A 56977-nucleotide genomic window follows, 5' to 3' on the forward strand; every position below is an offset into this window, starting at 1 on the left:
CGCCAGCGGTTTGCCAAGGAGCAACAAGCCAGCGATATTGGGTACCCATTCACCTTGGCGCTTTTTCACCAGATTGAGGGATTGGAGCATGTCACTGTCACTGGCCTGCAACTCTTCAGCATAAGGGCGAACCTTGCTGCGCAGCGTGCGATAGAGCTCGATGGCGTGGGGATCGAGATCATCCCAGTGGGCGTCAGGCAGCAGAACTTGCTCGAACCCCAGACCATTTTTGGCGAGTAGCAAGGGCTCCAGCTCCTGCTGGGAGCATTCGTAATCTCCGTTCAATCCCCGTCGCCAGACGCCGCTCTTGCGCTTGTTCTTGCTATCGAACCTCCCCTTAAAGGTGCAAGGTTTGGCTGCCGGCTCCAGTTCGGGGACAAAGACAACTAGCACACGCTTGCCCTCCAGCTGATGGGCTTGCGCCTGTACCGGGATAGGCTGTTCAAACTGGTCACGGCAGTTGGTCTGCAGGGTGTTGAGAAGCTGGTCACTGAGGCTGACACCGCATACCGAAAAGGTGTCGTGTGTGCCATCTGGCTCGTTAACTCCGAGCAGCAGATAGCCACCGCCAAGGCCAGGCTCATTGGCAAAGGCACAGATCGACTGCATGACGGATGAACCGATGTTGCTGCCTCGCTTGGCCTCGATACGGGGACACTCATCCAGCTCGCGCAACTGAGCCAGCAACTGCTCCGGGGTAAATTCGATCATGCCTTTGAACGCTCCTTCAACTGTGTGCTACCGATGGCACCTGTTCGGGGTATTGCCATCTCAACTCAGTGCAAACAGCACTGCTTGAATTTTTTGCCGCGGCCACAGGGGCAGGGGTCATTGCGCCCGATCTTGGGGGTCGCTCTAACCGGCAGGGTTACTGGTGTGAGTGCAGGTGCGGCTATCGGCGCTGTGTTTGGCCCCCGTTGGGCCAGAAAATGGGCGTGCAGCCGCAAGGCGGCAGGGCCCACTTCGGCTACGCTCTGTTGATGTTCCGGTAGCGACAGGCTGGCCAGCTGCGGCAGCAGGTCATCGCTGCCGTGCAAACGGATAACCTCGAGCGAGGTATTCAGCTCCTCTGGCAAGGCTGGCCAGTTTCCCAGTGCCATGCCACGCAGATAGCCAAAGCACCAATCTTCGGCGTTGCAGAGCTCCTGCCCTTCGACATAGTTGGCCATCAGCACCGGGATAAAGTGCTCGGGCTGATAACAGAGGGTATGGGCCAGAATATTCATATGGCCGAGGATCAAATCCAGCGCCCGTTTCATCTCCAGCTCGGACGACCACTCAGGGGGCTTGCCACCCCAGAGTACTGGCCACCACTGGCTCGGCGGTACCAACTCGGGGCCGGAGAGTACCGCAGTCAGAAAGCCGTCGAGCGCCGACAAACTAAGCATCGAATCGTCGTTGCCATAGTCCATCAGCCGCTGCTCCAGCCACTCAACTTCGGCCTCGGTCATGGGGTGAATGGTCACTTTTTTCATGCAGCCTCCTCCACCTTGACCCTCCGCTTGCCGGTCAGCAGTTGTTGCATCAGCGCTTTTTTCTCTTGCTTTAGGGTGTCGAGTTTTTGTTGCAGGGCTGTGATTTCTTGCTCGGCAGTGGAGAGAACTGCAGCTATTTTCTGCTGTTCTTCCTTTTCAGGGTAAGAAATTTTAAATGAAGCTAAATCTCCCTGATTTACAGAAGGAACTGCACCTTCTTGTACAAATTTTGCAAAATCGACAGCCAACATTAACTGGTAAATAAATTCAGTATCTCCAAACTTGGTTGGAATTGCAGCCATCATGTTGTTATCAATAATAGTAGGACGCAATAAAATCCGTCTCCGGTTAAGTAATAATGCAGCGCCAACCTTGGCGAAAACAATGGTATTCTTTGGAAAGGCTTTAGCCTTAAGCTCTTTGGCGGCTTGATTGGTTAACCAATTATTGGCATAGTCTATATATTTCTCGTTCCCTCGAAGGTTCATATCGCTAACCTTTATAAAAGGTAAATCACCTTCTGAGTGGCCCTGATATTCTTCTTTAAATGCAGAGCCACCTTTGAATGTGCAAAGTTCGCCCAGCCGCCCATGTACCCACTCACCACTAAACCTCACCCCATTGCTATCCAATAAGCGTTTTTTTCCGGTCAGCAGTTGTTGCATCAGCGCCTTTTTCTGCTGCTGGCTATTAGCCAGCAGTTGCTCGGTAGTGCTGATCGCCTTATCCCAAGTGGAGAGAATTTTGGCGATTTTTTTTTGCTCTTCAATTGGTGGAAGAATAAGCTCTAGTTTAGAAAACTCTGATTGTCCGAGTGTTTTATTTCGGCCAGCTCCACCAGGTGAGGCTAGTTCAAGTAAGTATTTTCCTTTTCTTGATTTGAATAAATAAAGGATATAGTCGATATCACATAGGTTTCCCCTCGGTTTAAACATAGGAAATCGATGAGACGCAATTTTTCCTTTTTCATTGATAGTTGTTTTTGCAATCGCTTGTTCCCAAGCAAAGACAATATTAACCACCAGGCAATCTGGTTCAACATAAAAAACTCGCTTATTCCCTAACTCTTTCCCGAAAATGGGCTCCTTGTAAAAAATGCCTTTACCATGAGATCTAATTCCTATTTCATGATATACCATTTCTGGATTTACATTTACCGGGTTGCTAACTTTTTCCAAAATGTTAGCGACAGGTTTTATTGACCATGCATTAGGCACCATATCCCAACTCCTCGAGATATTTGGCCATCTCGCTTTCCTGCGCGGTGAGTTGCGTCTTGAGCGTATGCTGTGCTGTTTGCTTATTCATCGTCCGTACTCCCGTTATCCAGCCGCGCAGGATTTTTCAGCGATTTTTTGTCGGCCGAGGCCAGACGGCGTTCCACCTTTTTTACATCCTCGGCGGCGGGCAACTGCTCTGGCTGAATACCGCGGCTGAGTAAGGTTTGACGCACCGCCTGATTGTTGGTGACGTGCTCGTTGGAAATTTGTGTCTCCCGGGTCATCTGTTGAGTGCGGGCGTTGTGGATCGTGATCTCGGTGGCAAAGTCTTTGGCTTTGAGAATGATGGTTGGGGCAAAGTCAGCTAATGGTCGGCTATCTGGAACCTTCCATTGGACTTTCATCGCTTGCGTGCTTTTGCCAAACAAGGCGTGATCCCCTTTGCTGCGGATCAGTGCAAAGTTCTGGTTACCACCGGTCTGCTCATAAATGACGCTGGAGAGCTCTTTTTCTGTGGCTGAGAGCTTTTGGCGTGCTTGCACCCGCTCAGTTTCCAGCAGCCGTTGTTCAATCAGCTCCGCCTTGCGGGTTTGCATGGCAAAGTAGGTTTGGGCGAAGGCGATTTGCTGCTTTCGGGGATCACCGTTTTGAGCAATCAGGTAGCAGGCGTAGCGGGTCAGCATGATGTCATCGATCTCTCGTTGGCTACCCGAGCCAAGTTCGACCATTTTCCCGACGTCGGCAAAATGGTCCGACACCCCGTGGCCACTGACTTCACAGGCTGTTTTGGCTTTAGAGATGACGCTGGTGAAGTTATCCCATTTGCCATAGCCCAGCAGGTGTTGCAGATCCCTAGCTAGCCAATACTCAACGCCCGTGTCGGTTTGCTCTGCATGGCCTTCGAAACTAGTCGTTAATGCCTGAATTTGTTGTTGTTCCATTGCAAGAGCTCCTTATGCGTTGTGATCCAGATAACCCAGTTCGGCGAGAAAGTTGGCCATCTCGGTTTCCAGCTCGGTCAGTTGGGCTTTGAGCTGCTCCCGCTCGGCACGCACCGCCAGCAGATCGATCTCTTCCTCTTCTTCGAAGGTGTCCACATAGCGGGGGATGTTGAGGTTGTAGTCGTTCTCTTTGATCTCTTTGAGCGAGGCAAGGTAGGCGTATTTCTCGACATTGCCGCCGTTGCGGTAGGTCTTGACGATCTTGGCGATATTCTCCGGGCTCAGCACGTTCTGGTTCTTGCCCGGCTTGAAGTCGCGGCTGGCGTCGATAAACAACACATTGTCGTCCACCTTCTCTTTTTTAAAGATCAGGATGGCGGCGGGGATGCCGGTGCCAAAGAACAGTTTCTCCGGCAGGCCGATCACCGCATCGAGCAGGTTCTCGTCAATCAGCTTTTGGCGGATTTTGCCTTCGCTGGAGCCGCGGAACAGCACGCCATGAGGCACCACGACACCCATGCGACCGCTCTTGGGTTTCAGGATCTCGATCATATGGAGGATAAAGGCATAATCCCCCTTGGTCTTGGGCGGAATGCCGCGCTTGAAGCGGCCATATTTATCAATCCCAGCCTCGTCATGACCCCACTTGTCCAGTGAGAACGGCGGGTTGGCGGTCACGATATCGAAGTGCATCAGATCGCCGTTTTTATCCAGCAGCTTGGGGTTGCGGATGGTATCGCCCCACTCGATCTTGTGGTTGTCTTCCCCGTGCAGGAACATGTTCATCTTGGCCAGCGACCAGGTGGAACCGATGGCCTCTTGCCCGTAGAGGGCATAACGTTTCTGGCCGTAGTTTTGCACTACTTTGCGGCCGCATTTCATCAGCAGCGACCCAGAACCACAGGCGGGATCGCAGATGGTATCGCCGAGCTGCGGATCCAGCAGTTCGGCCATCAGATCGGAGACTTCGGGCGGGGTGTAGTACTCGCCAGCTTTCTGGCCGCTGTTGGCGGCAAACTTGCCGATCAGGTATTCGTAGGCGTTACCAATCACGTCGAGGTTACCGACCCGGCTTGGTTTCAGGTTGAGCTCCGGTTTGGCAAATGCCTCCAGCAGGTAGCGCAGTATGGTGTTCTTCTGCTTCTCTTCGCCGAGGCGATCGCTGTTGAAGCTGATGTCCTGAAACACACTCTTGTTGCCATCTTTGAGCTTGGTGCCGTTGGCTTCTTCCAGTGCGTGCAGAGCCTGATCGATCCGCTCGCCGTTTCCTGGCTCGTGACGTCGTTCATAGAGTGTGTAGAAGCTGGATTGTTTGGGCAGCACAAAGCGCTCGCTCTTCATCATCTCTTCGATAAGCTCTGGTGCGTCGCCGTACTTTTTCTTGTAGCCGTCGTAGTGATCCTGCCAGACATCGGAGATGTACTTCAGGAACAACATGGTGAGGATGAAATCCTTGTAGGTATCGGCGCTGATAGTGCCGCGGAAGACATCGCAAGCACCCCAAACGGTGTTGTTGATAACGTCCTGATTGATCTGTTCGGTCATAAAGGGTGTTTCCTTGGCGCAATAACGGGTATGCGAGCCTCAAGAGGCATCTGTATCGGATTGTTCAAGTAGGCGAGTCGCGATGGCATGCAGCATCTGCTCGCCATTGTGCTGGAGGCGCTGCATCAATTGGCGCTCCTCCTGTAGCGTGCGAGCCATTGCCAAAATGGTTTGTTGTTCTGCCAGTGATGGAAGCCCAATCAAGGCCTCTTCCAAAACCTGGCGGCGAATACTCTTGGTCAGGGTGCCTTCGGCATGCAGTTCGAAGTAACGCTGGCAGGGCTGCTGATTGAGCTGCCAGGCGAGGAACTCCGGGAGCAGTGCATCAGATTGTGGCCGTACCACATAAAAGTGGGGGGCCGCCACAGCTGGCAGTGGGGCATGCCGGGTATCAACCAGCACGGCATAGTTTTGGTTGCCCCGTGCTGCCACCAGAATATCTCCCGTTTGCAGCCAGTCCGGCGCTTTTTTACCAGTTGCCTCACTGCGCACGCAGCCCATCCAGTCGACACCGAACTCTGACGAGGAGTCTTTCATCTGCACAACGGCCAGATTCCCCTCTGGATACTCGGGGATCTTGCCGCGAAATGGATAACCAGCGCTGATAGTGGCGATTTGGTACAGGTATAATTTCACAAAAAATCTCGTCATCGCTAATGATGCTGGAGACTAGTGTCTCTGATGAGACTTTGTTCCGTCAAGACAAAGTTCGATCTTTTTTTTGCATCAATGGCGATGAATCTTGTTGTGTGGCTCTCACATGTGAAAGTTTTCCCTCCGTAAAAAACGCTCTTGGTGCCCAAATTGGACAACTACAGCGACGAGGTTTTCGCCTAGCCCCCGGTACGCTCTTGCATGCTGATGTTTGTAACTAGGAGACAATCTGCATGCGCGAACAAAATTCGTCAGTTTTCAGTGATCCGAATGGGGCAATCCTGAAAGAGCTTTATGAGCTTAAGCAGCTGGTGATCCAGCAAGGGCAGGCGCAAAAAGAGGTGCTTTCTGCCGAAGAATGCGCTGAGTTACTTGGGGTCTCAGTTGGTTATGTGTACCGGCAGACCAGTGAAAAACGCCTGCCTTTCTACAAGCCCAACGGCAAAAAAATCTACTTCAAGCGCGATGAACTGCTCGATTGGCTGCTCTCCCACCGCATTTCACCAGACGCCGAACTCACTGAGCATGTGACCAAGCGTGTGCGGCAAGCTAGCCATGGGCGGTTGTGAGGTGGGTATGACACAGGATCTGATTACATCTCTCTGCCCCCAGGATCTCCGGTCGGCTTTTATTGAACCTCCGAAACCCCTCGATTTTGTCCTCCCGGGGCTGCCTGTTGGTTGCGTTGGTGCTTTGGTGTCACCGGGAGGAGTGGGCAAGTCGATGTTGGCATTGCAACTGGCAATGCAGATCGCCGGTGGGCCGGATTGGATTGAACTTGGCAAGCTGGGCAGGGGGGCTGTGCTCTACTTGCCTGCCGAGGACCCTTGGCCTGTACTGCACCAGCGCTTGTTTGCCTTGGGCGGAGGCCTTGATGCTGAACTTCGTGCCAACGTTGAACGAGACCTTCGTTTGATATCGCTTCAGGGAGCCAGTCCGAATGTGTTGGATAGCCGCTGGTGGGAAGCGATTGCCATTTGGGCTGAGGGGGTCAGGTTGGTGGTTATCGATACACTGAGACGCTTTCACGATGCTGATGAGAATGCAGCCTGTGCTATGACACTGGTGCTGGGTCAGCTGGAACGGCTGGCCATGCTGAAGGGATGCGCTGTGTTGTTTGTACACCACACCAGTAAATCTGCGGTATTCCAAGAAGCTGGCGATCTGCAGCAGGCAAGCCGTGGTTCGTCGGTACTGGTGGACAACGTTCGCTGGCAGGCCTATCTCGCCACTATGACCAAGAAAGAGGCGCAGAAGCTGGGCGTATCGGCAGAGAAGAGCCAGCTTTACGTGCGGTTTGGGGTAAGCAAAAGCAATTATGGGCCGCCACTACCGGAGCGCTGGCTGGAGCGGAAGGAAGGTGGCGTGCTGTACCCCGCTGGTTTTGACGAAATACACTGGGCTGGGGGCAAACGTGCCTTGCTTTGAATTGACTCATGCCCGGCACGACCATATGCACTGCCTTGCTCCCGGGTTGTTTAGGGCGATCTCGAATGGCCAACGCCGCCGTGACAAGCTGGAGGTGATTTACCGTTTGGATAACGGTAATCAGATTGAGTTTTCTGGGCCAGAACCCTTGGGGGCTGACGATTTGCGCGTACTTCAAGGGTTGGTTGCCCTAGCTGGGCTTGAATCAGAAAGTGGCAAGATTGGGCTTATTGCGAGTGGTGAAACCGGAGAGATATTACGAGACCTACTTCAGCTGCGTGGGATTGCCAACCAGCAGGATGTCTTGGTAGTCAAAAGCAGCTTGCGCAAACTGGCCAAGGAGATTGGTTACGCAAACCCTCGTGACACCAATACGGTGCGTCGCACTGTCGAGCGGTTGTGGAAGGTGTCGGTAATAGCACAGGTAGCAGGCTTGCGTAGTGGTTTTCGTCTGCTGGCGAACTATGCCAGCGATCCCCTGACCGATAGGCTCTTTGTGGCGCTTAATCCATTGCTGACCAATGCCATATTGGGTAATGGCCGATATACCTATATCGATCTGGCTGAGGTACGGCAACTGCGTAGTAGCACTGCCCGGATATTGCATCAGCGGCTTTGTGCCTGGATTGATTGTGGCCGCAGCAAGCCAGTAGGTTTAGATAAACTGGTCTCTTACGCTTTTCCTGATAAGTCCAGCGCGGCCACCAACCGAAAGCGGCAATCGCGAGTTCGCAAGGCGCTGTATGAACTGGCTGAACTGGGTTGGTCAATCAGTGAACATGCCAAGGGGCGGTTTACCATCGGCCGGCCTGCACTATCACGATAACGGTCACAAACTATCACGAAAGTGGTCACAAAGTTCACGATAACGGTCACAAGCCAATTCAGTGAAACCCAGTTACCGCTTGGGCTGCAGGGCGATCCTGAAATCCGATCTATATTATCTAAGATAATCTAGGCCAGCGCATGGTTGCGCTGGCCTATTTGTTGGCTCTTCCTGGCTATGATCTCGTCGAGGGTGCTTCTATCACCCCAAGACATTGGGGAAATCGAGCATGGCATCTCGGCGCCGCGATTCAAGAATGTCGGCGTAGATTTCGGTGGTTCTCAGCTCACTGTGCCCCAGCAAGCGGGAGAGGGCATAGATATCAACGCCACGGTTAAGCTGGATGACGGCGAAGGTATGACGCGCGCTGTGGAAGGTGACCTTCTTGGTTATACCCGCCTGCAACGCCCACCGGGTGAGCTCCATGTTGTGCCAAGCCGAGTACTTGAGGCCCTTGAAGATCCGCTCTGTTGCCTTGCCTGGGCGCCCCATCAGCTGCATCGCCATGTCATTCAAATCCAGGTATTGCAGGCCGCTGGTCTTTTTCTGGGTGAAGACGATACGGTAATGGCCATAGAAGGGCTCCAGATCGGCCCAGGTCAGCTTGTGAATGTCGGACCAGCGCAAGCCAGTGCAACAAGAGAACAGAAAGGCGCGCTTAAGAACGTCGTACCGGCACTCGGCCTGGGCCAAGGCTCGTACCTCGTCTTCGGTCAGGTAAACCCGTTTGTTCTTCTCCCCCTGGATAGCTTTGACACGTCGTACCGGATTATCCGGTAGCAGCCGTTCCTGCTCAGCCTGGTTCAGGGCCGCCCTTAACTTGTTGAAATAGGCACTTTGGGTGTTGCGGCTCAGTGGTGTGCCGCTTTTGGTGCGGGCCTTGTGCATCAGGTAATGCCGAAACCCCTCCAGGAACAGCTGATCTACTTCCTCGAAAGTCAGTTCCGGCAGCTTATGGTACTGGCGTAAATGCTTGAGGGCTGATATCCAGATGGAGTGGTTGCTCTTGCTACCTGCCGCTTTTTGGTCTGTAACATCTTGGAAGTACTCGAAGAAGCTGGCCTTGTAGGCGTTCGAGAAATCCAGATGGTGTTTACCAGTCTCGTACTCGAAGAGTCGCTTGGCGCGGATGGCTTCGGCTGCTCGCTGGGTTTCTTTGTTGTGGAGCCGCTGTGCTGGGGTACGCGGCTTGTCGTACAGGAAGAGATCCAGGGTCTCTCTGCTGCGTTTGTGCTTGCGGATGCCCGTGGTTTGGTCAAGGTAGGAGCCGGCGTAGTAGGTTAAGCGCAGAGCGCGCTTGCCTTCGGCGTCCGGTGCGCGGTATTCGATGCTGATCTTCATAAGTGTCCCCCAAAAGTACCCCAAGAGGTTACTTTGGGGTACTCTCGGGGTAAATTCTCACGAAACAAGATCAGGCAAGAATAGCCAGTAAAAAACAAAGTCCAATATTTACAATGCCTTATGTTCTCACTGGCTGCTTTTTATTGCTGATTTTTCACCACATTACTTGCCGATGCAGAAGCTGGAGAAGATACGGCCCAGCAGATCGTCGGAGCTGAATTCGCCGGTGATCTCGGAGAGGGACTCCTGCGCCAGGCGCAACTCTTCTGCTACCAGCTCACCGGCCACGAACACTTCCAGCTGCTCCTTGGCCACCAGCAGGCGCTCGGCGGCACGCTCCAGCGCATCCAGATGGCGGCGGCGAGCCATGAAGCCCCCTTCGGTGTTGCCCTGGAAGCCCATGCAGGCTTTCAGGTGCTCACGCAGGGCTGGCAGCCCCAGCTCGGTCTTGGCGGAGATGCGGTAGACGGCGTGGCCCTGCTCCTGACTCGGTGCCAGATCCTCGCCGGTCAGGTCTGCCTTGTTGCGAATGACGGTGAGGCCGATGTTTTTTGGCAACCGATCAACAAATTCCGGCCAGATCTCCCGCGGGTCGACCGCGTCGGTGGTGGTGCCATCCACCATAAACAGCACCCGATCGGCCTGTTCGATCTCGGCCCAGGCGCGCTCGATACCGATCTGCTCCACCTTGTCCTGAGTGTCGCGCAGACCGGCGGTGTCGATGATGTGCAGCGGCATGCCATCGAGATGGATGTGTTCGCGCAGCACGTCGCGGGTGGTGCCGGCGATCTCGGTGACGATGGCTGACTCGCGCCCTGCCAAAGCGTTGAGCAGGCTCGATTTGCCGGCGTTGGGACGACCGGCGATCACCACCTTCATCCCTTCCCGCAGCAGGGCGCCCTGTTTGGCCTCCCCGCGCACGTCGTCCAACTCGGACATGATGGCGTAGAGGTCGCCCGCCACCTTGCCGTCGGAGAGGAAGTCGATCTCCTCGTCCGGGAAGTCGATGGCCGCTTCCACATAGATGCGCAGCCGGATCAGGCTCTCCACCAGTTGCTGGATTTTGCTGGAGAACTGCCCCTGCAGGGAGTGCATGGCGCTGCGGGCGGCCTGTTCGCTGGAGGCTTCGATAAGGTCAGCGATAGCTTCGGCTTGGGCCAGATCCAGCTTGTCGTTGATGAAGGCGCGCTCGCTGAACTCGCCGGGGCGGGCAGGACGAATGCCGTCGATTTTCAGAATGCGGCGGATCAGCATGTCCATGATGACGGGGCCGCCGTGGCCCTGCAGCTCCAGCACATCCTCGCCGGTGAAGCTGTTGGGAGCTTTGAACAGCAGGGCGATGCCCTGATCCAGTACCTGGCCTTGCTCATCCTTGAACGGCAGATATTCGGCGTAGCGCACCCGAGGGAGCTTGCCGAGCACTATCCCAGCGACCTGTTCGGCGGCGGGGCCGGAGACCCGGACTATGCCGACGCCACCACGGCCTGGCGCGGTGGCCTGGGCCACGATCGTATCTGTTGTCATCTTGCTTGGCTCGTTTGTTCGCTGATAGGAAAACGTAGTGGGGACATTGTAATAAAAAAGGCGGCCCGAAGGCCGCCTCTTTTGTCATCACGGGAAGATTAGCTGCGTGAATGCAGTCCTTTCTTCTCCAGCTGACGATAGATGATGGTCTGCTGGATGATGGAGATGACGTTGCTCACCAGCCAGTAGAGAGTCAGGCCAGCCGGGAACCAGAGGAACATGAAAGTGAAGATGATCGGCATGAACTGCATCACTTTCTGCTGCATCGGGTCGGTTACGGTGGTCGGGCTCATCTTCTGCAGATACCACATGGAGGCACCCATGAGGATTGGCAGCACGAAGAAGGGGTCCTTCACTGACAGGTCAGTGATCCACAGGGCAAACGGCGCGTGACGCAGTTCAACGGACTCCATCAGTGCCCAGTAAAGGGCGATGAAGATCGGCATCTGAACCAGGATCGGCAGGCAGCCACCCAGCGGGTTGACCTTCTCCTTCTTGTACAGCTCCATCATGCCCTGAGACATCTTCTGGCGGTCGTCGCCGAAGCGCTCGCGCAGGGCCGCAATCTTGGGTTGCAGCATGCGCATCTTGGCCATGGAGGTGTACTGGGCCTTGGTCAGCGGGAACATGATGCCGCGTACCAGCAGGGTCAGCATGATGATGGCCAGACCCCAGTTCTGGACGAAACCGTGGAACACGGTCAGCAGCCAGTGCAGCGGTTGGGCGATGAACCACAGCCAGCCGTAGTCGACGGTCAGGTCGAGATGGTTAGCCACCTTGGCCATCTGGTCTTGCAGCTTGGGGCCAACCCACAGTTTGCTGGTCACTTCGGCCTGTTGACCGGCAGCCACGTCAACCAGCGGCGCCTTGTAACCGATGATGGCCTGGCCTTTGCCCGGGATCACACGGCTGTAGAAGCTGTTGGTATCGTCGGCATTCGGTGCCCAGGCAGAGACGAAGTAGTGTTGCAGCATGGCGACCCAACCACCCTTGGTGGTCTTGTTCAGGTCGGCATCCTTCATCTCGTCGAAGGTGTACTTCTTGTAGCGGGTATCTTCAGTGGAGAAGGCACCACCACGGTAAGCGCTGGCTACCATGGCATGACCTTCCTGATCCTTCGGCGTTGCTACGGTCTGCTTCAGCTGACCATAGAACTGCACCTGAACCGGCTCGGCAGATTTGTTGTCGATCTTGTAATCAACGCTAACGGCATAGTCGCCACGCTTGAGGATGAACTCCTTGGTGAAGACCACGCCCTTGCTGTCGGTCCAGGTCATCGGAACGACGACTTGATCCTGACCATCGGCCAGCTGATAGCTGGTCTGGGCGGCTTCATAGGTAGGACGACCTTCGGCCTGACTGTCCGGACCATTGCGACCCACCAGACCGCTCTGGGCGATATAGAGGTGCTCAGGCTTGCTGGTCAGCAGCACGAACGGTTGGTCCTTGCCCTCTTCCAGTTTGTGAGACAGCAGTTCGGCAGACACGATGTCGCCACCCTGGGTATCCAGGGTCAGCTTGAGCACGTCAGAGGAGACGGTGATCAGCTTGCGTGCGGCAGTCGCATTGGCTTGCTCGGAAACCTGAGGAATATCACCGGTCTGACCGGCTTCAGGTACGAAATGTTCGGTTTGGGCCACGGTAGTCGGGGCCGGCTTCGGAGCCTTGTCGGACTCCCACTGTTGCCAGAGCAGAAAGCTCACGAACAGCAAACCGATCAGGAGTAGATTGCGTTGTGATTCCATAGTTTTCAGTTTCTTCGCTTTGGTTGCGGAACCGGGTCATAACCACCCTCGGATAAGGGATGGCATTTTAATAGACGTTTGCTGGCTAACCAAACGCCTTTTATGAAACCGTGAAGTCGGATGGCTTCTATCGCAAATTGGGAACAAGTTGGGGTAAAACGGCAGCGCGGCCCGAGCAGAGGGCTAATGATTAGCTGATACAGGCGTATCAGTTTGATAGCTACCCATTGCAACGGCGTGACAGGGTGCGCCATAGCTTTTCCAGTAACTTGAACAGTTCCTCGTTATCCATCTCTTTCACACCGGCCTTGGCGATCACCACGATGTCGATAGCGGGCAGCTGATGTTGTTTGAGGCGGAAACTTTCCCGAACCACCCGTTTGACACGATTACGCCAAACGGCACGCTTGAGTGCTTTTTTGGGCACAGCGAGACCAAGACGAGGGTGTTCGAGCGAATTGGGAGAAGCGAGAAGGGTAATCTGCGGAGAGGCGGCCCGGACAGGCTCGGCGAAAACGCGTTTGAAGTGTTCGGGAGTTAACAGACGTAACTCCCGAGAGAAGGTGTGCTGGGTAGGCATTAGACTACCAGGCGGGCACGACCCTTGGCACGACGAGCGGCCAGAACTTTACGACCGTTGGCAGTTGCCATGCGGGCGCGGAAACCGTGAGAGCGCTTGCGCTTCAGGTTGGACGGTTGAAAAGTACGTTTCATGATTCGATTCCGTATTTCTGTACAGTTTTGATTGTCACACTTAGCCGACGCGCCAGCTATAGCGTGTGACGACTAGCAAAAGAGGCCGAATTCTAAACAGAGTTCGGCTTTTAGTCAATCCGCCGTTCCCTCTCATCCTGCCGTGGTCTTGAAAAGGCCACTGCCGAGCGTGAGGATCCAGAGGATCAAGGGCTCCGGATTATACTGGCAACCCGGTGTTAAACAAGGGATCCCTCAATAAAAAAGGCGGCCAGGCCGCCAAAGAGAGAGCTATTTAAGGACTTTCCGCAAGAACTCCCGGGTACGGGGATCCTTGGGATCGACCAATATCTGATCCGGCGGGCCCTGCTCGACGATCCGCCCCCCTTCCATGAAGATCACCCGATCGGCAACATCACGAGCAAATTCAATCTCATGAGTCACCACCACCATGGTCTGGTGCTGGCGGGCCAACTCTTTCATCAGTCCCAAAACCTCGTCGACCCACTCGGGATCGAGGGCCGAGGTGGGCTCGTCAAACAGGATCACCTTGGAGTGGGCCGCCATGGCGCGGCCAATGCCGACCCGTTGCTGCTGGCCGCCGGAGAGGGAGGCCGGATAGGCATCCTGCTTGTCGGCAAGACCAATGTCCTTGAGGATGCCGAGCGCTGTGGCGCGGGCCTCCGCTTTTGGCTGCTTCCAGACGGTGATCAGCCCTTCGGCGATGTTGTCTAGCGCTGTTTTGTTGGCAAAAAGGGCGTAGTTCTGGAACACGAAGGAGGCCCGCTTGCGCAGCTCGATCGCCTGCTGTTCGCTGGCCTTGGCCAGATTCAGCTCGAGATCGTCGATGGCAAGGGTGCCCGCATCCGGGGTCTCCAGCAGGTTCAGGCAGCGCAACAGGGTCGACTTGCCGGTGCCGGAGGGACCGATGATGACGACAATTTCCCCCTTTTTGACCTCCAGATCGATGCCGTTGAGCACCTGATTGCCGTGATATGCCTTGGAGAGGCCGGTTAGCTTGATCATGAACGCCCTCCTTTAATAGGCACGGTTGAGACGAACTTCCAGCAGATGCTGCAAGCGGGTAAAGAAGATCACCACTACCCAGTAGATCAGCGCCACCGCCATAAAGCTCTCGAAGAACTTGAAGGAGGAGGAGGCTTCCATCTGCGCTTTGCCCATGATCTCGGCCACCCCCAGCGTGAATGCCAGCGAGGTGCTCTTGATCATGTCGATGAAGTAGTTCATCAGCGACGGGGTGGCGATACGGGCCGCCTGCGGCAGGATGATCCGCTGCATCGCCTGATAACGGCTCATGCCGATACTGAGCGCCGCTTCCATCTGGCTTTTGTGAATGCCGAGGATGGCTGCGCGGATCGACTCGGCCATGTAGGCGGCGAAGTGCAGGGTCAGACCGACGATGGCGGCGGTAAAGGCATCCATCCCCACGAAGATCGGGAACAGTTGCGGCAGTCCGTAGTAGAGCAGGAACAGCTGAACGAGTAGCGGTGTACCCCGAAAGAACGAGATATAGAGCATCGCCAGCCAGTGGATCGCGGGGACGCGAAACACCCGTACTATCGCCAGGGCCAGCGAGAGTACGAGTGCCAGCACGAATCCCCACAGGGCCATCTCCATCGTGGTGCCCAGATATTTGAGCAGGATGGGAAACAGCCCCAGCGTGTATTCGAGGTCAAATTCCATCATTTATTTGTCGGTGATGTCGGAAGCGAACCATTTCTCGGAGATCTGACGCAGGGAACCATCCTTGCGCATGGCGGTCAGGGCCTCGTCGACCTTCTTCAGCAGCGCCTGTTTCTCCGGGGTCTTCAGGAAGGGCAGGGCGTTCTCGATAGTCTCGAACGGTGCGCCAGCCTGTTGCAGCGGCAGCTTGGACTCTTTGATCAGCTGGGCGGTGGAGACGCGGTCCATCACGAAGGCATCGATGCGACCCAGGGCAACATCCTGCTCGAAGGCGGAGTCATAGGTGCGGATATCGATCTTCTTGTTCGGGTCATTCTTGCGCAGCAGCTCTTCGAAGTTGGAACCCAGGTTCACGGCCACCTTCTTGCCTTCCAGATCCTTGATGCCATGAATGGTGCTGTTGCCCTTGCGTACTACGATCTGGGCGCCGTCATAGACGTAAGGCTGGGAGAAGTCGTACTTAGCCTTGCGCTCGTCGGTGATGGTGATCTGGTTGGAGATGGTGTCGATGCGGCCGGTTTCCAGCATGCCGAACAGGCCGGAGAAGCTGGCAGTCACGAATTCGACCTTGTAGCCGGTACGCTCGCCGATCTGGTTCCACATATCCACTTCAAAGCCCTGCAGCTTGTCCTGCTTGACGAAGGTGAACGGGAAATATTTGCCAGACATGCCGACCTTGATGGTCTCCTGGGCGATGGCCTGACCGGACAGGGTAGCGAGCAGGATGGCTGCGCCGGAAATAAGCTTGATGGAAGTTTTCATGGGGTTTCTCTCTCTAAATGTCTTGTATTTGTAGTTGTAATAACTGCTTTGGCGCTGATGTTATTGGAATAAAATTTAAAAAATAAATGACATTTGGTTATATGAAATAACAGGAGTGCAGCACGAGATCCGCCAGTTGCAGCAGTGGATCAAGCTGTGGGTAACTTTGGGGATGAAAGATGATCCGGAGGCGCTGGATCCTTGAAAGTCAAGGATCTTATTTGCTGGATCCGCGGGGTCACGGCTGGAGATCCGGCGGCTAAAAACGTAGAATAGCCGGTCTTTAGTTAATCAATCGACAGGAGTTTAGAGTGACTGCTTCGCTATGGCAGCAGTGCCTTAACCGGCTGCAAGATGAGTTGCCCTCGGCAGAATTCAGCATGTGGATCCGGCCGCTTCAAGCGGAGTTGAGTGACAATACTCTGACCCTGTATGCACCGAATCGCTTCGTTCTGGACTGGGTACGAGACAAGTACCTCATCCGGGTGAACGGCATCATTAACGAACTTTGCGGGGTCGATGGCCCCGCCCTGCGTTTTGATATTGGCAATCGTCCCCACCCCGTCACCGTCGCTGCAAGCAGAGCGCCGGTACAGGGTGCCGCGCCTGTGAATAACTTGCAGAAGAGCTGGGAAAGCAAGGCTGAAGCCAAGCCCGAGCCGAACCACAAGAGCAACACCAACGTGAACTATACCTTCGAGAATTTCGTCGAGGGTAAGTCCAACCAGTTGGCGCGTGCTGCTGCCCGTCAGGTAGCGGACAATCCGGGTGGTGCTTACAACCCGCTGTTCCTCTATGGCGGCACTGGCCTTGGTAAAACCCACCTGTTGCACGCCGTTGGCAATGCCATCAAGGAGAGTAAAAAAGATGCCAAAGTCATCTATATGCACTCCGAGCGGTTTGTTCAGGACATGGTGAAAGCGCTGCAAAATAACGCCATTGAAGAGTTCAAGCGTTACTACCGCAGTGTCGATGCCCTGCTCATCGATGACATCCAGTTTTTCGCCAACAAGGAGCGCTCCCAGGAGGAGTTCTTCCATACCTTCAATGCCTTGCTGGAAGGTAACCAGCAGATCATCCTGACCTCGGATCGCTATCCGAAGGAGATCAACGGTGTCGAGGATCGCCTCAAGTCCCGCTTCGGCTGGGGCCTGACCGTGGCGATCGAACCGCCGGAGCTGGAGACCCGCGTCGCGATCCTGATGCGCAAGGCAGACGAGAACCAGATCCATCTGCCGGACGAAGTGGCCTTCTTCATTGCCAAACGTCTGCGATCCAACGTCCGTGAACTGGAAGGCGCCCTCAACCGGGTGATCGCCAACGCCAACTTCACCGGCCGTGCCATCAACATCGATTTCGTGCGCGAAGCGCTGCGCGACCTGTTGGCACTGCAGGAGAAGCTGGTCACCATCGACAATATCCAGAAGACGGTGGCGGAGTACTACAAGATCAAGCTGGCGGATCTGCTCTCCAAGCGCCGTTCCCGCTCCGTGGCCCGTCCGCGCCAGCTGGCGATGGCACTGGCCAAGGAGCTGACCAACCACAGTTTGCCGGAGATAGGTGATGCCTTTGGTGGCCGTGACCACACTACCGTTCTTCATGCCTGCCGCAAGATCGAGCAGCTGAAGGAGGAGAGTCACGACATCAAGGAGGACTATTCCAACCTGATCCGTACCCTTTCTTCCTGATAACGGAATCGAGTGGACAGATGCAGCGCGAATATTCCAACCTGATCCGAATCTTTTCCTCCTAATCACAACGGAGAGCACAGATGCAGCTCGAAATTAGCCGTGAGGCCCTGTTACGTCCTCTGCAACTGGTGTCCGGCGCCCTCGGCGGCCGACCGACCCTGCCGATCCTCGGCAACGTGCTGCTTGATGTCAGCAACGGTCTGCTGTCACTGACCGGTACCGATCTCGAAGTAGAGATGATCGGTCAGGTCTATCTGAACGGGGCCAGCGAAGATGGCCGCACCACAGTACCGGCGCGCAAGCTGCTGGATATCTGCCGTGGTCTGCCGGAAGGCGCCGAGATCCGTCTCAATACCGAAGGGGAGCGCCTGATCATCCGGTCCGGTCGCTCCCGCTTCAACCTCTCGACCCTGCCGGCGACCGAGTATCCGAACATCGAGGATTGGGAATCCGTGCTCGAGTTCGATATCAGCCAGCTGGAGCTGAAGAAGCTGATCGATGCGACCCAGTTCTCCATGGCCAGCCAGGACGTGCGTTACTACCTGAACGGCATGCTGTTCGAGAGTGAAGGTCACGGTCTGCGTACCGTGGCGACCGACGGTCACCGTCTGGCCACCTGCCGCCGCGAGGTGGTAGGGGAATCGCTGCCCGATCATCAGGTTATCCTGCCGCGCAAAGGGGTATTGGAGCTGGTGCGTCTGCTGGAGGCGGAAGACAAGCCGGTGCGGCTGCAGATCGGTCGCAGCAACCTGCGTGCTGCGCTGGACGGTTTCATCTTCACCTCCAAGCTGGTGGATGGCCGCTTCCCGGACTGGCGCCGCGTCATTCCGCGCAACAGCGACAAGGCCCTGATCGCCGGTCGTGAGGATCTGCGTCAGGCGTTTGCCCGCGCCGCCATCCTCTCCAACGAGAAATTCCGTGGGGTGCGTCTCAATCTGCAGGAAAACCTGCTGCGCATCACCGCCAACAACCCGGAACAGGAAGAAGCCGAAGAGCTGCTTGACGTACAATATGCCGCTGGCGAGATGGAGATCGGCTTTAACGTCTCTTATGTGCTGGACGTGCTGAATACGTTAAAATGTGACCAAATTCGGATTAGCCTGAGCGATTCCATCAGCAGTGCCATTATTGAGGATTTTGAACATCAGGATGCTCAGTACGTGGTGATGCCGATGCGGATCTAGTCGTGTCCCTGGTCAAACTCCAGCTCAGCGACTTTCGCAATATCCAGCAAGCCAGTCTCAAGCTGTCGCCCGGCCTCAACATTCTGGTCGGGTGCAATGGCAGCGGCAAGACCAGCGTGCTGGAAGCCATTCACTACCTTGGTCTGGGGCGCTCCTTTCGCACTCATTTGACCGGGCGGGTCATCCGCCAGGGGGAGAGGGCCTTTACCCTGTTTGCCCAGTGCGAGCTGGAGGGGCGTCAGGTACCGATCGGTCTTGCCAAAGACAAGAGTGGCGAGACCCAGCTCAAGATTGCCGGGGCACAGGCCCAGCGGCTTGCCGATTTGGCGGAGCTGTTGCCGGTGCAGTTGATCCATCCCGATGGTTTCAACTTGCTGACGGGCGGGCCTCAGGCTCGCCGCGCCTGGCTCGATTGGGGTGTCTTCCATCAGGAGCCGACCTTCTTTGCCCTGTGGGGACGAGTGCGGCGGCTGCTGAAACAGCGCAATGCGCTGTTGCGCCAGAGCACCCAATATCGCCAGCTGGCGTTCTGGGATCAGGAGTTGGTGCGGCTGGGGGGTGAGCTGGCCGAGTTTCGCGCCAGTTATTGTCAGGCCATTACGCCCCTGATCAAGGAGATGACGGCGGATTTTCTGCCGGAGTTCGATATCAGTCTCGGCTTTTACCGGGGCTGGGAGAAAGATACTCCCCTCGGCGATCTGCTGGAGGCGGGGTTTGAGCGGGATCGGGCGCTGGGCTATACCGGGGTCGGTCCACAGAAAGCCGATGTTCGCCTCAAGGCTAACGGGGTACCCGCTCAGGATATTTTGTCCCGGGGTCAGCTGAAGTTGCTGGTCTGTGCCATGCGACTGGCCCAAGGGCTCTATTTGAATCAACATAGCAGCCGTGGCTGTATTTTTTTAATTGACGATTTTGCCTCTGAACTGGATGTCGACAAGCGCCGCTTGCTGGCCGCAAGGCTGAAGCAGTGTGCGTCCCAGGTGTTTATCACCGCCATCGACACCGGTCAGCTCGCAGACATGATGGATGCGAATGACTGCAAGTTGTTCCACGTGGAACAGGGTAAAATCTCCGAAACGTTAGAGAAGGCAGAGAGTAAGCTATGAGTGAAAATACTTACGACTCCTCGAATATCAAGGTGCTGAAGGGCCTGGATGCGGTCCGCAAGCGCCCGGGGATGTATATCGGCGATACGGATGATGGCTCGGGTCTGCACCACATGGTGTTCGAGGTCGTCGATAACTCCATTGACGAGGCGCTCGCTGGCTACTGCTCCGATATTCAGGTCAAGATCCATTCCGATGGCTCCGTCTCCGTGCGCGATAACGGCCGTGGTATTCCGGTCGATATTCACCCGGAAGAGGGCCGCTCCGCCGCAGAGGTCATCATGACCGTGCTGCACGCTGGCGGTAAGTTCGATGACAACTCCTACAAGGTATCCGGCGGCCTGCATGGCGTGGGTGTCTCCGTCGTTAACGCCCTCTCTGACAAGCTGTTGCTGACCATTCGTCGTAACGGCCACGTCTACGAACAGACCTATCATCTGGGTGAGCCGCAAGCTCCGCTCAAGCAGATTGGCGACAGCACCGGCACCGGTACCGAAGTTCGCTTCTGGCCGAGCCCGACCATCTTCAGCGACACCCTGTTCCACTACGAGATCCTGGCCAAGCGCCTGCGCGAGCTCTCCTTCCTCAACTCCGGTGTTTCCATCCGTCTGATGGATGAGCGTGACGGCCGTGAGGCGCATTTCTGCTACGAAGGTGGCATCAAGGCGTTCGTTGAATACCTGAACCAGAACAAGACCCCGATCCACCCGAAGGTGTTCCATTTCACCACCGAGCAGGATGGTATCGGCGTTGAAGTGGCGATGCAGTGGAATGACGCCTATCAGGAAGGGGTCTACTGCTTCACCAACAACATCCCGCAGCGGGATGGTGGTACTCACCTCGTTGGCTTCCGTACCGCGTTGACCCGTACTCTGAACTCCTATATGGACAAAGAGGATTACAGCAAGAAGGCTAAGTCTGCCGCCAGTGGCGACGATGTGCGTGAAGGTCTGATTGCCGTTATCTCCGTCAAGGTGCCGGATCCCAAATTCTCCTCCCAGACCAAAGACAAGCTGGTCTCTTCCGAAGTGAAGACCGCCGTTGAACAGGCGATGGGTGAGAAGCTGGCTGACTTCCTGCTGGAAAACCCGGGCGATGCCAAGATCGTGGTCAACAAGATCATCGATGCGGCCCGTGCCCGTGAAGCGGCCCGCAAGGCTCGCGAACTGACCCGCCGCAAAGGCGCGCTGGATATCGCCGGTCTGCCTGGCAAGCTGGCTGACTGTCAGGAAAAAGACCCGGCTCTCTCCGAACTCTACATAGTGGAAGGGGACTCTGCTGGCGGTTCCGCCAAGCAGGGTCGCAACCGGAAGAACCAGGCCATTCTGCCGCTCAAGGGCAAGATCCTGAACGTGGAGAAGGCCCGTTTCGACAAGATGATCTCCTCGCAAGAGGTAGGCACCCTGATCACCGCACTGGGTTGCGGTATCGGTCGCGATGAGTACAACCCGGACAAGCTGCGTTATCACAACATCATCATCATGACCGATGCGGACGTCGATGGTGCGCACATCCGAACCCTGCTGCTGACCTTCTTCTATCGTCAGATGCCGGAAATCATCGAACGTGGCTACGTCTACATCGCCCAGCCGCCGCTCTACAAGGTGAAGAAGGGCAAGCAGGAGCAGTACCTGAAAGACGAAGACGCGCTGCTGCAGTACCAGACCGCCATGGCGCTGGATGGTGCTACCCTGCACGTTAACGAGTCTGCCCCGGCCATCGGTGGCGAGGCACTGGAGCGTCTGGTCAACCAGCACCGCTCGGTGACTCACCTGATCACCCGCATGTCTCGTCGTGCGCCGGAAGCCGTGCTGACCCAGCTGATCTATCAGCCGGAGTTGAACGAAGCGCTGCTGAACAGCGAGAGCGATCTGCTGGCCTGGTGTCAGGGTATGGAAGCCGTGCTCAACGAGAGCAACCACGGTATCCAGTACCAGATCCAGGTTCGTCGTGACGAAGAGCGCAGCCTGTACGTGCCGCACGCCGTGGTACGTCAGCACGGTGTCGACCGCGAATATCCGCTCAGCTACGACTTCCTGCAGTCCGGTGAGTACCGTCAGCTGGTCTCGCTGGGCAAGGAGATCGCCAACCTGATCGAGGAAGGTGGTTTCATCAAGCGTGGCGAGAAGGTCAAACCGGTTGCCAACTTCGTGGAAGCCGTCGAGTGGCTGATGGGCGAAGGCAAACGCGGCATCTACATCCAGCGCTATAAAGGGCTGGGTGAGATGAACCCGGACCAGCTGTGGGAAACCACCATGGATCCGGAAGCCCGCCGCATGCTGCGCGTCACCATCGACGACGCCGTTGGTGCTGACCAGCTCTTCTCCACCCTGATGGGTGATGCAGTAGAGCCGCGTCGTGACTTTATCGAGACCAACGCCCTGCGCGTGGCCAACCTCGACGTCTAATCGACGCTGTCAGACAGCAAAAAGCCGCTCCTTGTGAGCGGCTTTTTGCTTTTCTGGTGGAGGACGTTGCTCGTTCCACGTGGAACATTGAACCCGATTAACCAAGCTCAGGTGCCGGGCAGTAGAGGCGCAGACGATGGCCATCCGGATCGAGGGCCATGCAGGTGTAGCCAAACTCCATCTTGGTCGGCGCCTGGATCAGGGTGAGCCCGCGCGCCAGCCACTCGGCAGACAGGCGATCGACGGTATCATCATCGGGGAGGGCGAAGGCCAGCTCCATCGCTCCGGCCGTTTGGGTCACGGCAGGTTCAACAGTGGCGCTGGACCAGAGTGCCAGTCTGGCGCCCGATTCGAACACGAACATGGCAAAGGTAGGTGACTCCTCCACCGGTTCACGCCCGAACAGCTGGCAGTAGAAGAGCGCACTGCGGGCCGGGTTGGTAACGTAGAGGATGGTGAACTGGGAGACTAACATGGTGATGCTCCTTGCTGATGAGATGGCGCATTGGCGCCGACCCCGTCAGCATGGTGCTACCTGCTGTCAGTTTCTGTCAGCAATGAATCTGGGTTGCGGGATCTGCTGGGTAGTGCGCCACTCCTTCAGCAGGCTCTCTCTGCTTTTGGGATAGCGGCAATCTTGCGGCTGCATCCGTGTGATGCGATCGACCCGAAAGTGGCGAAAGCCCTGACGCAGTTCGCACCAGGCTACCAGTACCCGCACCTGTTCGAAGTAGCCGAGGGCAAAGGGCCAGACGGTACGCTCAGAGGCCTTATCTTTGAGGTCACGATAACTCAGGGTCACCTTGCGTTGCTGGCGGATGGCGCAGCGCAGCGGGGCTTCATCGGTGAGGCGGTCGCTGCGGGAGGTGCCGATCAGCAGGGCATTGCTCTGGAGCTGCTGGCGATAGTCGGCTGGCAGTACGGCTTCTATCTTGGCCAGCGCACTGCTGGCCGATGCTCTCAAGGCTCCGTCACCGTGGGCGACGACCCAACGTGACCCCAGCACTAGCGCATCCAGCTCCTCTTCACTGAACATCAATGGCGGCAGCATGAAGCCGGGACGCAGCACATAGCCGATCCCCGGTTCACCCTCGATATGGGCACCTTGCGCCTGCAGGGTGGCGATATCCCGATAGAGGGTGCGCAGGCTGATGCCAAGCTGGTTGGCCAGCTCCGCGCCAGTTATGGCGTAACGGTGGCCGCGCAGCAGCTGGAGCAGGGCCAGCAGGCGTTCGGAACGGGACATGGGATGACTCCTCGGGATTTCTGGTTAGCCTGCCATAGCGGAGTGAGCGGGTATAGAGGATGTCATCAGACATTATTTCCGCGAAAAGATCGTCGCCACTCGCTGGGGGAGATGGCAAAGCGGGATCGGAAGTGATTGCGCAGGGAGGTGGCACTCTTGAAGCCGACAAGCTCGGCAATGCGATCGATGGAATGGCCGCTTATCTCCAGCAGCTCCTGACTGCGCCTGAGCCGTTCCGCCAGCAGCCATTCACCCACCGAGATGCCGGTTGCCTGATGAAAACGGCGGGTAAAGGTGCGTCGACTCATCAGGGTGTGATCTGCAAGAGAGTCCAGGGTGTGAGGCTCTGCCAGATGGGCACGCAGGTGGTCGAGCAACTGGTTCATCCTGACATCGCGGGTGGAGGCGGGCACCGGCTGCTCGATAAACTGGGCCTGCCCCCCTTCCCGGTGAGGCGGGATCACCAGCCGCCGTGCCACCTTGTTGGCGATGGCCGAGCCGTGGTACTGGCGTACCAGATAGAGCCAGCAGTCCAGCCCAGCGGCAGTGCCTGCCGAGGTGACCAGCCCATCGTCATTCACATAGAGGGCGTTGGTATCGAGCTGCACGCAGGGAAAGCGGCGGCAGAAATCCTGCTCATACTCCCAGTGGGTCGATGCCTTGCGACTATTGAGCAGCCCGGCGTAGGCGAGCACATAGGTGCCAAGACAGAGCCCGACCAGTCGGGCGCCTCTGGCTCTGGCGGCAATCAGGGCATCGAGCAGCGCTGCGGGTGGCCGTGCAGCCGGGTCGTGCCAGAAGGGGATGACGATGATCTCCGCCTCGGTCAGCACCTCCAGCCCATGGGTAGCCTGAATGGTGAAGCCTTGCGCCGAGTGTGAATGAGGGTTGCCATCGCCGCAGCAGATCTTGAGCTCGAACAGCGGGTGGCCCGGTAGGATGTCGCCGAAGATGAGACAGGGGACGGCGCAGTGAAAAGGGCTGAAGTGATCGAAGGTCACCACGGCAACGATCGGGGTGGTCATGGTGTTGGCTCCTCTCTGTGCGCAGACCACTCATCATAAGCGTCTGACAGTGAAAGCCGAAGGGCCATGTCTGGCATGGCCCCCCTGCAGGCCACAGTGATATCGCCTCACCATCTTGCGGCACCCGTACCCGATCCGTCATGCTCCGTTCCGCCAGATAGTCGCGCAGCTCCTGGCGTGACAGCACTGCGTGGTTGACCGCCTCCATATGGCTGGCGATCAGCGTGGCTTGCGGTGCGGCCTGATAAACGGCGGCGACATCCTCCTTGCCCATGATGATGGAACCGAGCCCGGGCACCTGTGCATCGCCACAGTTGAGGATAATGACCTCGGGTTGATGCTGTTGCAGGGCTTGCTCGACCCGGGGATGCCAGATGGTATCACCGGCCAGATAGAGGCACTGCTCATCAGGGTGGGAGAAGACCACGCCGCACACTTCTCCCATGCGCTCGCCCAGTACCGCCATCAACTGGTCGCTGCCGTGCTGGCCACCGGTCTGCTGCAGGCGAATGCCAGCAAACTCGGGCTGGTCGCTCAGCAGGCGCACATCCTCAAAGCCGCTGGCACGAATGGCATCGGCATCTTTCTGGTGTTGTACCAAGAGTGGCAGATGCTTGGGGATTAGCGCTCTGGCGGCGTCATCCCAGTGGTCGGGATGGTCGTGGGTGACGATAACGGCATCCACATCGACCAGCTCATCGATCGGCAGCGGCAGCTCGACCAGCGGATTGCGCAGCTGGCTGTTGGCGGTGCCCTCAAAGCCGGGGAAGGCTCCCTTGGCCGAGAGCATGGGGTCGATCAGAAAGCGGGTGCCGGCATAGTCGAGCAGCAAGGTGGCGTTGCGAACCTGGGTAATCTTCATGGGATGGCTCCATGTTGGCTGGTGGATATGCAACCAATTATGGGAGACGGAGCGAGTTGCCATCAGTGGCCCACGGGTCGATTATCATCACTATCGGGCCAACAGGTTGATGTTCTACAGGTCGGCGCGGCCATTTAAAAAATTTGAAAAAATCCCCTTGAAAGGAAAAAGTGAGCCCCTATATAGGTAACAAGGCCGGAACGCTCGACAGAGGTTTCGACCAGGCGCCCGTCCATAAGGAGGGCAAACAATCCGTTATCGCTCATAAGAGGGTAATACTATGCGTTCTATCGACTTTTCTCCGCTCTATCGTTCTGCCATCGGTTTCGATCGTCTGGCCAATCTTATCGAATCTGCGGCCAGCAATGGCAATGCCGGTTATCCCCCCTACAACATCGAGCAACTGGGTGACAACGACTACCGCATCAGCATGGCGGTGGCGGGCTTTACCCAGGAAGAGCTGGAGCTGAGCTTTCAGGAAAATCTGCTGACGGTGAAGGGCAACAAGCAGGCCGACACCGGGCGCAACTATCTCTATCAGGGGATTGCCGAACGTGGTTTCGAGCGTCGCTTCCAGTTGGCCGACTATGTGCGGGTGAAAGGGGCCGACCTGAAAAACGGCTTGCTGCACATCGAGCTGGTGCGTGAAGTGCCCGAGGCGATGAAGCCGCGCAAGATTGAGATCAACGGCTGATAGCCTGAATTCACTGAAATTTTAAAATTTCCCGGGTGCCGATGACGGGCCTGTGGAGAGTTGAACCTGTTGCTTTTTAGAAGGATAGGATTATGCGTAACCTCGATTTTTCTCATCTCTATTCCAACGCCGTCGGCTTCGAGCGGATGGCCCGTGAGCTGGAAGGTCTGTTCGAGCAGAAGACCGCCGCTTACCCCCCGTACAACATTGAAAAGCGCGATCAGGATGGCTATCGCATCACGGTCGCCGTGGCTGGCTTCGAGCGCGAAGAGCTGGAGCTGGAGACCGAAAACGGCACCCTCAAGGTGAAGGGTCGCAAAGGGGCTGCGGCCGGTGAGCGTCAGTTCCTCCATCAGGGGATTGCCGAGCGTGACTTCGAGCTCGCCTTCAAGCTGAGCCAGCACGTGGAAGTGCAGGGTGCCAAGCTGGAGCATGGTCTGCTGACCATCGATTTGGCGCGCGAACTGCCGGAGGCGCTCAAGCCCCGAGCCATCCCGATCGGCAAGCCCGAGCAGCTGGCGCTGCCCGGCTAAGCAAACCGGATCGCGACAAACAACAAAGGCCTGCATCTGCAGGCCTTTCTGTTTTTGGCTGGCCGGACTGACTTAGCCGGCGTAGATGGCATTGATTTCGTCGGCCAGAATGGCGATGCCGCGGCGAACCAGCTCCTCGCTCTGGGAGTAGTTGAGGCGGATGCACTCCTGGCTGTGGCGCCACTCGGGGTCATCAATACCGGGGAAGAAGTAGTGACCCGGCACGATCAGCAGGTTCTTCGCCTTCAGTCGCTCATATAGTTCCTGACAGTGGATCGGCAAGCCTTCAAACCAGAGCCAGAGGAAGAGAGCCCCTTCCGGCTTGTGGATATGGAAGCGCGGGTCGGGGATCGCTTCGCGCAGCAGCTGTACCGCCAGCTCCGCCTTCTGCTGATAAAAGGGCTTAACCACCTGTTCGCTGAGGGCGATGATCTCGCCGCTCTCTATCATCGGAATGGTGATGGCGGGGCCCAGACTGCCCGGCGCCAGATTGATGATGCCACTCAGGTTGGTGATGGCCTGGATGATCTTCTCGTCGGCGATGACGATGCCACAGCGGGTGCCCGGCAAGCCCAGCTTGGAGAGGCTCATGCAGAGGATGGTGTTGGCATTCCAGAACGGCTTGGCTTCGCTGAAGATGATGCCCGGGAAGGGGACGCCGTAGGCGTTGTCGATCAGCAGCGGAATCCCCTTGTCGCGGGCGATCTGATCGAGGTGTTCGATCTCTTCGTCGGTCAGCACGTTGCCGGTTGGGTTGGTGGGGCGGGAAACGCAGATCACCCCGATATCGTCACCCACCTGCAGGCTCTCGAAATCCACGTGGTACTTGAACTGGCCATCGGGCAGCTTCTCGATGGTGGGTTTGTAAGCCACGAAGTAGTCGTCGGCCAGCGCCGAGTCGGCATAGCCGATGTACTCGGGGGCGAGCGGGAACAGCACCTTCTTCTTGCGGCCATCAGCAAATTCACCGGCCAGCAGGTTGAACAGGTAGAAGAAGGCATTCTGGCTGCCGTTGGTCAGGGCGATATTGCGGGCCGAGATATCCCAGTCCAGCTCCTTGCTGAGCAGTCCGGCTAGCGCCCTGGTGAACCTGTCTTTGCCCTGTGGGCCGTCGTAGTTGGCCATCGCTTTGACCAGCTCGCCGTTGTCGAGCAGGCTCTTGGCCTCGGCCTGAAAGCGTTCCAGCATGGCGGGTATGGGGGCTGGATTGCCGCCACCCAGCATGATGGCGTCCGGATTGGTCAGCCCCTGATTGAGGTCATCCATGAGTTGGGTAATGCCAGCGTGGCGAGTGAACTTCTCGCCGAACAAGGAAAATTCCATTCAGTGACAGATCCAGATTTGAGTTACGGGGATGTAGCACCATAGCTCAGTTTAAAAGCGGGTGTCGATCAAAAAGATGGGACGTTCCACGTGGAACATGGTGCAAAAATCAAGCGTGGTTAAAAGCACCAACTGTTGGTTTAAAAATGACCGAGCGGGATGCATTTTGCGACTCAATTTGGTATCGATATATAGTTAATTTAAACAAAATCATCATGTTATGAATTGCGTGAGGATTGGCACAACTATTGGAATAGCTATCTGGTCATCTCAACCATACCGGAGAAAACCAGATGAAAAGCCTGATCGCTACCCTGATTGTGAGTGTCCTGAGCCTGAACGTGATGGCCAACGAAAACCCGCGGCCCGAGCTGGAGAGTGCCCAGCTGGAGCAGGATGTGCAGAGCGAGTTGCAACAGGCATCTCATGCCGTGGTGCAGGATGCGCTGCACAATCTCAAGCCGCTGGCGCTGGATACCCTGGTGGTGGAGGCGAGCCAGGCTGTGGCGACTCACCCTGAGAGCTGAGGTAGCGCAGGGGGGTCTGTCCCGTATGTTGTTTGAAGAAGCTGATGAAGGCGCTGTCGCTGGCGAACTCCAGCGCAGCGGCAATCCGGCTGATGGGCTCGCTTTCTGCCAGCAGCTCCATGGCGCGCAACAGCCGCCACTGCTGACGCCACGCCTGATAGCTCATGCCGGTCTCCCGCATGAAGATGCGGCCAATGGTCTTGTCACTGGCACCCACCCGCTCGGCCAGCCGGTTGAGCCGATCGGGCAGGGCATCCCCCCGTTTCAACTGCTGTAGCCAGCCGCCCATTCTGGGATCGGTCGGCAGCGGCAACTGCCACGACTCCCGCGGCGCCTGCCCCAACTCCTCCATAAACAGAGCCACCGTCCGTCGTTGCTGCTCTTGAGGTTTGTCCCACGGCCAGAGCGCCATCCGTTCGATCAGTTCGTGCAGCAGCGGATTGACCGCCAACACCTCCACCGTGCCGGGCAACTCGGGGTGCGGCTGGAAGTAGAGGGAGCGGTAGGCCACCACACCACGCATCAGTACCCGGTGGGCTGTGCCCGCCGGCAGCCAGGCAGCGCGGGTGGGCGGCAGCAGGCAGACCCGACCTTCCAGCTCCATGGTCATGCAGCCGGATTGGGCGAACAGCAGCTGATGGCGTTGATGTTGATGCAGACCCGAGTCGTGCCAGCCGAGCGCGGAGGCAATGCCGATTACGCTGCCCGTCAGCTGGTCGGGGTCAAAAGGGTGATCGGGAAGAATAAAGGCCATATGTCCGATTTTTGATGTTTATAGTCCTGCTTATTGTAATCAGACAAATAGCATCTCTCTAGAATGGCGACCTCTTGTGAAGGAGGTTTGTCATGAACAACAAGTTGCCACCGCTCTGGCTGGTGGTGGGATTGATGATGTTCCCCCAAATTGTGGAGACCATCTACAGCCCGGTCCTGACCCACATCGCCAGCCAGTTTCGGGTGAGCGAGGGGCAGGCATCCCAGACCCTGTCGGTCTATTTTCTGGCGTTTGCGGTGGGTGTGGTCTGCTGGGGACGGCTTTGCGATCTGATTGGGCGGCGTCCCGCCATGCTGGCGGGTCTATTCACCTATGGCGTCGGCACCCTGCTGGCACTGCTGGCTAATCAGTTTGAAACCCTGCTGCTGGCCCGGGTTATCGCGGCCTTTGGCGCCGCCGTGGGATCTGTGGTGACCCAGACCATGCTGCGCGACAGCTATCAGGGCCGCGATCTGGCGCGGGTCTTCTCGGTGATGGGCATAGCGCTCTCACTGAGTCCGGTGCTGGGGTTGCTCAGTGGCGGTCAGCTGGCGAGCGGGTTCGGCTATCTCGGAGTGTTCAGCGGTCTGCTGGTACTGGCGGTAGGTTTGCTGCTGGTTGCATGTTGGCAACTGCCGGAAACCCGCCCGGTTACTACCCAGCGAGTCGCGCTCTGGCCGCTGGCGTGTCGGATGATCAAGGATGGCGGACTCTGGCGCAGTGCCATGCTGGTCGCCCTGTTCAACACTATGCTGTTTGGCTACTACAGTCTGGCCCCCTTCCTGTTTGCCGGATTGGGATTGAGCACCGGCGAGTTTGGCTATTCGGGGATCTTGCTGGCGCTGGCGACTCTGCTCGGCAGCCTGCTCAACAAGCATCTGCTGGGGAGGGGGTGGCTGCCGTCCTCTCTGGTCAGATTGGCTTGCGCTCTGGCGCTGGTCGCCGGGCTGCTGGTCTGGGCGAGTCAGTCCAGCCTCTGGTTCCTGTTGCCCATGATGGGTGTGGTGGTGGCCTTCGGGCTGGCTATCCCCAATGTGCTGAGTCAGGCGCTGCTGGCCTATCGCGAGGTAGCGGGCAGCGCTGGCGCCCTGTTCGGGCTTGGCTACTACCTGCTGCTCAGTCTGGGGTTGGCGGTGGCGGCCGGATTGCAGGATCTCGGCCTGTTGCTGAGTGGCTGTGGTCTGTTGGCGCTGATTTGCTGCGGGCGTCGTTCCACGTGAAACGTCAGTTGCCGATAAAGCGGTAGCCGATACCGGATTCGGTCTCGATAAGCGTCGGTTGCTGGGGGTTATCCCCCAGCTTTTTGCGCAGGCTGGCGATGACGATGCGAAGGTAGTGGGTGTCCTCCTTGTGGCTCGGCCCCCAGATGTCATTGAGCAGCTGGGTCTGCATCACCAGCTTGCCGGGGTGGCACACCAGCGCCTGCAACAGGGCGAACTCCTTGCGGGAGAGGGGGATCTCCTCCTCCTTCATGGTCACCTTGTGGCTGCTGACATCAAGCGTCAGGCCGCATTGGGGGAAGTGGCGCCGTTCGCCGCTGCTGACGCCAGCACGTTGGCGCAACAGCACGCGGATGCGGGCCATCATCTCGCCGATGCCGAACGGCTTGCTCATGTAGTCGTTGGCGCCGGCATCCAGCAGCCGCACCTTCTCCTGCTCAGAATCGCGGGCCGACAACACCAGTACAGGATTGGGGTGATGCTCGCGAATGGCCTGCAATACCTGAATGCCATCGCCATCCGGTAGACCGAGATCGAGGATCACCAGATCGGGGTTGAGGTGGCGATATTGCTCCAACCCCTCGGTGACGCTGACCGCTTCGCTTACCTGATGCCCTTCGGCAATCAGGCTGATCCGCAGAAAGCGACGGATCGCCGCTTCATCATCTATGACCAGAATGTGCGCCATCGAACCTCCAGAGGCGAATGGTGGGAGGGGCTGAGTGACTCGAGCAGGCTTTCAGCCATCAGACCTCCGGTGAATTGAGCGCGAGCGGCAGGGAGATACGCATGCAGGTGCCGTTGCCATTGGGGCCGGAGAAGGCCCAAATCTTGCCGCCGTGGGCCTCTATCATAGCGCGGGAAATGGCGAGGCCAAGTCCGGTGCCACGGCTACCGCAATCGCCCACCGGCTGGGTGTAGAAGAGGTTGAAGATCTTCTCCCGATCCGATTCGGCGATACCGACCCCGATATCGATGATGTCGATGATGAGGTCGGGTTCGGCCACCATCACCTTGAACTCGATGGGGGTGCCTGCCGGCGAGTAGCGGGAGGCGTTGTCGAGGATATTGACCAGCACCTGCTCGATCAGGGCGCCATGGACATAGAGCTGGGGCACATGCTGATCGATGTGTACCAGCAGCTTGTGCTGGCGCCAGGAGGAGTCGAGCCGCTTTCGGGCGCTCTCCACCAGATCGGTCAGGTCGACCCAGTCCCGTTTCAGCTGGAAGTCGGGGGAGCCGATGCGGGTCATATCCAGCAGATTCTGCACATAGCTGTGCAGGCGGCGCGCCTCCTCCTGCACCGAGTGGAGCAGTTCGTCACGGTCTTCGGCGGGGATCCGGTCACCATATTCCAGCAGGGTGCTGCCGGCACCCATGATGGTGGCCAGCGGCGTTTTCAAATCGTGGGAGACCGAGGAGAGCAGGGCTGCGCGCATCCGGTCGGTCTCCGCCTGTAGCTGGCTGTCGGCCAGCCGCTCATTGAGGTCGATCCGCGCCAGCGCGGCGCGAATATCGGTGAGCAGCGCCTGCAGCTGATGCTCGGCAGAGGAGGAGAGCGGATTGGCCAGCGTTATACCGATCACCAGGTCATCGCTGAGGTGGTGATACTGGGCCTCGGCGGCATTGAGGGTCGCAGTGTGGGCCCCGGCGCTCTGCTTCTGGGCCAGACACCAGTCGATGGCCGCCTTGTCGGTCTGGCCGGGCCTGTGCTTCTCGTTGCCGAGCCGATCGTTGAACTCCTTGTCGATCACCACGGTCGGCTGGCCTAGCGCCAGTGCAATGGCCTGGGCACCTTGTCTGAGCACCTCCTCCGGGCTGCTGGCGGTCGCCAGCCCCTGACTGAGGGAGAGTAATGCATTGCCCAGCTGCTGGGTCTCGCGCAGGCCGATCAGCTGTTGCCGCTGGCGGGAGGCGAGCCGCCCCGCCGTCATGCCGACGATAAGCAGCACAAACAGGGTGAGCAGGTCGCTGTGGTTGGCGACGCTCAGGGAGAAGTAGGGTGCGGTGAAGAGCAGATTGTGGGCGATAAAGCCCAGCACCGCCGCCAGCGTGGCGGGCACCAGACTGGTTGTAAGGGCAGTCGCCAGCACCCCCAGCACGAAGATGAGTGGCAACGCTGCGGGGGGGAGCCAGTAGGAGAGCCCCCATGCAATGGCCGAGGTGATACCCATGATGGCCACCGCCAGCAGGCTGTGGTGAATATCCTTCGGGGTCGGGACGCGCATCCCCACTTCGGGCTTCTGCTTCTCGGTATCGACCAGGGTGATTTCGAGCCCCTGCGCCTGTTTGAGCAGGTGTTGCACCAGCGAGCGGCGCCACGGCGCCTTGTGAGGTTTGCCGAGCAGCAGCTGGGAGACCTGCTGCTGTTCGGCGGTCTCCAGCAGGGTGTTGGCGACCGCCGGGCTGGATAGCGTCAGCACCTTGGCACCGAGGTGGGAGGCGAGCGCCAGCGCCTGCTCCACATCGGCCGAGCTGTGGCCATTGCTGTCCACGTGAACCACCAGCCAGGGCAGCTGGCGACGCTGGGCAAAGCGGTGGCCATAGCGCACCAGCGCAGCCCCGTGCTGGTTGCCGAGGCAGACCATCAGCTTGCCCCGCAGCGGCAATGTGGTCTTGCCCGCCGCCTGCCATTGCAGTTGCAGATCGCCCTCCACATGGCTGGCTGCGGTCTGCATCGCCAGCTCCCGCAATGCGGTGAGGTTGTTGAGGGAGAAGAAGGATTGCAGGGCTGCTTTGGCCTGATGAGGGACATAAACCTTCCCCTCGCGCAGGCGGCCGAGCAGCTCCTTGGGGGGGAGGTCGATAAGGATAATGCTGTCTGCATCGAGCAGAACCTGATCGGGCAGGGTCTCTTTTACCCTGACCCCGGTGAGCTGCCACACCAGATCGTTGAGGCTCTCCAGATGCTGGACGTTGAGGGTGGTGTAGACGTCGATACCTGCGTTGAGCAGCTCCTCCACATCCTGCCAGCGCTTCTCGTGGCGGCTGCCGGGGGCGTTGCTGTGGGCCAGTTCGTCCACCACGGCGATGGCTGGCTTGCGCGCCAGCAGGCCGTCGAGGTCCATCTCCTCCAGCCGCTGCTGACGGTGCATGTGGATCTTGCGCGGCTGGATGGCGAGTTTGTCGAGCAGGGCCAGTGTCTCCTGCCGGCCGTGGGTCTCCACCACGCCGATCAGGATGTCGACCCCCTCCTTGGCCTGTTCCCGCACCGCCTGCAACATGGCGTAGGTCTTGCCCACGCCGGGGGCGGCCCCGAGAAAGACTTTCAGCTTGCCCTTGTGCTCTTGCTCCAGACTTGCCAGCAGGGCGTCAGCCCTTACCTCATCACGCATGCTTATCCCTATCGAGCCAACTGCCCGCGTCGAAAATGGAGGTCAACGCCAGATCGGCAAGGAGCGCCCTCAGGCGCCCTTTTGATGATCCAGTTGCAGGTTCAGCTGGAGAATGTTGACCACCTGCGGGCCAAGGATACCAGCTTGTGTGGCCGACTTGACCTGCTCCGTCAGTTGGGCGGGATCCAGTCCACGTTCTCTGGCTACACGATCCACCTGCGCCAGCACCGCATCGAGTGGTAGATGGGGATCGAGGCCAGAGGCGGAGCGGGTCAGCATGGCAGGAGAGCTGGTTTCAGGCTGTGCCTTGGCGGCCTGTTCGGCGAACTCCGCCCGCAGCGGTGAGCTCATCCCCAGATTGCTGGCACTACCGCCAATGGTGTTGAAATCACTGGCTGAAGGGCGGGGGTGGAAGTAGTCAGCACGCTCGAATTTCTGTGCCAGCAGGGCGCTACCGATGAGTTGCTTCTTGCTGTCGGTCAGCTGGCTGCCGTTGGCCTGCCAGGGGAAGATCAGCTGGGCCAGTCCAGTGACGGCCAGCGGATAACCCACGCCCAGCAGCAGGGTCAGGGTCAACAGGGTTCTGATTGCTATCATGATTCTCTTGCTCCAAATGGATGGCTGGGGATGCGGATCTGCCCCGCATCCCGGTTATGTCGTTACACCAGACCCAGGCCGGTAATGACCAGATCGATCAGCTTGATGCCGATAAACGGCACCAGCAGGCCGCCGACACCGTAGATCAGCAGGTTGCGGCGCAGCAGGCTGGCGGCCGATCCCTTCAGGTCGACACCGCGCAGGGCCAGCGGTACCAGCGCTACGATGATCAGGGCGTTGAAGATGATGGCCGATAGGATGGCGCTCTGCGGGCTGCCCAGCTGCATCAGGTTCAGTACCCCCAGTTGCGGGTAGGCGGCGATGAACAGGGCTGGCAGGATGGCGAAATACTTGGCCACATCGTTGGCGATGGAGAAGGTGGTCAGGGCGCCACGGGTCACCAGCAGCTGTTTGCCGACCAGCACCACATCCAGAAGCTTGGTGGGGTTGGAGTCGAGATCAACCAGATTGCCCGCCTCCTTGGCGGCCTGGGTACCCTCGTTCATGGCCAGCCCCACGTCAGCCTGCGCCAGTGCGGGCGCATCGTTGGCACCGTCGCCGCACATGGCAACCAGACGGCCATCGGCCTGCTCCTGCCGGATATAGGCGAGCTTCTTCTCCGGCGTTGCTTCGGCGATGAAGTCATCCACCCCGGCTTCGGCGGCGATGGCGGCGGCGGTTTTCGGGTTGTCACCGGTGATCATCACGGTACGGATCCCCATATGGCGCAGGATCTGGAAGCGAGCCTTGATACCGGGCTTGATGATGTCCTTGAGGTAGACCACCCCCAGCAGTTTCTCCTGAGTGCAGACCAGCAGCGGAGTCCCACCCTGACGGGCGATGCTGTCGACTGACTTGAGCACCAGCTCAGGCACCGCCTTGCGGTCGAGGCTGAGGTAGTTCAACACGGCATCTACCGCACCCTTGCGATATTGATGACCGTTGCGATCCAGTCCGCTCAGCCGGGTTTCAGCGCTGAAGGGGATCACCTTGTCGCTCTCCAGCTGACTCGGCTTGGCCATGCTCTTGCTGGCCAGAGTCAGGATGGATTTGCCCTCCGGGGTGTTGTCACCCAGCGAGGCCAGCATGGCCGCTTGTGCCAGCAGGGCAGGGTCGACACCCGGTGCCGGGATCAACTCGTCGGCCATCCGGTTACCGAAGGTGATGGTGCCGGTCTTGTCCAGCAGCAGGGTGCGCACGTCACCGGCCGCTTCGACGGCACGGCCAGACTTGGCTATGACGTTCAGTTTCACCAATCGATCCATACCGGCAATACCGATGGCGGAGAGCAGGCCACCAATGGTGGTCGGGATCAGGGTGATAAAGAGGGCAATCAGGTAGAGGCGCGGGACCTGGGTGCCGTTGTAGTCGAGGAACCAGGGCAGGGTGGCGACCACCAACAGGAAGATCAGGGTCAGGCCCACCAGCAGGGCGTCGAGCGCCATCTCGTTGGGGGTCTTCTGGCGCTTGGCCCCTTCCACCAGTGCGATCATCCGATCCAGCGTGCTTTCGCCCGGATTGTTGCTGACGCGCACCCAGATCTCGTCTGAAACGACGGTGGTATTGCCGGTTACACCGCTGCGATCGGTACCCGACTCGCGAATGACGGGGGCGGATTCGCCTGTGATGGCGGCCTCGTTGACCGAGGCGATGCCGGCGATCACCTCGCCGTCGGCCGGGATCATCTCGCCGCTGCGTACCAGCACCAGATCCCCCTTCATCAGGCTGGTGGCGGGTACCCACTCGCCCTGACCATCTTTGGCATTCGCCACACGACGGGCCTTGAGCTGGCTCATGCCCGCTTTCAGGCTGTCGGCGCGAGCCTTGCCGCGCCCCTCGGCCAGGGTTTCCGCGAAGTTGGCAAACCAGAGAGTAAGCCAGAGCCAGGCGGTCAGCTGCCAGGCCAGCGAGGGGGCGACGCCGGAGAAAGGCTGCCCCAGCAGGGACTCCACGGTCGCCATGACTGCGGCCAGCCAGAGGGTAAACAGGATAGGGCTGCCAAACAGCGCCTTGGGATTGAAGCGATAGAGGGCCTCAACCATTGCCTGGATGATTTGTGATTTCTGTTTTTTGCCCTTCACCAACATGGTGTCGGTGCTCATTGCAGTGGACTTGCTCATTGGAAAGCTCCCAGCATCAGATAGTTGGCCATTGGCATCCGGATGGTGATCGACAGGGTCAGGTTCATCAGAATGCACCTCCGATCAGACTCAGATGTTCAGCCACTGGGCCCAGTGCCAGTACCGGCAGGAAGGATAGGCCACCTATCAGCAGGACAGTGATGATCAGCAGGGTAACGAACAGCGGGCCGCTGATGGGGAAGTCCCCTTCGCTCGTCTCCTGACGGGGCGCGCGGGCCAGCTGACCGGCAATGGCCAGTACCGGAATGATGTAGCCGAAGCGACCGAGCAGCATGGCCAGACCGATGGCGATGCACTGCCAGTTGTCACCGGCGGCAAAACCGGCGAAGGCGGAGCCGTTGTTGCCGGCAGCCGAGGCGTAGGCATAGATGAGGCGTGACAGACCGTGCGGGCCATCATGGCCGATGATGGTGCTGGCATCCGGCATCAGCAGGGTGATACCACCGATCACCAAAACACCGACCGGCATTACCAGCATGCTGGCGACCACCCACTTCATCTCGGTGATACCGAGCCGTTTGCCCAGATAGGTCGGGGTACGTCCCACCATCAGGCCGCACAGGAACACGGTCAGCAACACGAACAGCATCATGCCGTAAAGACCGGAGCCGACGCCGCCGAAGATAACCTCGCCCAGCAGCATATTGATCATGCCCACCATGCCACCGAGCGGAGTAAAGCTGTCGTGCATGGCATTGACGGCACCGTTGGAGGCGGCAGTAGTCGCCACTTCCCAGATGCTGGAGAGCACAGGGCCGAAGCGGCTCTCCTTGCCTTCCCAGTTGCCAGTCATGTTGCTGGCGTCAGTGGTGAGCTGGGCGAGGGCGTGATCCGGTTTCAGCTCCTGGGAGAGGGAGACGAAGAGCCCCAGCACCAGCATGAGGGTCATGGCGCCGAGAATGGCGCGGCTGTGGGCCATGTCTTTCACATAGCGGCCCAGAGTAAAGACCATGGCGGCGGCGATGGTAAGCAGGGCGACCATCTCCAGCCAGTTGGAGAGGGCGGTCGGGTTCTCGAACGGATGTGCCGAGTTGATGCCGAAGAAGCCGCCGCCGTTGGAGCCCAGCTGCTTGATGGCGATCTGAGAGGCCGCCGGGCCGAGGGGCAGCAGCTGCTCCTGACCTTCCACACCGTGGAACGGCAGATAGGCGGAGAGGCTTTGCGGCACCCCTTGCCATACCAGCACCAGCGCCATGATCAGCGCGATGGGCAGCAGCACATAGAGGCAGAAGCGCACCAGATCCTGCCAGAAGTTGCCAAGGTTGATGGTCTGCTGACGGGCGATACCGCGGAACAGGGCAATGGCGACGGCTGCGCCCGTCCCTGCGGAGACGAAGTTCTGGGTGGTCAGGCCCACCATCTGGCTGAAGTAGGAGAGGCTGGCCTCACCGGAATAGGCTTGCCAGTTGGTGTTGGTCATAAAGCTGACTGCGGTGTTGAAGGCGAGTTGCCAGCTCAGACCCGGCAGTTGTTGCGGGTTGAGGGGCAGCAACCCCTGCGCCATCAGGATCAGGAACAGCAGACCGAAACCGGCGCCGTTGAAGGCCAGCAGGCTGAGGGCGTAGGACTTCCAGTTCTGCTCCCGCCCATCGGTGCCACAGCAAGCCAGTGTGGCGCGCTCGACCGGTGCCAACCAGCGGATTTTGCCTTCAAATACCCGGTAGATGTAGTTGCCCAGCAGCGGTGCCGGCAGCAGAACCAGCAGCACGAAGGCCACCGGATAGATTATTTCTTGCCACATGTTCTAGTTCCTCACTCGTGGTCACGGTGCGTCAGGGCACGCATTGGATTGCTCACGAGGCTCGGCAGTTTGCTGGCCACCGGGTAGATAATTTCTTGCTGCATATAGGTAGTCCCTCACTCGTGACTGCGCGTGAGTGCGCGCATCAGATAGGCCATCAAGGCGAGGACGAGCAGCAGATATAGCCAATTCATATCGACTCCATTGAGATAATTAGCTGCGAGAGCCGATGTAAGACCATATCGACTCTGTTGGTGTCATTGACGCTGAAAAGGGTATGTAAAACAGGCGTAAAGGCGCCATAAAGCGCCATGTGGCAGGCGTAAAATCGGCGTAAAGAACGACGGATTTGCGAGAGAAATAGCGAGGAGGGATCAAAAAACCCGGCCTGATCCGGGTTTGGGAGAAGGGGTTAGATGGTTGTCGAAGCCGGCTCCTCGTGAAAGGTCAACTTCAAACGTACCTATCGCATTGTCACGAACTCTTCAGCGCTGGTGGGATGAGGCATGGGAACGCAGTTGTTGAAGTTGGCCTGATAATGACAGGCCAACTTCATCTGCCCTTAACGCATAGTGACGAACTCTTCTGCACTGGTCGGATGGATAGCCACGCAGTTGTCGAAATCAGCCTTGGTGGCACCCATCTTCATGGCGACGCCGAAACCTTGCAGGATCTCGTCCATCGCAAAGCCGATACCGTGCAAACCGACCACCTTCTCTTCCGGGCCGACGCAGACCAGCTTCATCCGGGTGGGCTGGCGATGCTGGGTCAGCGCAGAGTACATGGCGGTGAACTGGCTGCGGTAGACCTTCACCTGGTCCTCGCCGTATTCGGCGATGGCTTCCGGTTCGGTCAGGCCTATGGTGCCGATGGGCGGGTGGCTGAACACCACGGTCGGCACCAGATCGTAGTTGAGGTGCTCGTTCGGCTTGTTGTTGAACAGCCGTTCGGAGAGGCGACGGCCCGCAGCGACGGCCACCGGGGTGAGCTGGATGCGACCCGTGTTGTCACCCACTGCATAGATGTTGGCGACGGCGGTGTTCTGGAACTTGTCGGTCGGGATAAAGCCCTTCTCGTCCAGCGCGATGCCTGCGGCAGCCAGATTGAGGTTGTCGGTAGCCGGTACCCGGCCGATGGCCCAGATCAGGCAGTCGACGGTGAGGTGGCGACCATCTTCCAGTTGCAGGGTCAGGCTGTTGTCAGCGTTTTTGAGCACGGCTTTGGGAATGGCGTGGGTGTGCAGCTTGGGCCCTTCCTGCGCCATGATTTCGACCAGTGTCTCGTGGATCATGGGGTCGAAGTTGCGCAGCGGCGCGTGCTTGCGCACCACCAGATGGGTCTCTGAGCCGAGCGCCTGCATCACCCCTGCGATCTCGACTGCGATGTAGCCCGCACCCACCACAGCAACCCGCTTGGGTTGGCTTTGCAGGTCAAAGAAACCGTCGGAGTCGATACCCAGCTCGGCTCCCGGGATCGCCGGAATTTCCGGGCGGCCACCGGTAGCGATCAGAATGTGATCGGCCGTGTAGCGCTCGCCATTGACCTCGATGGTGTTGCTGCTGACGAAGCGGGCGAAGCCCTTGATGACGGTGATCTGGTTCTTGCCCAGCACGTTCTGGTAGGACTGGTGGATGCGGCCTATGTAGGCCTGGCGGGACTCGACCAGCTTGGCCCAGTTGAAGTGGTTGAGGGTGGTGTCAAAGCCGTAGTCGGCGCCATATTTCAGGGCATCGGCGATCTGGCCGGCATACCACATGGCCTTCTTCGGTACGCAGCCTACGTTGACGCAGGTTCCACCCAACTCTTTGGCTTCAATCAGGGCAACTTTCTTACCGTACATGGCAGCCCGGTTGGCAGAAGCAATACCGCCGCTGCCGCCGCCGATGGCGATATAGTCAAAATGCTGTGCCATTACGAGGTTCTCCGCTCATTAAGAATGCAATCACAGCATGATGGGGATAAAGCGGCTGGCTCACAAGAGCCAGCGCTCAGTTATGTTGGATCGGCAGGCGAATATGGAACTGGGCGCCCTGGCCCGGTTCGCTGGCACAGCTGATACGGCCTTTCAGCAGTTGCACCACTAGGTTGTAGATGATGTGTGTGCCCAGACCGCTGCCGCCCTGACCCCGCTTGGAGGTGACGAAGGGATCGAAGATGCGCGGCAAGATTTCGGGCGGGATGCCGCGGCCGTTGTCCGAGTAGTCGATAAACAGCTCTTCTCCCTGCTGTTCCACCTTGATGGTGATCTTCTTCGGTTTGTCCCAGTTGTCGAACCCGTGGTTGATGGAGTTGAGGATCAGGTTCGAGTAGATTTGGGTAAAACTGCCCGGGAAGGAGAAGATCGACAGCTTGGGATCGCACTGGATATCCACTTCGCACTGGCTCTTCTTCAGTTTGTGGCCAAGCGAGACCACTACCTGATGGAGGTTGTCGGCGAGACTGAAGTTGTAGCGCGCTTCCGATGACTGATCGACCGCTACCTGTTTGAAGCTGGCAATCAGCTCGGAGGCGCGCCGCAGGTTGCTCTGCAGCAGCTGCATCGATTCGTCGAGGTTGACGGTGAACTCGTTGAGATAGGAGCGCGACAGCTGCTTGGAGTCGATATGGGACTTGAAGTCGGCGACCCGCTCTTGCAGGTAGGAGGAGGCGGTCACGCTGATGCCGATCGGAGTGTTGATCTCGTGTGCCACCCCGGCTACCAGCGAGCCGAGGGAGGCCATCTTCTCGGACTCCACAAGGGTCTGCTGGGCCTGTTTCAGGTCGTCGTACGCCTTGCCGAGCTGGTTGTTGGCTTCGCTCAGGCTGCGGGTACGCTCCACCACCTTGCCCTCCAGCTGCTCGTTGAGCTGGATTATCTCCCGCTCGACCTTTTTCAGCTGGGTGATGTCGTAGCCGAAGCCGATCTGGTACTTGAGGTTGGGACCATCGTAGAAGGGGACGAAGGTCCATTGCAGTACCAGCTCATGGGCCTGCTGGTCATGCATGATGACCTCTTTGTCTGACAGTGAACCTTCCGCTGCCAGAATATCGTTCAGCTCTTCCCGTTGCGCCGGGCTGACAAAGAGATCCAGCCAGTTGTGCTGCAACAGCTCCTGCTGGTGGTAGCCGGTCAGCAGTATGGCTGCCGGGTTGATGCTGGCGATGGTCAAATCCGGTTCCATGCAGCAGATGACCATGTTGGCGGAGTTGATCAGGGTGGCGGAGAAGTCCCGCTCCTTTTGCAGCTGTTCCACCGCCTGATGGCGGGCAACCAGCTCGTCACGCAGTCGGGTTCGCATCTGGTTGAGGGTGGAGACCAGGGTATCCAGCTCATCGGGTTTCTTGCGTGGCTGCGGGCGGCCTTCCAGCTCCAGCGCCATGTCGAGCCGATCGAGGTTGAACTTCTGGGCGTAGTTGGCGATGCGGTTGATGTGCCTGACCACAAGATAGTAAATGATGATCAGGATGCAAAATGAGACTACCAGGGTCTTGATGGTCTGGCTGACCATGATCAGCACCGATTTTTCGATGAGGCGCTGGTAGATCTGCTCGAGAGAGGCGGCAACGAACAGCTTGCCGACAATCTCCCCCTGATAGGTGAGGTTGAATTCTCGGGAGATATCATAGCTTTCCCGCTCGACCCCCTGGGTCAGCAGCGGGACTTCGGAGTTGCCGAGCATCTCCTTGACCATCACGAACTGCATATTGGGCAGGTTCATGATCCCTTCAATTTGCACTTTGACCTGCTCTTCATCCAGGTTCCACAAGCTGGCGGCGATGGGTTGCAGGAACGAGGCCTCGATCTGGCCGATGCTGTCTTCGATGACGGCAACATCCTTGCGGTAATCCCAGGCGAGTTGCAGCGCCGTAATGATCATCGCCAATACGGTACTGCAGACCAGAATGTAGGAGAGCAGGCGATATGAGAGTCCGTTGCGGCCTACGGCCCTGGCGGTCTTGGTGAAGAGTCCTGACATGGCGTCCTTGCGGTCTGGATGTGGTGTTTTTTAGTTTAACTGCTTCATGCACTTATGTCGTCTTTCCTGCGAAGCATAAAAAAGGCCCCGTATCGGGGCCTTTGCATGTGATTGATGATTAATGTCCGCCGTTTGCTTTGGGCGGAATGGTTTCATCGAATACCGGCAAGGGTTTGTGCTCGGAAGCCAGATAGGTGTAGATCACCGGCAGCACGAACAGGGTGAACAGGGTACCGATGGCAAGACCTGCCACGATGACGATACCGATGCTGAACCGTTGTGCCGCACCGGCGCCAGCGGCGTAGAGCAGCGGGATCAGACCGGCAATCATGGCGGCCGTAGTCATCAGGATCGGACGCAGACGCACCTTGGCGGCCTGCATAACGGCTTCCATCCGGTTCATGCCACGCAGTAGCTGCTCTTCCTTCGCTACTTCACAGATCAGGATACCGTGCTTGGTAATCAGACCCACCAGGGTGATGAGGCCCACCTGGGAGTAGATGTTCATGGTCGCCATACCCCATGCCAGGGCAATCAAGGCCCCGCTGATGGCGAGCGGTACAGAGACCATGATGACCAGCGGGTCACGCACCGACTCGAACTGGATTGCCAGCACCAGGAAGATGATGGCCAGTGCCAGCGCGAAGGTGGCATAGAGCGCATTGCCTTCGGTGACGAACTGACGGGCTTCACCCATGAAGTCGTAACGGTAGCCTTGCGGCAGCTTCTCGTCGGCGGTGGTTTGGAACCAGTTGATCGCATCACCCATGGCCACGCCCGGAGCCGGAACGGCGCCTATGGTGGCGGAGTTCAGCTGGTTGAAGTGGGGCAGGGCGCGGGGCTCGCCAACCACTTCAATGCTGATCAGGCTGCCGAGCGGTATCGACTTGCCGTCTGCGGCCCGCACGTAGTAGCCCTTGATGGACTCCGGATTGAGACGGTACTTGCGCTCGACCTGCGGGATCACCTCGTAGGAACGGCCATCCAGGTCGATACGGTTGACGTAACCGTCCGCCATCATGGTGCCCATGGTGATACCTATATCCTGCATGGTGATGCCGTAGGCACCCGCCTTGTCCTTGTCGATGCGGATCTTCATGGTGGCGGAGTCGTAGTTCAGATCGAGATCCGAATAGACGAACTGACCGTTACTCTGCGCCGCTGCCAGAATTTCCCCGGCCACCAGGAACAGGCTTTCGAAGCTGTTCGGGGTGGTGATGACGAACTGGATTGGCAGACCACTCGATGCACCCGGCAGTTCCGGGAACTGGAAGGTGGTGATGGCCATACCCGGGATGTCTTTCACCAGATTGGCGACCCGGTCCAGCACCTCTTTCTGGCTCGCTTCACGCTGGCTCCAGGGCACCATGGAGGCGATACCGAACGCCTGGTTGGCATTGAACACCCCTGAGAATACCTGGGAGAAGGCGATCTCGGGCTGGTCGTCCAGGATCTTGTTCACATCCGCCATGGTGTTTTCGATGTAGTCCAGGTTGGCGTTGGACGGTGCGGTACCCAGCACGGCCATTACCCCCTTGTCCTCTGACGGTGCCAGTTCGCTCGGGATGAACTTGAACAGCAGCGGCAGGCTGGCGAACACGATGACGGCGAATACCACGATGACGGGGCGCTTTTTCATCACGGCGTGCAGCATGCTGTCGTAGCGATCGGTCATCCGTTCCAGCAGGTGGTGGACTGTGCTCTCGAATTTGCCCGGCTGCTCGTTGGCCTTGAGCATCTTGGAACACATCATCGGTGACAGAGTCAGGGCGATGATGCCCGAGACGAACACGGCACCGGCCAAGGTCAGGGCAAACTCCTTGAACAGGGAGCCGGTGATGCCCCCCATCAGGGCGATAGGGGCGTATACCGCCGCCAGAGTAACCGTCATGGCGATAACCGGCACCGCAATTTCACGGGTACCGATAATGGCGGCCCGGAAGGGCTCTTCACCCTCCTTGATGTGGCGGTCCACGTTCTCCAGCACCACGATGGCGTCATCCACCACCAGACCGATCGCCAGCACCATCGCCAGCAGGGTCATCAGGTTTATCGAGAAGCCGAACATATCCATCATCATCACTACGCCGATAAGACTGAGCGGAATGGTGATGATCGGGATGATGACCGCGCGGAACGAACCGAGGAACAGGGTAATGACCACCAGAACGATGGCGGCTGCCTCCAGGATGGTCTTGATAACCTCGTGGATGGACTCGTTGATCGCCACGGTGGAGTCATACATCACGTTGAGACGCATGGTGCTCGGCATATTGCGCTCAAGGCTCGGCAGCAACGCCAGCACATCGTGGGCGATGTTGATGGGGTTGGCTGTCGGCGCGGCGTTGACCGCCATGACCACTGCTTCGCGGCCATTGGCGCTGGCGCGATAGATGTCGTGGCTCTTCTCGAGGGTCACCTTGGCAATGTCGGAAAGGCGGATCACCTTGCCGTCACGGGTAGCAACAACCAGACGCTTCAGCTCGTCGACATCCTTGACCTGGGTCTCGGCGTTGCCGTTGAACAGGGTGAAGTAACCGGTCGCCTGACCTGTCGCGGACTGATAGTTGTTGCTGTTGAGCACCGTCATCACGTCACTGGCCGTCAGGTTGAAGGCCGCCATCTTGGCCGGATCCAGCCATACCCGCAGGGCAAACTCGACACCGCCGTAGAGGTCAACCTTGGAGACCCCGCCCACGGTAAAGAGCTGCGGTTTGATAACCCGCTCCAGATAGTCGGTGATCTGGCTGGAGTTGAGCTCCGGGCTGGTAAAGCCGAGGTAGAGCACCGCCGTGGTTGAACCGGTGGAGGAGGTGACCGACGGGTCTTCCGCCTCTTTCGGCAACTGGGAGCGCACCGAGTTCACCTTCGCCAGGATGTCGGACAGCGCGGCGTTGGGGTCGGTGTTGAGCTTCATGTACGCAGTGATGGTGGAGCTGCCCAGCTGGCTGGAGGAGGTCATGAAGTCGATGTTGTCGGCTTGCGCGACCGCCTGTTCCAGCGGTTGGGTGATGAACCCCTGGATCAGATCAGAACTGGCGCCATAGTAGCCAGTGCTGACGGTGATCACCGTGTTGGTCACCTCGGGGTATTCCCGTACCTGCATCTTGAAGATGGCCTGAAAGCCCAGCAAGGCGATCAGGAAGCTGAGCGAGATCGCCAGCACAGGCCGTTTTATAAATATGTCAGTAAATCGCATCGCAGATCTCCGCGCTTACAGCATCGGGGTTTGTGCCGGAACGGCCAGGGCATCGTTCTCGACCACATGCACCTTGGTGTCGTTGCTCAGGCGAACCTGACCCGACAGTACGATCTGGTCACCGGCCTGGATGCCGGAGAGCACATGCACATCGTTGCCACGGCGCTCACCGGCCTTGACCACAACCTGCTTGGCTCGCAGCACTTTCACCTTGTTCCCCTCTTTGTCGGTCTCTTCGCCCTCTTTGAGCACGTAGACGTTCTGACCGTAAAGGGTGAAGGAGATAGCGCTCTGCGGGATCACGATCTGATCTTTCACCGTCGGCAGAATGATGCTGGCGCGGGCGAACATACCGGAACGGAGCTGGCCATCGTTGTTCGGAATGTCTGCCTGTACCTGGATCAGGCCGCTCTGGAAGTTGACCGCAGGCTCGATGGCGGTGATATGACCGTCAAACTGGGTTTGCGGATAGGCATCCACATTGATCTTGATGGTCTGGCCCAGCTTGATTTTGGAGATATCGGTCTGGGGCACGGTGAAGCGCAGGCGCATCACGCTGGTATCCTCCAGGCGCACGATATCTGTGCCCGGCTGCAGATACTGACCGAGGAACACATTGCGCAGGCCGACCACGCCGCTAAAGGGCGCACGGACTTCACGACGGGCAATGGTCGCCTTCAGACTCTCGATATCCGCTTCCAGCGAGCGATAGGCCGCTTCCGCCTCATCCAGCTGCTCTTTGGAGATGGAGCTGGTCTTGTAGAGGTTCTGGAAACGATCGAACTTGGCTTTTGCCGCCGGCAGCTTGGCCTGGGAGGCGCGCAGATTGGCCCGCTCCACGGTGGAGTCCAGGCTCAACAGCAGCTGGTCAGCCTTGACCGGTTTGCCCGACTCGAAGGTGATAGCATCAATGGTGCCGGCCAGTTCAGTGGAGAGGGTCACCCCCTGATTCGGCTCGATGAAGCCGATCGCTTCGATGGTCGGTACCCAATCCTGCGCCTTGGTCACCATGGCGGTGACAGGGAACTCGGGTTCCGGCCGGTTGGCCATATATTGGGCAATCATCTTCTGTTTGAACAAATTGAAGCCGATGACGCTGCCAAACAAGGCGATCGCTATCAGCAACATAATGGCCATCCACTTTTTCATGAACAGGCTCCTGAGGTGGAAAGATTGGGGGATAAAATGGCATTCCAGCTGGCCCGGATCGCGGTTTCCAACTGCGATTCGGTCAGCGTGATGTTGTGCACCCTGCACTGCAGGGCCAGATGCATGACACTGTCCAGACTCAACACCTGGAGTGCCCGTATCGGTAAATCAATAAACAATCCTTGTTCAACGCCCTGTTCAAAAAATCGGTCCAGAGGCTCCCAGGCAGCCAGAATGACAGGATTGGTCTCCAATTCTGCCCCTAGCGGAGAGCTCTCGTACTGCAATTTGCACCGGATAGCGTTGGGTTCGTTAACAAAAATGGCATGAATATTGAGCCATAATTGGCGAAATTGTTGAAATGAAACTTTATCGATTGCTACATCGGCCATGACCATGGGCACACACTGCAAGATAGTGTGCTGGTGCAGTTGCCGGATCAGATCATCCTTGTCGCCGAAGTAACGATAGATGGTGCCGGTGGCAACATTGGCCTTCTTGGCGACTTCTGCAATCGACAGACCATGAAAACCCCGTTCACCCAGCACCTCATGGGCCGCGTTGAAGATGCTCTCTTTTTTATCCAGAATCATCAGTGTGACTTTCGATTGAATGAACGTTCATTCATTCTAGATGGGCATCAAATCAAGTCAAGGCAGCAAGGCGATTTGCGACTGTGATCTGCCCCTTTTCGGCTGTCAGCAGGGGAATAGTGGAAGAAAAGTGCGCAATGTGCTTGAAAAAACAACGAACAGTGCTTCGGTGACAGAAAAGTGTAGACAAACCAGCAACCATCATTAATAATGCGCCCCGTTCGACAGCGTAGCGCCCGTAGCTCAGCTGGATAGAGCGCTGCCCTCCGGAGGCAGAGGTCACAGGTTCGAATCCTGTCGGGCGCACCATAAAAAGTGCGTCGGTTAAACGGGCGTTGTTGTGGAACGAAAGCAGCTGTGGTGGCTGTAGCTCAGTTGGTAGAGTCCCGGATTGTGATTCCGGTTGTCGTGGGTTCGAGCCCCATCAGCCACCCCATTTTACAGCTTGTCATGTACGCGAAGGTGGCGGAATTGGTAGACGCGCTAGCTTCAGGTGTTAGTGCCCCCCGGGTGTGAGGGTTCGAGTCCCTCTCTTCGCACCATACTTGCTGTATGACGAGGATGACCATCAGGTCGTCTTTGTTTTTTTGAAGTAAACTATTTTGAAAGAAATAGCCTCGGTGATTAGCGCAGTCCGGTAGCGCATCTGGTTTGGGACCAGAGGGTCAAAGGTTCGAATCCTTTATCACCGACCACATTTAGAAAAACCTCGCTTCGGCGGGGTTTTTTGCTTTCTGGCCTCCGCTGGGCCAGTACTCTCTCCCTGTTACGTCTGTTTACACTCTATTTGGGCAGCGCGCCCTGCCTTTCGGTTATGCTTCAGCCTCGAGTCACTGACAACCGGATGTCATCGGCCCATTTCAGGCATTTTTCCATGAATAACAAAATTTCCTTTGCTTGCTCTCCCGCCCTGCTGGCTGCCTTGCTGCTGGGTGGCTGTACCATCAAGCCGCCATCCACCGATGTGATGATGGGCTCCATTGCATCACAACCGCAGGAGGAGCGTTCTCTCTCCCCCTTGCTGACCAGCGGTGATTTTTGCGTTGCGGTGTCCCAACAGAAGGTGTTGGCACAACCTTGCAGCGGAAAAGACGATCAACTGTTCGAGTGGGATCTGGGTGAGTTGCGCCTGCAGGATCTCTGTTTGCAAGCCAAAAACGACAGCGAAGTGATGCTGGCACCCTGTGACGGTCAGGCGCAGTGGGAGTGGCAGAAAGACAAGCTGTTCAACAGCAAGGTCTCCCGCTGCCTCGATGTGGCCGGGCGACGCCATACCCCCGGCACGCCGCTGCGGCTGGCTGAATGCTACGGCGGGGCGAACCAGAGCTTCAGCTGGCAGCGGCCCAATCCCTGGCTGGAAACCCTGAAAAAACAAAGCCTCACATGGTGAGGCCTTGTTGAATCGAATGTCGGGATGAAGAGGGTCAGGCTGCGCTGACGCTCTCCAGCTTGAACAGCTTCTCCAGATAGACGGCGACGCCATCTTCATCGGAGGTGAGGGTCTGCTCATACTCCGGCAGCGCCATTTTCAGGCGGTCATGGGCGTTGCCCATCACGATGCCGCGTCCCACCATGGTCAGCATCTCGAAGTCGTTCATGCCATCGCCGAAGGCGATCGCCTCGGACATATCGAACCCGTTCTGCTCCAGCACGGCTCGCACCGCATTACCCTTGTGGACGCCGGCGTGCATCACTTCGAGACAATCCGGCAGGGAGAAAGTGACGTTGAGCTGGTCGCCGTAGCGCTGGTTGAGGTGCGCCTCGATCTTCAGCAGCTTCTCGTGGTCGCCGATGTAGAAGACCTTGTTGATCTGCTCCATCGACTCCTGTTTCAGGTCATCGACCAGACGATAGGTGAAGCCGGACTCGTCGTGGAATTGCAGCAACCAGGGCAGCTCCTCCTCGACCACCCAGTCATCGCCCTGATAGACGTTGAGATGGATGGATGGGTCACGTTCGAGCGCAACCAGCTCGGCGGCGATGTCGGTCGGCAGCGGCTGGTTGAACACCAGTTTGCCCTGTTTGTCATGCACCACGGCGCCGTTGGAGGTGATGAGGTAGATATCCAGACCGAGCGCATCGCGGAAGCTGCGTACATCGACGTGGTGACGGCCGGTGGCGACCACGAATTTCACGCCCTGCTCAACCAGACGGCGGACGGTCTCCCGGGTACGGGAGGAGATCTGGTGCTGCTTGTTGAGCAGAGTTCCATCGAGATCGGATACAACTACCTTGAACATCTTTACCTCGGCATCAATTGAAAGCGGGGGCAGTTTACCCCAGCCTGCATGGTCACCCCATTTATTTAGGGTTACAAAAAATAGCCAGCCTAGTAGCGGGCGAAGAAATCGAGCATGGCGGTCAGCGCGGGCTGGCGCTTGTCGTCGGATTCGATGAAGAGCTCGTGCCAGGCCCCTTCAATCCGCAGCGGTTTGCCCCCTTCACAGCTGGCTTTGGTGCAAAACGCATCCTGCGCCGCGTTGTCCACCACGCTGTCGTTGCCAGCCTGCAGCAGCAGCAGCGGCGTCTTGATGGCGCCCGCATCGGCGATGGCGGCATCGGCACCGGTGATCCCCTGATAAATCCAGTGGGCAGTTGCCCCCCCCAGCTTGATCTGCGGGTGCTGCTCATAAATCTGGCGGAACGCCTGATAGCGGGACTGGCTGTGAGTCAGCTCGTTATCGGCAAAGCCATGGTCCTGATAGGGGCCCTGACCCGGCCCATAGGGTGGTTCGCCAAACCAGCCGCCGACCGTGCCTATAGTGGTGGCCAGTCCCCTGGCCAGCCATTTGGGCAGGCCGCCCAGATTGATGCCCAGCATGGGGGAGGAGAGCACGGCGGCGCGGATATCATCGGGCCAGCGCTCCAGATAGCGGGCCGAGATGGCCCCCCCCATGGAGTGAGCCAGCAGGAACAGCTTGGCGGGCTTGTCCGCCATGATTATCTGGTCGTGAAACTGCTTCATATCGACGACATAATCGTCGAACTGGTCGACATATCCCTTGTCATGGTCGCTCAGCATGCGGCCGGACATCCCCTGACCACGATGGTCGATAAGGTAGAGGCTGTAGCCCTGGCGCCAGAGATCCCATGCCAGCTCCTGATACTTGAGGTAGCTTTCAACCCGGCCGTTGACGATCAGGATGGCGCGATCAACCTTCTCCTGTCGCAGCGCGGCATAGCGGATGGAGACGCCATCCTTGCCCTTGAACTCTCCTTCTATGGCATGCTGGCGCCAGAAGTCGGGCAGGGTTTGCTGGTAGAGGGTGGGCACATCGGCTTCGCTGGTCAACGCATAGGGATTGGTCACGGCAAGGGCTCCGGCAGAAAACAGGGTCAGGGCCAACAGGGGAATAGAGAGGAATTTCATCAGGCACACTCCGTTTGCCAGTATTGATAAAGCATTGCGATGTCACCGGAGCAGAGCAGCGACATGGCGTGTTGCAGAGTGGGCAGGGGCCAGTCCCACCACTGCATCTCTTGCAGCATGGCGATCTGCTCATCGCTGAAACGGCGGCGGATCGGCTGGGCCGGATTGCCGCCGACTATGGTGTAAGGGGCCACATCTTTGGTCACCACGGCGCGGGTGGCGATGACGGCGCCATCACCTATGGTGATGCCGGGCATGATCATCGCTTCCGAGCCGATCCAGACATCGTTGCCGATCCGGGTATCTCCTTTGCGCAGAAAGCCACTGCGGGCCCCTTCGCCAAAGGTATCGGGGTTGAACGGGAAGGTGGAGACCCAATCCAGCCGGTGGCCCTGATTGCCTGCCAGCATGAAGGTGGCGCCCGAGGCGATGGAGCAGAACTTGCCGATGATCAGCCGATCCACCTCGCCCCAGAGGCCGCTCTCCCAGGTTTCGCGGGTCGAGCCATCGCCGAGCAGGTAGCGGACGCAGTGATCCTCGAACGGCTTGCCGTGGTAGTAGCCGGAGTAGTAGCTGTAGTCGCCGGCCTCTATGTTCGGGTTGGTCAGGTGATCCCGGATGATTTGCGATTCCAGCCAGCTGCCAAAAGGGTTCTCCATCACGTCTCCTGTAGGTCGTCCTGCTCGATCTGCTGGGCCCAGCCTTTGCGGGTCAGTTGCATCCGCTGCCACCACTCTTCGTCTGCCAGGATTTCACCGGCCGGGCCGAGCTGGGGGTAGGGCATCTCTTTCTCTTTGCAGAGCTGGGCATAGATGGGATAACCCCCCTCGAACAGGATGCTGTTCTGCTCCTCCAGCGTGAGCGGGCAGCCGCGTTGATAGCAACCGGCCAGCTCGCGCTGGCGCTGCGCCTCGTAGAGGATGGCGGCTGCGGCCACCGAGACGTTGAGGGACTGCACCATGCCCACCATGGGGATGACGATATGGTGATCGGCCAGCGCCAGCGCCTCTTCGCCGATGCCGTGTTTCTCCTGTCCCACCAGAATGGCGGTCGGTTTGGTGTAGTCGATGGTGCGAAAATCGACCGAGCTGTCGGAGAGGTGGGTTGCCAGGATCTGCATGCCGGAGGCTTTCAGCTCGGCGACTGCGCTGCCGATATCCGGGTGCAGTTTTACATCCACCCAGTTCTGGCTGCCGCGGGCGGTGCCCTTGCGCTTGTGGATCCAGGTTTTGGGCCAGACGGCGTGTACCCGGTGGATACCGATGGCATCGGCGGTACGCACGATGGCGGCCAGATTGTGAGGTTTGTGGACCTCTTCCATGCAGACGGTCAAATCGAGCTGACGCTGGGCCAGCATGTCGGTGATGCGCTTGAAGCGTTCGGGGGTCATGGTTGTCTCTTAAAAAGCAGCAGGCGGCTTGCGCCGCCTGTGTGATCAGTTCTTTTGCCGGCTCACCTTGAGCACGTTGGGCATGACGCGGATCTTGCGCATGATGTTGGCCAGATGGATGCGACTCTTGGTGGTGATGAGCAGGCTCACCTGATAGACCCGGCCATCTTTCTCTTCGGTGCTGATGGCGTGAATATTGGCACCGGTGGCAGCAATCACGTTGGCCAGCTCGGCCAGCGCACCCTGATGATTGATGATCTCGATGCTGATGCCGGTGCGGAACTCCTGTTCCTGCTCCTTGTCCACTTCCCACTGCACCGGTAAGTACTTGTCCGGCTCTTTGCTGTAGCCCTTGATGTTGCGACAGGCTTCCTGGTGGATCACCAGACCCTTGCCCGGGCTGATGTGGGCGATGATGGCATCCCCCGGGATCGGACGGCAGCAGTTGGCGAAGGTGACCAGCATGCCGTCGGCACCCTTGATCGGCATCTTCTTGCTGCTGGTTTTGGGCTGTTCTTCCGGCGGCAACTCATCCCCCAGCATGCGGCGCGCCACCATGACACTCATGGCGTTGCCGAGGCCCACATCGGCCAGCAGGCCTTGCAGGTTCTCGTGCTTGGTATCGGCCAGCACCTGTTTGATGCGCGGCTCGGGGATGTCTTCGATATTCTTGGCGCCCAGCGCATGGTTGAGCAGGCGACGACCCAGCACCACCGACTCTTCGGTGCGCAGGTTCTTGAGGAACTGGCGGATCTTGGAGCGCGCCTTGGTGGTCACTACGAAGTTGAGCCAGGCTGCGTTGGGACGGGCGCCCGGCGCCGTGATGATTTCCACCGTCTGACCCGAGTGCAGCGGGCTGCTGAGCGGGTAGGGGTGGCGGTCGACCCGCGAACCGACGCAGGCGTGGCCGATATCGGTGTGCACCGTGTAGGCGAAGTCCACCGGCGTGGCGCCGGCGGGCAGCTCCATGATGCGACCTTCGGGGGTAAAGACGTAGATTTCGTCGGGGAAGAGGTCGGTCTTGACCCCTTCGATAAATTCAAAGGAGCTGCCGGCGCTCTGCTGTAATTCCAGCAGGCTCTGCATCCAGCGCTGGGCGCGGATCTGGGCGGTAGTGCCCGAGCTGTCGCCATCCTGCTTGTAGGCCCAGTGGGCAGCAACCCCTTTATCAGCCATCTGATCCATGAATTCGGTGCGGATCTGCACCTCTACCGGTACCCCGTGCGGCCCCACCAGCGAGGTGTGCAGCGACTGGTAACCGTTGGTTTTGGGGATGGCGATGTAATCCTTGAAGCGGCCGGGGCGCGGCTTGTAGAGGCTGTGCATCTGCCCCAGCACCCGGTAACAGGTATCTATGTCCTTCACCTTGACCCGAAAGGCGTAGATATCCATTACCTCATGAAATTGCAGCTCTTTTTTCTCCATCTTGTTGTAGATGGAGAACAGGTTCTTCTCGCGGCCACTGACCTGATGCTCAATCCCAGCCTCACGCAGGCGCCCGCTGATTTCGCTCTGGATGGAGTCGATAATCTCGCGGCGATTGCCACGGGCGCGGCGCACCGATTCGCGCAGCACGCGGGATCGCATCGGATAGAGCGCCTCGAAGCCCAGCTCTTCCAGCTCGTTCTTCATGGTGTGAATACCGAGGCGGTTGGCGATGGGGGCGAAGATTTCGAGGGTTTCCCGGGCGATGCGGCGGCGCTTGTCAGGGCGCAGCGAGCCCAGGGTGCGCATATTGTGGGTGCGGTCGGCCAGCTTGATCAGAATGACCCGGATATCCTGGGTCATCGCCATCACCATCTTGCGGAAGTTCTCGGCCTGCGCCTCTTTGCGATCGCGAAATTTCAGCTTGTCGAGCTTGGAGACCCCGGCTACCAGCTCGGCGACCGCATCGCCAAACTGTTCGGCCAGATCGGCCTTGGTGACAGAGGTGTCTTCGATGACATCGTGCAGCACTGCGGCCATCAGGGTTTCATGATCGAGGCGCATGTCACCGAGGATCCGGGCAACGGCAACGGGGTGGGTTATATAGGGTTCGCCACTGGAACGCATCTGGCCCTGGTGGGCATCACGGGCCACCACATAGGCTTGCTTGAGCTTCTCAACCTGCTCGGGTGGCAGGTAGGAACTGGCTATTTCTTTAAGGTTTTCAAATAAATACAAGACAGTCCCCGCAGCGGTGAAACGGCAATTCGTGGAATTGAGGGTATAGCCCTGAGTTTGCGAGGTTTTCGAGCGGTTGTAAATGGGGATGAACAGTCGGCACCCGGGCGGGTGCCAACCAGAGGAATAACTTAACCGCGGCCTTCGGCGATGGCAGCAACGGCAGCCAGCTCGGCGGCTTCCTGCTCTTGCTGTTCGTAACGGTCCTGGGTGTCCATTACCTGGTTGTTCACCAGACCCAGTTCGATCTCACGCAGGGCGATCACGGTCGGCTTGTCGTTCTCTTCTTCAACCAGCGGATCTTTGCCTTGAACCGCGATTTGACGGGCGCGGCGTGCGGCGACCAGCACCAGGTCAAAACGGTTACCAACCTGTTTTACAGCATCTTCTACAGTAACGCGTGCCATGCAGGACTCCAGTTATGTGGGCTTTCTGTGTTTAGAAAAGCGGTGTTTAAAAATGACGCAAAAGTTTACTCGTTTTTGGCTTATTCTGCCAGTAACTGTTGCAGCAAGTTTTGTTGTGCCTGCTGTTGATGACGCATCTCCAGCCGTTGGCACTCAATAATGGACCTGAGCTGGAACAGCGCCTGCTCGAAGTCTTCATTGATAATGACATAGTCATACTCGTCGTAGTGCACCATTTCGGCAATGGCTTTCGCCATCCGGCCGGCAATCACTTCGGCGCTGTCCTGACCGCGCCCAATCAGGCGGCGTTCCAGCTCTTCGCGGCTGGGGGGCAGGATGAAGATGGATTTGGTCGGCATCTGCTCGCGGATCTGGCGGGCACCCTGCCAGTCGATGTCGAGGAATACGTCGATCCCCTTGGCCAGACAGGCTTCGATGGCGGCGCGGGAGGTGCCGTAGTAGTTGCCGAACACTTCGGCCCATTCCAGAAAATCACCACGCTCGATCAGCGCCTTGAACTCTTCCACCTGAACGAAGTGGTAGTGGACGCCGTGCTCTTCGCCAGGACGGGTGGCGCGAGTGGTGTGGGAAACCGACAGCTGCATCTTGCCAGCTTGATTGTGGTTGGTCAGCAAGGCATTGAGCAGACTGGATTTACCCGCGCCGCTCGGAGAGGAGATGATATAGAGAGTGCCTTGTTGCGCCATATTATTACCTTTAATCGAAACCGCTGTTTTGGTTGTAGCAGAGACCGCCGTCTTGTGCCCGAAAGGGAGACAGCCAAACGCAAAACGCGGAAAATTCTTGAGTCAGGAGGATGTAAAGGCGGCGAATTTTACCAGAATGCGGCGAATAAAAAAACGGCCGGAATCATATTCCAGCCGATCAAAGTATTCGTAGCTTGCTGCGGGAGCGTAACCCACATCAGCCTGCATTGTGCCTTTGGCTGAGAGCAGAGGCTATCAGGTTATCCCTGCCTGATGGCTCGGAATTCCCGAGGTGCCCTGTCACTACGGCAGTTGACGATCTGCACAGAGCCGATCGAACGCGGCGGTCACCTGCTCGCTGGTGATTTTTCGCATGGCATCCGGGTCCTTGAGACGGGTGCGCCAGCTCAATTCGGCCAGCGGCTTGCCGGTCTCCTGCTCGACCAGCTCCTGATAGACGCTGACCACGTAGTCGCGGCAGAGATATGGGCCGGTGCGGGCCGGATTGTGGTGAGCATAGAGGCCGATCACCGGCGTGTCGACAATGGTGGCCATATGGGTTGGGCCGGTATCGGGGGCCAGTACCAGACTCGCCTCGCCAATCAGCGCCAGCAGCTGCTTGAGGTTGGTCTGCCCCACCAGATCGACCGGCTTGCTCTGGCTTAAGCGCTGGATGTCGGCAGCCAGATCCCGCTCCAGTTTGGCCGGCCCGCCGCACAAATAGACCTGAAATCCCTTGCTGGCCGCATGATCCGCCAGCGCGGCATAGCCTGCGGCAGTCCAGTTCTTGAAGGCCTTGCTGGCGGCAGCGCAGATAAGCAAGGTCGGTTTGCCGCCAATCTTCTCCCTTGCCCACGCCTGATGTTCGGCGCTGATGGGCAGTTGCCAGTCCGGGGTCAGATCCTTGATGCCGAGCTCTTTGGCGAAAGCGAGGAAACCGTCCAGCACATGGGGAGAGGCAGGCGAAGGCACCTTGTGGTTAGTGAACAGCCACTGGCCGTCGTTGGCCCGTTCCCGATCAAACCCTAGTTTGACCTTGGCGCTGATGCCGAGGGTGGCGATGCTGGCTCGCATCGCTGCCTGCAGGTGGAGCAGGGCATCGAATTTGCGCCCCTTGAGGGTCTGCCAGAGATCGCGATAGCCGCGCCATCCCTTGCTCTTGTCGAAGGGGATCACCTCGACGCCGGGAAGATCGGCAAACAGGGTTGCCTCGATTTTGCCGGTGATCCAGGTGATGCGGGTCTGTGGCCACTCCCGCTGGATGACGCGCACCAGCGCCAGTGCGTGGCAGCAATCCCCGATGGCGGAGAGCCGCAGGATGCAGATGGAGGAGGGGGGCGTTTGAAATAGCGGCATGTTGTGGCGCACGGCTGGCAAAAAGGGTGGATGGCATTATGCAAACTCCCCTCTGGATTGTAAAATTGCGCACAATCGTCAGCCAGGATAGGCCAGGCCCTGTGCCATGACCTGTTTCTGCACGTCGTTGATTAAAGGCCACTATTGCGGGCATGCCAGAGCGGCAGCCTCATCGCCAATTGAAAAATTGCGATCCATGACCCACCGAGCGGGATCTCCACGATGCGAGTACAGACCGAACACAACCAGATCTGCTGGTATGCCGAAGGGGCCTTTCGCGACCCTTCTCCCCAGTTATTCGATCCTGCCTGGTGGCAGAACAACCGTCAGGTGGTGGGAACCTCCATCGGGCGGGGGGTGACCTGGTTCGTCAAGGATGAGTCCCGCCATCTGGTACTGCGCCACTACTATCGCGGCGGCATGGTGGGCAAGGTGGTGCGGG

The 56977-nt window shown here is 58.2% G+C and carries 51 protein-coding genes, 4 tRNA genes and 1 pseudogene (2 of these 56 running past the window's edge); 17 read left to right on the forward strand and 39 right to left on the reverse strand.

Features of this window, described 5'->3' with window-relative positions; genetic code table 11:
- The 6 genes from I6L41_RS16525 to I6L41_RS16550 form a co-directional block, all read right to left on the reverse strand.
- Window positions 1-711 carry the 5' end (the start) of an RNA-binding domain-containing protein gene (locus I6L41_RS16525; RefSeq protein WP_216960103.1) on the reverse strand. Its footprint begins 1236 nt before the window's first position, so the window shows 711 of its 1947 coding nt (coding positions 1-711); its start codon is at window positions 709-711; its stop codon lies off the left edge, out of view.
- A 65-nt stretch (window positions 712-776) separates the two neighbouring features.
- Entirely contained in the window at window positions 777-1475 is a 699-nt protein-coding gene (locus I6L41_RS16530) for a UPF0149 family protein (RefSeq protein ID WP_216960107.1), read from the reverse strand.
- Window positions 1472-2695, reverse strand: coding sequence for a restriction endonuclease subunit S (locus I6L41_RS16535; protein WP_216960110.1), 1224 nt, complete (start codon window positions 2693-2695; stop codon window positions 1472-1474). Before I6L41_RS16535 ends, I6L41_RS16530 begins: the two co-directional genes overlap by 4 nt.
- Before the next feature lie 80 nt (window positions 2696-2775).
- Window positions 2776-3636, reverse strand: a complete 861-nt coding sequence (dinD, locus tag I6L41_RS16540) for a DNA damage-inducible protein D (protein WP_216960113.1) — start codon at window positions 3634-3636, stop codon at window positions 2776-2778.
- A gap of 12 nt (window positions 3637-3648) precedes the next feature.
- Window positions 3649-5181: a type I restriction-modification system subunit M gene (locus I6L41_RS16545; RefSeq protein WP_216960117.1), complete on the reverse strand. Its 1533-nt coding sequence runs from the start codon at window positions 5179-5181 to the stop codon at window positions 3649-3651.
- 39 nt (window positions 5182-5220) lie between these two features.
- Window positions 5221-5832 (reverse strand): restriction endonuclease subunit S, encoded by a 612-nt coding sequence (locus I6L41_RS16550; protein WP_216960120.1) that lies wholly within the window; start codon window positions 5830-5832, stop codon window positions 5221-5223.
- A gap of 236 nt (window positions 5833-6068) precedes the next feature.
- On the opposite strand from I6L41_RS16550, the gene I6L41_RS16555 reads away from it, so the two are divergent.
- Genes I6L41_RS16555 through repC form a run of 3 tightly spaced genes read left to right on the forward strand, consistent with a single transcriptional unit; the run spans window position 6069 to window position 8089 of the window.
- Window positions 6069-6404 carry a helix-turn-helix domain-containing protein gene (locus tag I6L41_RS16555; protein WP_216960123.1) on the forward strand — a complete coding sequence of 112 codons (336 nt, stop codon included), beginning with the start codon at window positions 6069-6071 and terminating at the stop codon, window positions 6402-6404.
- Window positions 6405-6411: 7 nt separating this feature from the next.
- Window positions 6412-7263, forward strand: coding sequence for a helicase RepA family protein (locus I6L41_RS16560; RefSeq protein WP_201954366.1), 852 nt, complete (start codon window positions 6412-6414; stop codon window positions 7261-7263).
- A gap of 25 nt (window positions 7264-7288) precedes the next feature.
- On the forward strand, window positions 7289-8089 hold the full coding sequence (gene repC, locus I6L41_RS16565) for a replication protein C, IncQ-type (protein ID WP_254203319.1): 801 nt from the start codon (window positions 7289-7291) through the stop codon (window positions 8087-8089).
- 201 nt (window positions 8090-8290) lie between these two features.
- On the opposite strand, the gene I6L41_RS16570 is transcribed toward repC, so the two are convergent.
- From I6L41_RS16570 to I6L41_RS16610, 9 genes are all read right to left on the reverse strand, one after another.
- The gene (locus I6L41_RS16570) at window positions 8291-9430 is read right to left on the reverse strand and encodes a site-specific integrase (protein ID WP_216960129.1); all 1140 of its coding nucleotides are present in this window, start codon (window positions 9428-9430) and stop codon (window positions 8291-8293) included.
- Window positions 9431-9592: 162 nt separating this feature from the next.
- The gene (gene mnmE / locus I6L41_RS16575; RefSeq protein WP_019445516.1) at window positions 9593-10954 is read right to left on the reverse strand and encodes a tRNA uridine-5-carboxymethylaminomethyl(34) synthesis GTPase MnmE; all 1362 of its coding nucleotides are present in this window, start codon (window positions 10952-10954) and stop codon (window positions 9593-9595) included.
- Between the two features lie 98 nt (window positions 10955-11052).
- Complete coding sequence (yidC, locus tag I6L41_RS16580) at window positions 11053-12699, reverse strand: membrane protein insertase YidC (RefSeq protein WP_216960132.1); 1647 nt, start codon at window positions 12697-12699, stop codon at window positions 11053-11055.
- 5 nt (window positions 12700-12704) lie between these two features.
- The gene (yidD, locus tag I6L41_RS16585; RefSeq protein WP_075116235.1) at window positions 12705-12953 is read right to left on the reverse strand and encodes a membrane protein insertion efficiency factor YidD; all 249 of its coding nucleotides are present in this window, start codon (window positions 12951-12953) and stop codon (window positions 12705-12707) included.
- A complete protein-coding gene (gene rnpA, locus I6L41_RS16590) occupies window positions 12920-13279 on the reverse strand; it encodes a ribonuclease P protein component (protein WP_005342318.1) in 360 nt (119 codons plus the stop codon). The genes yidD and rnpA overlap by 34 nt, the downstream gene beginning before the upstream one ends.
- Window positions 13279-13413: a 50S ribosomal protein L34 gene (rpmH, locus tag I6L41_RS16595; protein WP_005307156.1), complete on the reverse strand. Its 135-nt coding sequence runs from the start codon at window positions 13411-13413 to the stop codon at window positions 13279-13281. The genes rnpA and rpmH overlap by 1 nt, the downstream gene beginning before the upstream one ends.
- A 270-nt stretch (window positions 13414-13683) precedes the next feature.
- A complete protein-coding gene (locus tag I6L41_RS16600) occupies window positions 13684-14418 on the reverse strand; it encodes an amino acid ABC transporter ATP-binding protein (RefSeq protein WP_005339311.1) in 735 nt (244 codons plus the stop codon).
- 12 nt (window positions 14419-14430) lie between these two features.
- On the reverse strand, window positions 14431-15099 hold the full coding sequence (locus I6L41_RS16605) for an amino acid ABC transporter permease (protein WP_019445518.1): 669 nt from the start codon (window positions 15097-15099) through the stop codon (window positions 14431-14433).
- Window positions 15100-15858: an amino acid ABC transporter substrate-binding protein gene (locus tag I6L41_RS16610; RefSeq protein ID WP_005339308.1), complete on the reverse strand. Its 759-nt coding sequence runs from the start codon at window positions 15856-15858 to the stop codon at window positions 15100-15102.
- A gap of 311 nt (window positions 15859-16169) precedes the next feature.
- Here I6L41_RS16610 and dnaA point away from each other — a divergent pair, with 311 nt between their 5' ends.
- The 4 genes from dnaA to gyrB all read left to right on the forward strand — a co-directional run bounded on the left by dnaA (window position 16170) and on the right by gyrB (window position 22247).
- A complete protein-coding gene (gene dnaA / locus I6L41_RS16615; protein WP_216960135.1) occupies window positions 16170-17546 on the forward strand; it encodes a chromosomal replication initiator protein DnaA in 1377 nt (458 codons plus the stop codon).
- 83 nt (window positions 17547-17629) lie between these two features.
- Window positions 17630-18733, forward strand: a complete 1104-nt coding sequence (gene dnaN / locus I6L41_RS16620) for a DNA polymerase III subunit beta (protein ID WP_005339306.1) — start codon at window positions 17630-17632, stop codon at window positions 18731-18733.
- Between the two features lie 2 nt (window positions 18734-18735).
- On the forward strand, window positions 18736-19839 hold the full coding sequence (recF, locus tag I6L41_RS16625; protein WP_005339305.1) for a DNA replication/repair protein RecF: 1104 nt from the start codon (window positions 18736-18738) through the stop codon (window positions 19837-19839).
- Window positions 19836-22247, forward strand: a complete 2412-nt coding sequence (gyrB, locus tag I6L41_RS16630) for a DNA topoisomerase (ATP-hydrolyzing) subunit B (protein WP_076494165.1) — start codon at window positions 19836-19838, stop codon at window positions 22245-22247. Before recF ends, gyrB begins: the two co-directional genes overlap by 4 nt.
- A 97-nt stretch (window positions 22248-22344) precedes the next feature.
- Here gyrB and I6L41_RS16635 read toward each other — a convergent pair whose 3' ends face one another.
- The 4 genes and pseudogenes from I6L41_RS16635 to I6L41_RS16650 form a co-directional block, all read right to left on the reverse strand.
- Entirely contained in the window at window positions 22345-22722 is a 378-nt protein-coding gene (locus I6L41_RS16635; protein WP_216960138.1) for a VOC family protein, read from the reverse strand.
- A 66-nt stretch (window positions 22723-22788) separates the two neighbouring features.
- Complete coding sequence (locus I6L41_RS16640; RefSeq protein WP_216960141.1) at window positions 22789-23493, reverse strand: YafY family protein; 705 nt, start codon at window positions 23491-23493, stop codon at window positions 22789-22791.
- 65 nt (window positions 23494-23558) lie between these two features.
- Window positions 23559-24518 (reverse strand): helix-turn-helix domain-containing protein, encoded by a 960-nt coding sequence (locus I6L41_RS16645; RefSeq protein WP_216960144.1) that lies wholly within the window; start codon window positions 24516-24518, stop codon window positions 23559-23561.
- A 94-nt stretch (window positions 24519-24612) separates the two neighbouring features.
- Window positions 24613-25380: pseudogene (locus I6L41_RS16650) on the reverse strand (MBL fold metallo-hydrolase); the annotation flags it as partial.
- Between the two features lie 280 nt (window positions 25381-25660).
- Between I6L41_RS16650 and I6L41_RS16655 the strand changes: the two are divergent.
- Both I6L41_RS16655 and I6L41_RS16660 read left to right on the forward strand, forming a co-directional pair.
- On the forward strand, window positions 25661-26074 hold the full coding sequence (locus I6L41_RS16655) for an Hsp20 family protein (RefSeq protein ID WP_005339298.1): 414 nt from the start codon (window positions 25661-25663) through the stop codon (window positions 26072-26074).
- Window positions 26075-26166: 92 nt separating this feature from the next.
- On the forward strand, window positions 26167-26607 hold the full coding sequence (locus I6L41_RS16660) for an Hsp20 family protein (RefSeq protein WP_005339297.1): 441 nt from the start codon (window positions 26167-26169) through the stop codon (window positions 26605-26607).
- A gap of 72 nt (window positions 26608-26679) precedes the next feature.
- Here the strand turns inward: I6L41_RS16660 and I6L41_RS16665 are convergent, their stop codons facing one another.
- The gene (locus I6L41_RS16665) at window positions 26680-27930 is read right to left on the reverse strand and encodes a valine--pyruvate transaminase (protein ID WP_216960146.1); all 1251 of its coding nucleotides are present in this window, start codon (window positions 27928-27930) and stop codon (window positions 26680-26682) included.
- 293 nt (window positions 27931-28223) lie between these two features.
- Here I6L41_RS16665 and I6L41_RS16670 point away from each other — a divergent pair, with 293 nt between their 5' ends.
- Window positions 28224-28457, forward strand: a complete 234-nt coding sequence (locus tag I6L41_RS16670) for a hypothetical protein (protein WP_021230450.1) — start codon at window positions 28224-28226, stop codon at window positions 28455-28457.
- Here the strand turns inward: I6L41_RS16670 and I6L41_RS16675 are convergent.
- Window positions 28387-29211, reverse strand: a complete 825-nt coding sequence (locus tag I6L41_RS16675; protein WP_216960149.1) for a helix-turn-helix domain-containing protein — start codon at window positions 29209-29211, stop codon at window positions 28387-28389. The two genes, I6L41_RS16670 and I6L41_RS16675, sit on opposite strands and share 71 nt — an antisense overlap.
- Window positions 29212-29303: 92 nt before the next feature.
- Between I6L41_RS16675 and I6L41_RS16680 the strand changes: the two genes are divergently transcribed.
- Entirely contained in the window at window positions 29304-30431 is a 1128-nt protein-coding gene (locus tag I6L41_RS16680; RefSeq protein ID WP_216960152.1) for a multidrug effflux MFS transporter, read from the forward strand.
- 4 nt (window positions 30432-30435) lie between these two features.
- Here the strand turns inward: I6L41_RS16680 and I6L41_RS16685 are convergent, their stop codons facing one another.
- The 10 genes from I6L41_RS16685 to I6L41_RS16730 form a co-directional block, all read right to left on the reverse strand.
- Window positions 30436-31119, reverse strand: coding sequence for a response regulator (locus I6L41_RS16685; RefSeq protein WP_120415979.1), 684 nt, complete (start codon window positions 31117-31119; stop codon window positions 30436-30438).
- 58 nt (window positions 31120-31177) lie between these two features.
- The gene (locus I6L41_RS16690; RefSeq protein ID WP_216960155.1) at window positions 31178-33766 is read right to left on the reverse strand and encodes a sensor histidine kinase KdpD; all 2589 of its coding nucleotides are present in this window, start codon (window positions 33764-33766) and stop codon (window positions 31178-31180) included.
- A 69-nt stretch (window positions 33767-33835) separates the two neighbouring features.
- Window positions 33836-34363, reverse strand: a complete 528-nt coding sequence (locus I6L41_RS16695; RefSeq protein ID WP_216960158.1) for a potassium-transporting ATPase subunit C — start codon at window positions 34361-34363, stop codon at window positions 33836-33838.
- A gap of 62 nt (window positions 34364-34425) precedes the next feature.
- Window positions 34426-36483: a potassium-transporting ATPase subunit KdpB gene (gene kdpB / locus I6L41_RS16700; protein ID WP_110304379.1), complete on the reverse strand. Its 2058-nt coding sequence runs from the start codon at window positions 36481-36483 to the stop codon at window positions 34426-34428.
- Window positions 36484-36550: 67 nt separating this feature from the next.
- Window positions 36551-38245, reverse strand: a complete 1695-nt coding sequence (kdpA, locus tag I6L41_RS16705) for a potassium-transporting ATPase subunit KdpA (protein WP_216960161.1) — start codon at window positions 38243-38245, stop codon at window positions 36551-36553.
- A 562-nt stretch (window positions 38246-38807) separates the two neighbouring features.
- On the reverse strand, window positions 38808-40157 hold the full coding sequence (gene gorA, locus I6L41_RS16710; RefSeq protein WP_216960164.1) for a glutathione-disulfide reductase: 1350 nt from the start codon (window positions 40155-40157) through the stop codon (window positions 38808-38810).
- A 76-nt stretch (window positions 40158-40233) separates the two neighbouring features.
- Entirely contained in the window at window positions 40234-42201 is a 1968-nt protein-coding gene (locus I6L41_RS16715; protein ID WP_005357149.1) for an ATP-binding protein, read from the reverse strand.
- Between the two features lie 118 nt (window positions 42202-42319).
- Window positions 42320-45400, reverse strand: coding sequence for a multidrug efflux RND transporter permease subunit (locus I6L41_RS16720; RefSeq protein ID WP_005355755.1), 3081 nt, complete (start codon window positions 45398-45400; stop codon window positions 42320-42322).
- A gap of 15 nt (window positions 45401-45415) precedes the next feature.
- Window positions 45416-46549, reverse strand: a complete 1134-nt coding sequence (locus I6L41_RS16725) for an efflux RND transporter periplasmic adaptor subunit (RefSeq protein ID WP_005339268.1) — start codon at window positions 46547-46549, stop codon at window positions 45416-45418.
- A complete protein-coding gene (locus I6L41_RS16730; protein ID WP_005339267.1) occupies window positions 46546-47142 on the reverse strand; it encodes a TetR/AcrR family transcriptional regulator in 597 nt (198 codons plus the stop codon). The genes I6L41_RS16725 and I6L41_RS16730 overlap by 4 nt, the downstream gene beginning before the upstream one ends.
- A 232-nt stretch (window positions 47143-47374) precedes the next feature.
- Between I6L41_RS16730 and I6L41_RS16735 the strand changes: the two genes are divergently transcribed.
- The 5 genes from I6L41_RS16735 to I6L41_RS16755 all read left to right on the forward strand — a co-directional run bounded on the left by I6L41_RS16735 (window position 47375) and on the right by I6L41_RS16755 (window position 48532).
- Window positions 47375-47451 (forward strand) — tRNA-Arg (locus tag I6L41_RS16735).
- Window positions 47452-47502: 51 nt separating this feature from the next.
- Window positions 47503-47578, forward strand: a tRNA-His gene (locus I6L41_RS16740).
- 20 nt (window positions 47579-47598) lie between these two features.
- Window positions 47599-47684: transfer RNA gene (locus I6L41_RS16745), tRNA-Leu, on the forward strand.
- A gap of 76 nt (window positions 47685-47760) precedes the next feature.
- Window positions 47761-47837, forward strand: a tRNA-Pro gene (locus tag I6L41_RS16750).
- 179 nt (window positions 47838-48016) lie between these two features.
- Window positions 48017-48532: a ricin-type beta-trefoil lectin domain protein gene (locus I6L41_RS16755; RefSeq protein WP_216960166.1), complete on the forward strand. Its 516-nt coding sequence runs from the start codon at window positions 48017-48019 to the stop codon at window positions 48530-48532.
- A gap of 34 nt (window positions 48533-48566) precedes the next feature.
- Here I6L41_RS16755 and I6L41_RS16760 read toward each other — a convergent pair whose 3' ends face one another.
- From I6L41_RS16760 to I6L41_RS16795, 8 genes are all read right to left on the reverse strand, one after another.
- Window positions 48567-49382 (reverse strand): Cof-type HAD-IIB family hydrolase, encoded by an 816-nt coding sequence (locus I6L41_RS16760; RefSeq protein ID WP_216960169.1) that lies wholly within the window; start codon window positions 49380-49382, stop codon window positions 48567-48569.
- A gap of 89 nt (window positions 49383-49471) precedes the next feature.
- Window positions 49472-50512 carry an alpha/beta fold hydrolase gene (locus I6L41_RS16765; protein ID WP_216960171.1) on the reverse strand — a complete coding sequence of 347 codons (1041 nt, stop codon included), beginning with the start codon at window positions 50510-50512 and terminating at the stop codon, window positions 49472-49474.
- Window positions 50512-51171 carry a CatB-related O-acetyltransferase gene (locus I6L41_RS16770; RefSeq protein WP_216960173.1) on the reverse strand — a complete coding sequence of 220 codons (660 nt, stop codon included), beginning with the start codon at window positions 51169-51171 and terminating at the stop codon, window positions 50512-50514. Before I6L41_RS16770 ends, I6L41_RS16765 begins: the two co-directional genes overlap by 1 nt.
- Complete coding sequence (gene trmH / locus I6L41_RS16775) at window positions 51171-51902, reverse strand: tRNA (guanosine(18)-2'-O)-methyltransferase TrmH (RefSeq protein ID WP_216960175.1); 732 nt, start codon at window positions 51900-51902, stop codon at window positions 51171-51173. Before trmH ends, I6L41_RS16770 begins: the two co-directional genes overlap by 1 nt.
- 45 nt (window positions 51903-51947) lie before the next feature.
- Entirely contained in the window at window positions 51948-54065 is a 2118-nt protein-coding gene (spoT, locus tag I6L41_RS16780) for a bifunctional GTP diphosphokinase/guanosine-3',5'-bis pyrophosphate 3'-pyrophosphohydrolase (protein ID WP_216960178.1), read from the reverse strand.
- A 131-nt stretch (window positions 54066-54196) separates the two neighbouring features.
- Complete coding sequence (rpoZ, locus tag I6L41_RS16785) at window positions 54197-54472, reverse strand: DNA-directed RNA polymerase subunit omega (protein WP_026456240.1); 276 nt, start codon at window positions 54470-54472, stop codon at window positions 54197-54199.
- 80 nt (window positions 54473-54552) lie between these two features.
- Complete coding sequence (gmk, locus tag I6L41_RS16790; protein ID WP_216960181.1) at window positions 54553-55179, reverse strand: guanylate kinase; 627 nt, start codon at window positions 55177-55179, stop codon at window positions 54553-54555.
- Between the two features lie 303 nt (window positions 55180-55482).
- On the reverse strand, window positions 55483-56535 hold the full coding sequence (locus I6L41_RS16795; protein WP_216960185.1) for a glycosyltransferase family 9 protein: 1053 nt from the start codon (window positions 56533-56535) through the stop codon (window positions 55483-55485).
- 222 nt (window positions 56536-56757) lie between these two features.
- On the opposite strand from I6L41_RS16795, the gene I6L41_RS16800 reads away from it, so the two are divergent.
- Window positions 56758-56977, forward strand: the 5' end (the start) of a protein-coding gene (locus tag I6L41_RS16800; RefSeq protein ID WP_005339249.1) for a 3-deoxy-D-manno-octulosonic acid kinase. It continues 494 nt past the right edge of the window; the window shows 220 of its 714 coding nt (coding positions 1-220); the start codon lies at window positions 56758-56760; its stop codon lies off the right edge, out of view.

The organism is Aeromonas sp. FDAARGOS 1411 (assembly GCF_019047125.1).
In the GTDB taxonomy this organism is placed as follows: domain Bacteria; phylum Pseudomonadota; class Gammaproteobacteria; order Enterobacterales; family Aeromonadaceae; genus Aeromonas; species Aeromonas veronii.

Bases quoted from the DNA above. Each gene is read 5' to 3' on its own strand.
- I6L41_RS16690 (WP_216960155.1), bottom strand. From the start codon at position 33,766: ATGCGTGATGAGGTAAGGGCTGACGCCCTGCTGGCAAGTCTGGAGCAA.
- I6L41_RS16730 (WP_005339267.1), bottom strand. From the start codon at position 47,142: ATGATTCTGGATAAAAAAGAGAGCATCTTCAACGCGGCCCATGAGGTG.
- I6L41_RS16660 (WP_005339297.1), top strand. From the start codon at position 26,167: ATGCGTAACCTCGATTTTTCTCATCTCTATTCCAACGCCGTCGGCTTC.
- I6L41_RS16670 (WP_021230450.1), top strand. From the start codon at position 28,224: ATGAAAAGCCTGATCGCTACCCTGATTGTGAGTGTCCTGAGCCTGAAC.
- I6L41_RS16570 (WP_216960129.1), bottom strand. From the start codon at position 9,430: ATGAAGATCAGCATCGAATACCGCGCACCGGACGCCGAAGGCAAGCGC.
- I6L41_RS16755 (WP_216960166.1), top strand. From the start codon at position 48,017: ATGAATAACAAAATTTCCTTTGCTTGCTCTCCCGCCCTGCTGGCTGCC.
- kdpA (WP_216960161.1), bottom strand. From the start codon at position 38,245: ATGTGGCAAGAAATAATCTATCCGGTGGCCTTCGTGCTGCTGGTTCTG.
- I6L41_RS16715 (WP_005357149.1), bottom strand. From the start codon at position 42,201: ATGTCAGGACTCTTCACCAAGACCGCCAGGGCCGTAGGCCGCAACGGA.
- gmk (WP_216960181.1), bottom strand. From the start codon at position 55,179: ATGGCGCAACAAGGCACTCTCTATATCATCTCCTCTCCGAGCGGCGCG.
- I6L41_RS16555 (WP_216960123.1), top strand. From the start codon at position 6,069: ATGCGCGAACAAAATTCGTCAGTTTTCAGTGATCCGAATGGGGCAATC.
- rpoZ (WP_026456240.1), bottom strand. From the start codon at position 54,472: ATGGCACGCGTTACTGTAGAAGATGCTGTAAAACAGGTTGGTAACCGT.
- I6L41_RS16665 (WP_216960146.1), bottom strand. From the start codon at position 27,930: ATGGAATTTTCCTTGTTCGGCGAGAAGTTCACTCGCCACGCTGGCATT.
- I6L41_RS16545 (WP_216960117.1), bottom strand. From the start codon at position 5,181: ATGACCGAACAGATCAATCAGGACGTTATCAACAACACCGTTTGGGGT.
- I6L41_RS16550 (WP_216960120.1), bottom strand. From the start codon at position 5,832: ATGACGAGATTTTTTGTGAAATTATACCTGTACCAAATCGCCACTATC.
- I6L41_RS16765 (WP_216960171.1), bottom strand. From the start codon at position 50,512: ATGAAATTCCTCTCTATTCCCCTGTTGGCCCTGACCCTGTTTTCTGCC.
- I6L41_RS16685 (WP_120415979.1), bottom strand. From the start codon at position 31,119: ATGGCGCACATTCTGGTCATAGATGATGAAGCGGCGATCCGTCGCTTT.
- I6L41_RS16645 (WP_216960144.1), bottom strand. From the start codon at position 24,518: ATGACCACCCCGATCGTTGCCGTGGTGACCTTCGATCACTTCAGCCCT.
- I6L41_RS16695 (WP_216960158.1), bottom strand. From the start codon at position 34,363: ATGATAGCAATCAGAACCCTGTTGACCCTGACCCTGCTGCTGGGCGTG.
- mnmE (WP_019445516.1), bottom strand. From the start codon at position 10,954: ATGACAACAGATACGATCGTGGCCCAGGCCACCGCGCCAGGCCGTGGT.
- I6L41_RS16770 (WP_216960173.1), bottom strand. From the start codon at position 51,171: ATGGAGAACCCTTTTGGCAGCTGGCTGGAATCGCAAATCATCCGGGAT.
- I6L41_RS16530 (WP_216960107.1), bottom strand. From the start codon at position 1,475: ATGAAAAAAGTGACCATTCACCCCATGACCGAGGCCGAAGTTGAGTGG.
- I6L41_RS16795 (WP_216960185.1), bottom strand. From the start codon at position 56,535: ATGCCGCTATTTCAAACGCCCCCCTCCTCCATCTGCATCCTGCGGCTC.
- gyrB (WP_076494165.1), top strand. From the start codon at position 19,836: ATGAGTGAAAATACTTACGACTCCTCGAATATCAAGGTGCTGAAGGGC.
- rpmH (WP_005307156.1), bottom strand. From the start codon at position 13,413: ATGAAACGTACTTTTCAACCGTCCAACCTGAAGCGCAAGCGCTCTCAC.
- I6L41_RS16605 (WP_019445518.1), bottom strand. From the start codon at position 15,099: ATGATGGAATTTGACCTCGAATACACGCTGGGGCTGTTTCCCATCCTG.
- I6L41_RS16535 (WP_216960110.1), bottom strand. From the start codon at position 2,695: ATGGTGCCTAATGCATGGTCAATAAAACCTGTCGCTAACATTTTGGAA.
- I6L41_RS16640 (WP_216960141.1), bottom strand. From the start codon at position 23,493: ATGTCCCGTTCCGAACGCCTGCTGGCCCTGCTCCAGCTGCTGCGCGGC.
- dnaN (WP_005339306.1), top strand. From the start codon at position 17,630: ATGCAGCTCGAAATTAGCCGTGAGGCCCTGTTACGTCCTCTGCAACTG.
- I6L41_RS16675 (WP_216960149.1), bottom strand. From the start codon at position 29,211: ATGGCCTTTATTCTTCCCGATCACCCTTTTGACCCCGACCAGCTGACG.
- I6L41_RS16610 (WP_005339308.1), bottom strand. From the start codon at position 15,858: ATGAAAACTTCCATCAAGCTTATTTCCGGCGCAGCCATCCTGCTCGCT.
- I6L41_RS16680 (WP_216960152.1), top strand. From the start codon at position 29,304: ATGAACAACAAGTTGCCACCGCTCTGGCTGGTGGTGGGATTGATGATG.
- I6L41_RS16600 (WP_005339311.1), bottom strand. From the start codon at position 14,418: ATGATCAAGCTAACCGGCCTCTCCAAGGCATATCACGGCAATCAGGTG.
- I6L41_RS16655 (WP_005339298.1), top strand. From the start codon at position 25,661: ATGCGTTCTATCGACTTTTCTCCGCTCTATCGTTCTGCCATCGGTTTC.
- I6L41_RS16725 (WP_005339268.1), bottom strand. From the start codon at position 46,549: ATGAAAAAGTGGATGGCCATTATGTTGCTGATAGCGATCGCCTTGTTT.
- dinD (WP_216960113.1), bottom strand. From the start codon at position 3,636: ATGGAACAACAACAAATTCAGGCATTAACGACTAGTTTCGAAGGCCAT.
- trmH (WP_216960175.1), bottom strand. From the start codon at position 51,902: ATGACCCCCGAACGCTTCAAGCGCATCACCGACATGCTGGCCCAGCGT.
- yidC (WP_216960132.1), bottom strand. From the start codon at position 12,699: ATGGAATCACAACGCAATCTACTCCTGATCGGTTTGCTGTTCGTGAGC.
- yidD (WP_075116235.1), bottom strand. From the start codon at position 12,953: ATGGCGCACCCTGTCACGCCGTTGCAATGGGTAGCTATCAAACTGATA.
- rnpA (WP_005342318.1), bottom strand. From the start codon at position 13,279: ATGCCTACCCAGCACACCTTCTCTCGGGAGTTACGTCTGTTAACTCCC.
- kdpB (WP_110304379.1), bottom strand. From the start codon at position 36,483: ATGAGCAAGTCCACTGCAATGAGCACCGACACCATGTTGGTGAAGGGC.
- I6L41_RS16720 (WP_005355755.1), bottom strand. From the start codon at position 45,400: ATGCGATTTACTGACATATTTATAAAACGGCCTGTGCTGGCGATCTCG.
- gorA (WP_216960164.1), bottom strand. From the start codon at position 40,157: ATGGCACAGCATTTTGACTATATCGCCATCGGCGGCGGCAGCGGCGGT.
- I6L41_RS16760 (WP_216960169.1), bottom strand. From the start codon at position 49,382: ATGTTCAAGGTAGTTGTATCCGATCTCGATGGAACTCTGCTCAACAAG.
- I6L41_RS16560 (WP_201954366.1), top strand. From the start codon at position 6,412: ATGACACAGGATCTGATTACATCTCTCTGCCCCCAGGATCTCCGGTCG.
- repC (WP_254203319.1), top strand. From the start codon at position 7,289: ATGCACTGCCTTGCTCCCGGGTTGTTTAGGGCGATCTCGAATGGCCAA.
- I6L41_RS16635 (WP_216960138.1), bottom strand. From the start codon at position 22,722: ATGTTAGTCTCCCAGTTCACCATCCTCTACGTTACCAACCCGGCCCGC.